This window comes from Pseudomonas sp. JH-2, assembly GCF_036231725.1.
Classification (GTDB): Bacteria; Pseudomonadota; Gammaproteobacteria; order Pseudomonadales; family Pseudomonadaceae; genus Pseudomonas; species Pseudomonas delhiensis.
This window is the reverse complement of the sequence record NZ_JAZAQP010000025.1, coordinates 1-57,364: the sequence shown is the minus strand read 5'-3', so window position 1 is coordinate 57,364 and position 57,364 is coordinate 1. Positions and strand designations below refer to the sequence as shown.

Sequence of the window (57,364 nt, the reverse complement as noted above, 5' to 3'; positions counted from 1 at the left end):
CGAATGGCGCGCGCGGCGGATCTGTTCCCAGACCAGCCGGGCGGTCAGCGGGCAGCCGCCGGCCAGGGTCCTGGCCGCCTTGGCCAGCAGCGGGTCGGCGTCGTTCTGCACGGCGGCCAGGGCCTGCCAGGCGTCGCTGGCGTCGGCCACGTCGAGCAACTGGTCCAGGCGTTCGCGGCGCGGCAGCAGCTGGGCCTCGGGCAGTTCGCCGCGGGCCTCGTGCTCCAGGGCGCGGAGCAGGCTGTGCAGCTGCACCTCCGGCTGTTCGCGCCAGTTCAGCTGGACCAGGCCGGTGAGCAGGACCTCCTGCTGGCCGTCGAGCAGGAAGCGGTCGGCCAGGTCCAGGTCCAGCGCGTCGCGGGCGTTCATCTGGGTGGCGCCCAGGCCGAGGAACAGCCCCAGGCGCCCCGGCAGGCGGGCGAGGAACCAGCTGGCGCCGACGTCCGGGTACAGGCCGATGCTCACCTCCGGCATGGCCAGGCGGCTGGACGGGGTGACGATGCGCACCCCGGCGCCCTGCATCAGGCCCATGCCGCCGCCCATGACGTAGCCGTGGGCCCAGCAGATCAGCGGCTTGCCGTAGGTGTGGATGAGGTGGTCGAGGCGGTATTCGTCGGCGAAGAAGCGCCGCGCCAGCTCCGGCACCTCGCCGGGGTGCTCGCGGCAGGCGTCGACCAGCTTGCGCACGTCGCCGCCGGCGCAGAAGGCCTTGGCGCCCGCGCCGCGCAGCAGCACGCAGGCGATGTGCGGGTCGTCGCGCCAGATCTTCAGGCGCTGCAGCAGCGCCTCGATCATCGGCAGGCTGAGGGCGTTGAGGCTCTTCTCCGCGTCCAGCGTCGCGATGCCGATGCGAAAGCCGTGCAGGCCGTGGCGTTCCTCGAAAAGTACGTTCATGGGGCGGTCCTTACTTGTTGCGCCAGTTCGGTTCGCGTTTCTCCAGGAAGGCGTTGACGCCCTCGCGGGTGTCGTCGGCGTCGAACAGGTCGACGAAGCGCTCGCGCTCCTCCGGCAGCCAGGTGTTCGGGCCGCGCTCGCGGGCGCCCTGGATCAGCGGTTTGATGGTGCGCACTGCCACCGGGCTCTGCCGCGCCACCTTGGCCGCCAGCAGCAGGGCGGTGCCGCGCGCCTCGCCGCTGTCCACCACCTGTTCCACCAGGCCGATGCGCAGGGCGGTGTCGGCGTCCACCCGCTCGCCGCAGAGGATCATGCGCTTGGCCCAGCCTTCGCCCACCAGCCAGGCCAGCGCCTGGGTGCCGCCGGCGCAGGGCAGCAGGCCCACCGCGGCCTCGGGCAGGGCCATCTGGGCATGGCGCTCGGCGATGCGGATGTCGCAGGCCAGGGCGCATTCCAGGCCGCCGCCCATGGCGTAGCCGTTGACCGCGGCGATGGACACGCCGCGGAAGTCGCGCAGGGCCTCGAAGGCTTCGCCGAAGCGCCGGGCCATCTCGCGGGCGCGGGCCTTGTCGCCGTCGGCGAACATGTTCAGGTCGGCGCCGGCGGAGAAGAACTTCGGCCCCTGGCCGGTGATCACCAGGGCGTAGATGTCGTCGTCGCGGTTGAGGTGCTCGATGAGCTGGCGCAGACCGATCAGCGAGTCGCGGTCCCAGGTGTTGGCCGGCGGGTGGTTGATGGTGATGAGCGCGGTGTGGCCGTGCTTCTCCACGGTGAGCTTGTGGGTCAGGTCGAAGTGGCCGGGCTTGTAGGGTTCGACGGCGGTGCTCATGGGGTTCTCCTTGGCAGGGCGCGGGCCGTGGCCGGCGCCGGGGTATGCGGGGACTCTAGGGGGCCCGGGCCCGGGCGTCCATGTCCGTTGCGTTCGGATTGGACCGCGTGGCCGGGCGTTTTTTCCATTTATCTGCGCGGTGCTTTTCGTGGCATGGGTATCGCTTCGCTCGACCCATCCTACGGGGCTGCACGTCTTGTCGTAGGAGCGGACTCCGTCCGCGATGGCCACGGCGCGGTGCCGATCGCGGATGAATCCGCTCCTACGAAGATCAAAGGCGCTACAGCAAACGGTCGAGCATGCCGCCCTGGTCCAGCAGGCGGCGCGCGACTATCACCCGCATGATCTCGTTGGTGCCTTCGAGGATCTGGTGCACGCGGCTGTCGCGCACCCAGCGCTCCAGCGGGTAGTCGTTGAGGTAGCCGTAGCCGCCGTGCAACTGCAGGGCCTCGTTGCACAGGGCGAAGCAGCGGTCGGTGGCGAAGCGCTTGGCCATGGCGCAGTACAGCGTCGCCTCGGCGTCCTTGTGGTCCAGCTTGTGCGCGGCCAGGCGCACCATCTGGCGGCTGGCGGTGAGGTCGGTGAGCATGTCGGCCAGCTTGAACTGCAGGGCCTGGAACTCGGCCAGGGCCTTGCCGAACTGCTTGCGTTCCTCGACGTAGCGCAGCGACTGTTCCAGCGCCGCCTGGGCCGCGCCCAGGGAGCAGCTGGCGATGTTCAGGCGGCCGCCGTCCAGGCCCTTCATGGCGTAGACGAAGCCCTGGCCCTCGGGGCCGATGCGGTTGCCCGCCGGGATGCGCACGCCCTCGAAGGTGATGGTGCGGGTGGGCTGGGCCTTCCAGCCCATCTTGTCTTCGTTGCGGCCGTAGCGGATGCCTTCGGCGTTGGCCGGCACCAGGAAGCAGGAGATGCCCTTGGCGCCGTCCGCGCCGGTGCGCGCCATGACGATCAGCACGTCGGTGGAGCCGGCGCCGGAGATGAAGGTCTTGGCGCCGTCCAGCACGTACTCCTCGCCGTCGCGGCGGGCGCGGGTGCGCAGGTGCGCGGCGTCGGAGCCGGCGTCCGGCTCGGTGAGGCAGTAGGAGGCCAGCGACTCGCCGCCGATCAGCCCGGGCAGCCACTGCTCCTTGAGCGCGGCGTCGCCGAAGCTGGCGAGCATCCAGGTGGCCATGTTGTGGATGGTGATGTAGGCGGTGGTGGCCACGCAGCCGGCGGCCAGTTGCTCGAAGATCAGCGATGCGGACAGCCGCGACAGGCCCAGGCCGCCGTCGTCCTCGCCGATGTACAGGCCCAGGTAGCCCTGCTCGGCGGCGCGGCGGATGACGTCCACCGGGAAGTGGTGCTCGCGGTCCCAGTCCGCGGCGTTCGGCGCCAACTCGTGGCGGGCGAAGGCCCTGGCGCTTTCCACCAGCAGGCGCTGTTCTTCGCTGAGATCGAATTCCATGGAGCTTCCTCGGTTTGTTCTTGTGAAGTGGGACAGCCTGCCACGGTTATAGCGCGAGCCGGGCCCCGCTGTGGATTGACGATCTTGCCCCGGGGATGGACGATCTTGGCATTGGATCGACTTCATCGAGGTACTCGTCCGCATGTCCGGCAGCCCGCTTCTCTCGGCCTGGCCCCTGCCGCAGCAGGGCGTCCGCTTCATCACCCCGCCGCGCCTGCGCCGCGCCCTGGCGCGGCACCCGCTGGGCCAGGCCTGCTACCCGCTGGCGCTGGGCTATTACCCGGCCGCCGCCGGGCACCGCATGGAGCGCCAGGCGCCGGACGACCACCTGCTGATCTACTGCAGCGCCGGGGAGGGCTGGCTGGAGACGGCGGATGGACGATTCGAGGTGCTCGCCGGCGACCTGCTGGTGCTGCCCCGGGGCCGCGTGCATGCCTATGGCGCGGCGGTCGAGCGGCCCTGGTCGATCTACTGGGTGCACCTGGACGGCGCCCTGGCCGAGGAGTTCCTGCGTCCGCTGGGTTCCTCGCCACGCCTGCGGGTGGGCGTGCAGCCGCGCCTGCGCGGGGAGTTCGACGCGCTGCTGGCGCTGCGCCGCCAGGGCCTGAGCCTGCCGCACTTCATCCATGCCGCGCACCTGCTGCAGGCCCTGCTGACCTCCCTGGCGCTGCGCCCGGTGCGGGCGCGGCTGAAGTCCGGCGCGGTGCTGGACATCGAGGCGGTGCAGGCGCTGATGCGCGAGCACCTGGACAGCAGCCTCAACCTTGACGAGCTGGCCGCGCAGTTCCGCCTGTCGCGCTTCCATTTCGCCAAGACCTACCGCGCGCTGACCGGCCAGGCGCCGATCCAGGACTTCATCCGGCTGAAGATGGCCCACGCCTGCCGCCTGCTCGACCAGGGCCACCTGGAAGTGCGCCAGGTGGCCGAGCAGCTCGGCTACGCCGACGCCTATTACTTCTCGCGGCTGTTCAAGCGGGTGGTGGGGATGGCGCCCAGTCACTACCGGGCGCTGCACCAGGGGTAGGGCGGCTCAGCGGCCGGCCAGCAGGCGCTGCCAGAGCTTCACTTCTTCTGCCAATTGCTTGCGCAGCTGGGGGATCGGCTGCTGCAGCGCCGGGCAGGCCTGCGCCAGGCGGCGGAACGCCGGCAGCTCGGCCAGGGCGTCGCCGGCCAGGGCCGGGTCGCGCAGCTGCTCGGCCACCTGCACCAGGTCGGCGAGGTCGGCCGGGCCGTTGTGCTCGCGGGTCCAGCGGGTGCGCTGGCGGGCGCACTCGATGGTCAGGGTGGGCAGCTTCCAGACGGTCATGATGACCACGCCGATGTCGCCGGACAGCTGCTCGCACAGGCGCTGCAGCGACTCGGCGTCACGCGGGTAGTCCGGCCAGCGCTCCAGCTCGGCCAGCAGCGGCAGGCTGCCGACGTCCTGCAGCAGGCCGGCGAGGATGGCGTCGTCGGCCTCGGCCACCCGGCCGTGCTGGGCCAGCAGGGCGCTGTAGGCGGCGCGCTCGCGGGCGGCGTTCCAGCGCGCGCGGAACATCTGCTGGAGGATGCGCTCCTTGCCGATGTAGAGGTTGCGCAGGGAGAAGCCCAGCACCAGGTTGCCCAGGCGCCGGGTGCCCAGGCGCGCCAAAACGTCGCGCAGCGAGGCGCAGGGGCGCGCGCCGCGCAGCAGCGGGCTCTCGGCGAACTGCATGAGGTAGGCGGCCAGCGGCGGGTCGGCGTTGATCACCCGCGCCAGCTGCTCCAGCGAAGTGCGTGCATCGCCCAGCAGGCGGCGCACGCGCAGGTGCGCCTCGGGCATCTGCGGCACCTTGGCCTCGCCCTTGAGGAAACGGTTGTACAGCGCGAAGCGCACGGCGTCGGCAGGGGGGATGGCAGGGGAGCTTTCCGAGGGATCCATGGACTATGCCGCATTGACAAGGGGCGGGAGCTTTTCTTAGGGTGCGGCGGCCATGTTCCATCAGGTGTCCCATGACCGAGAGCGACGATCGTATCAAACTGGAAGAGAGCTGGAAGAGTGCTCTGCGCGAGGAGTTCGACAAGCCGTACATGCGCGAGCTGGGCGAATTCCTGCGCAGGGAGAAGGCCGCCGGCAAGGTGATCTACCCGCCGGGCCCGCTGATCTTCAACGCGCTCAACTCCACCCCCCTGGACAAGGTCAAGGTGGTGATCATCGGCCAGGACCCCTATCACGGTCCCGGCCAGGCCCACGGCCTGTGCTTCTCGGTGCAGCCGGGGGTGCCGGCTCCGCCGTCGCTGCAGAACATCTACAAGGAGTTGCAGCGCGACCTGAACATCCCCATTCCCAACCACGGCTACCTGCAGCACTGGGCGGAGCAGGGCGTGCTGCTGCTCAACACCTCGCTGACGGTGGAGCACTCCCGCGCCGGCTCCCATGCCCAGGCCGGCTGGCAGCATTTCACCGACCGGGTGATCGAGGTGGTCAACGAGCGCTGCGACGGCGTGGTCTTCCTGCTCTGGGGCTCCCACGCGCAGAGCAAGCAGAAGCTGATCGACCCGCGCAAGCACCTGATCCTCAAGTCCGCCCACCCGTCGCCGCTGTCGGCCTACCGCGGCTTCCTCGGCAACGGGCACTTCAGCCGGACCAACAAGTTCCTCGAGCAGAACGGCAAGACGCCGATCGACTGGGCGTTGCCGGAGGTTTGAGGGGGCTGCCGGGGAACACCGGTGTCCGATGGCGGATAACGCCGTAGGCGTTATGCGCCCTACGAGCGTGCCACCGGGTGGTTCCGTGTGGAGGGGGCAATCGACCGTAGGGCGAATAACCGTTCGCGGTTATCCGCCGTTGGCCGTGCCATCGGGGTGTCCGGCGTGGCCGGAGAATCCAATCGCGGACGGAGTCCGCTCCTACAATTCCAGGGAAGCACGGTCGTAGGAGCGGACTCTGTCCGCGATCGGCTTGAAACCCGCGCTGCGCTCAGCCCTCCGGCAGCGTGTAGCGCTCGGCGAAGTACTGGCGGAAGAACTCCACCGCCACCCGCACCTTGGCCGAGCTGGCCAGGGGCGAGGCGTGCACCGCCCAGATGTCCGCCGCCTGCTGGTATTCGGGCAGCACCTGCACCAGGCGCCCGTCGGCCAGGCTGTCGTGCACGTCCCACCAGGAGCGCAGCAGCACGCCGCGGCCGTCCAGGCACCACTGGTGCACCACCTCGCCGTGGTTGGACGACAGCGGCCCGGTGACCTTCACGCTTTCCTCGCCGTTCGGGCCTTCCAGGTGCCAGATGCCGAAGGGGTGGTCGCGCTCCTTGATCACCAGGCAGTCGTGGCTGGTCAGCTCGGCCAGGCTGCGCGGCGTGCCGCGCCTTTCCAGGTATTCCGGGGCCGCGCAGAGCACCCGGCGGTTGCGCGCCAGGGGCTTGGCGATGAGGTTGGCGGCGATCTCGTTGCCCACGCGGATGTCCAGGTCCACGCCCTCGGCCAGCAGGTCCACCAGGCGGTCGTGGACGTCCAGGCGGATGTCCAGCTGCGGGTAGCGCGCCGCCAGTTCCGACAGCGCCGGGGCGACGAAGCGCCGGCCCAGGCCCAGGCTGCTGGCGATGCGCAGCTGGCCGCTGGGTTCGCGGTGCAGCGCCGAGACCTCGTCGCCCATGCGCTGCACCGAGTCGAGGATGCGCAGCGCCCAGTGGTAGACGCGTTCGCCGTCCTCGCTCACCGACACCCGCCGGGTGGTACGGTGCAGCAGGCGTACGCCGAGGTTCTGCTCCAGCAGGCGGATACGCTTGCTGATGAAGGCGGTGGACATGCCCAGCTCGCCGGCGGCGGCGGCGAAGCTCGCGCGCCTGGCGACCTGGACGAAGACGGCGAGGTCTTCCAGGTTCGGCAGATTGTTCACGATTCGTGTCTTAAGAATCCATGGATGGCGGGATTATGTTTTCTATTGGCGCTTATAGCATGGGCAGCACGCTTTCCCTACACCCAACAAGCCCTGATACCAACCAGCCCTGATACCAACAAGAGTGTGCCCAGCATGAGCAAGACCTATCGCATCGCCGCCATCGCCGGCGACGGCATCGGCAACGAAGTCCTTCCCGAAGGCCTGCGCGTCGTCCAGGCGGCCGCGGCCAGGCACGGCCTGGCGCTGGAGTTCGAGCACTTCGAGTGGGCCAGCTGCGACTACTACCTGCAGCACGGCAAGATGATGCCCGACGACTGGTTCGAGCAGCTCAAGGGCTTCGACGCCCTGTACTTCGGCGCCGTCGGCTGGCCGGACAAGGTGCCGGACCACATCTCCCTGTGGGGCTCGCTGCTGAAGTTCCGCCGCGAGTTCGACCAGTACGTGAACATCCGCCCAGTGCGCCTGTTCCCCGGCGTGCCGTGCCCGCTGGCCAACAAGCAGCCCGGCGACATCGACTTCGTGGTGATCCGCGAGAACACCGAGGGCGAGTATTCCTCCCTGGGCGGGCGCATGTTCGAGGGCACCGAGAACGAGTTCGTGCTGCAGGAGTCGGTGTTCACCCGCCGCGGCGTCGACCGCATCCTCAAGTACGCCTTCGACCTGGCCCAGACCCGCGAGCGCAAGCGCCTGACCTCGGCCACCAAGTCCAACGGCATGGCCGTGAGCATGCCCTACTGGGACGAGCGCACCGCGGCCATGGCTGCCGGGTACCCGGACATCACCTGGGACAAGCAGCACATCGACATCCTCTGCGCGCGCTTCGTGCTGCAGCCGGAGCGCTTCGACGTGGTGGTGGCCTCCAACCTGTTCGGCGACATCCTCTCCGACCTCGGCCCGGCCTGCGCCGGCACCATCGGCATCGCGCCCTCGGCCAACCTCAACCCCGAGCGCCGCTTCCCCTCGCTGTTCGAGCCGGTGCACGGCTCGGCGCCGGACATCTACGGCCAGAACATCGCCAACCCCATCGCCATGATCTGGTCCGGCGCGCTGATGCTGGACTTCCTCGGCCAGGGCGACGCGCGCTACCGCGCCGCCCACGACGACATCCTCGCGGCCATCGAGCAGGTCATCGCCGCGGGCGAGGTGACCCGCGACATGGGCGGCCAGCGCTCCACCCAGCAAGTGGGCGAGGCCATCGCCGCGCGCGTCGCCGGCTGAGTGCGCCCTGGCGGCCCGCCGCGCGACGGACGCGGGCCGCCGATCATCCGGAAAGCCGCGTGAGACCTGCGCCTCAGGCTTGCAGGCAAGAGGAGTTACAGGCAAACTGTTAACCATTGGATTTTAGTTAACTTAAGGTTAACAGAAAGGAGAACAAGCCCAGCCGAACGAAATAACCCTTCCCTCCCACAGACGGGATTTGCCTACCCGCGGGCGGGGAGACTTCCATTGCTCCAGGAGTCGATTGATGTCGCACAAGAACAAAAAGATTGATGTGTTCCTGATAACCGTAAGCCTTGTCGCCGTGCTGCTCACCGTGGTCGGCCTGGCCGCCTTCCCGGAACAGTCCGGGCAGCTGGCCAACACCCTGTTCGAACTCTCCACCCGTACCTTCGGCACCAGCGTGCAGCTGCTGGTGTTCGGCAGTTCCCTGGTGGTGCTGTACCTGGCCTTCAGCAAGTACGGCAACATCCGCCTGGGGAGCGGCAAGCCGGAATACTCCACCGCCACCTGGGTGTTCATGTTCATCTGCGCCGGCATGGGTTCCTCGACCCTGTACTGGGGCGTGATGGAGTGGGCCTACTACTACCAGACCCCCGGCCTGAACATGGTCCCCGAGTCGGCCCAGGCGCTGGAATACAGCGTCAGCTACTCGTTCTTCCACTGGGGCATCAGCGCCTGGTCGATCTACGCGCTGGCCTCGCTGGCCATGGCCTACCACTTCCACGTGCGCAAGAAGAGCGGCCTGAACCTGGCCTCCATCGTCGAGGCCGTCACCGGCTTCAAGGCCACGGGGCCCGTGGGGCGCGCGGTGGACCTGATCTTCCTGCTGACCATGATGGGCGCGCTCACCGTGTCCCTGGCGCTGACCGCCTCGACGCTTACCCGCGGCCTCTCCGGCCTGGTCGGCACGCCCGACACCTTCATGGTGCAGCTGATGGTGATCGGCGTGATCGCCGTACTCTTCTCGCTCAGCTCCTACATCGGCATCGACGGCGGCCTGCAGCACCTGAGCAAGATGGTCTGCTACGGCGCCCTGGTGTTCGCCGCGGTGGTGCTGCTGGTCGGCCCGACGCAGTTCACCATCAACAACACGGCCAATTCCATCGGCCTGATGATCCAGAACTACGTGCACATGAGCCTGTTCACCGACCCGGCGGGGGATGGCGCCTTCACCCGCAACTGGACGGTGTTCTACTGGCTCTGGTGGGTGTCCTACGCGCCCGGCGTGGCCATGTTCGTGACCCGCGTGTCGCGCGGCCGGCAGATCAAGGAAGTGGTGTTCGCCCTGCTGATGGGCGGCAGCTTCGGTTGCTGGTTCTTCTTCGGCGCGCTGGAAAGCTACAGCATGCACCAGTTCATCAGCGGCGCCATCGACGTGCCGAAGATCCTCAGCGAGCACGGCGGCGAGAGCGCGGTGGAAGCGCTGCTGGCGGCCCTGCCGATGGGCAAGGCGTTCCTCGCCGTGTACCTGTTCATCATGGCGGTGTTCTGCGCCTCGCACATGGACGCCGCGGCCTACGCGGTGGCCGCCACCAGCACCCGCAACCTGCAGGAAGGCGACGACCCGACGCCGACCCACCGGCTGTTCTGGTGCGTGACCCTGACCCTGGTGCCGCTGGCCATGCTCTTCGCCAAGGCCTCGCTGTCGACCATGAAGACGGCCGTGGTGCTCACCGCGATCCCGTTCATGGCGATCCTGCTGGTGAAGATCTACGGCTTCCTCAAGTGGATGGTGCAGGACTACGGCCAGATGCCGGCGCACCTGATCGAGGAAGAGGCCACCCGCCTGGCCGGCGAGGAACCCCACGCCGAGCCGCAACCGGTGGCCGCCGCGGCGCCCGCGCAGTAAGCGATACGGCCCGCCTCCCGAGCGGAGGCGGGCACCTTGCGGCAAATTTTTTTGCCCGGCTTGTTAACCAGTAGATATCCGTTAACCAATAAGTAAAAAGCACGGCTACGCCCGTGCCCGACACCGGAGACCAACCGATGAACGACTTCCAACGCCTGCCAGCCGACTTCTGCACCAACCACGAAGAAGCCTTTACCATCCCCGCGCACTTCTACACCAGCAAGGCGGTGTACGAGCACGAGAAGGAAGCCATCTTCGCCCGCAGCTGGATCTGCGTGGGGCACCGCAGCGAAGTGGCGGAGAACAACGCGTACATCACCCGCGAGGTGATCGGCGAAAGCATCATCGTCGTGCGTGGCCGCGACGGCGTGCTGCGCGCCTTCTACAACGTCTGTCCGCACCGCGGCCACCAGCTGCTGGAAGGCAGCGGCAAGGCCAAGAACGTCATCGCCTGCCCGTACCACGCCTGGACCTTCAAGCTCGACGGCGAGCTGACCCACGTGCGCAACTGCGACGCCGTGCAGGGTTTCGACAAGGGCGACTACGGCCTGGTGCCGCTGCGTGTCGAGGAATACGCCGGCTTCATCTTCATCAACATGGACAACGATGCCGGCAGCGTCGAGGACCAACTGCCGGGCCTCCAGGCGCGCATGCGCCAGGCCTGCGCGGTGATCGACGACCTGCAGCTGGCGGCGCGCTTCGTCACCACCACCCCGGCCAACTGGAAGTCCATCGTCGACAACTACATGGAGTGCTACCACTGCGGCCCGGCGCACCCCAGCTTCGCCGACTCGGTGGACGTCGGCCAGTACGGCCATACCCTGCACGGCAACTGGTCGCTGCAGTACGGCATCGCCAAGTCCTCGGAGCAGTCGTTCAAGGTCGACGAGTCGGTCACCGACCCGTCCTTCGCCGGCTTCTGGGCCTGGCCCTGCACCATGTTCAACGTGCCGCCGGGCGCCAACTTCATGACCGTGATCTACGAGTTCCCGGTGGACGCCGAGACCACCCTGCAGCACTACGACATCTACTTCCTCAACAAGGAACTGACCGAGGAACAGAAGGTGCTGGTGGAGTGGTACCGCGACGTGTTCCGCCCCGAGGACCTGCGCCTGGTGGAAAGCGTGCAGAAGGGCCTGAAGTCCCGCGGCTACCGCGGCCAGGGCCGGATCATGGTGGACAAGCAGCGCAGCGGCATCAGCGAGCACGGCATCGCCCACTTCCACAACCTGATCGCCGTCGCCCACCTGGACGCCTGAGGCCGACCGCCGCCGGCCCGTGCGGCCGGCGGCGGCGCCTGGAGAGACTTGCGTGAAACTCAACGATTCGAAACTGTTCCGCCAGCAGGCCTACATCGCCGGCGCCTGGTGCGACGCCGACGACGGCCGCACCGTCGCGGTGACCGACCCGGCCACCGGCGAACTGCTGGGCCAGGTGCCGCTGATGGGCGGCGCCGAGACCGTCCGCGCCATCGAGGCCGCCGACGCCGCCCTGGAAGGCTGGCGCGCGAAGACCGCCAAGGAGCGCGCCCAGGTGCTGCGCCGCTGGTTCGAGCTGCTGCTGGAAAACGAGGACGACCTGGCCCGGCTGATGACCTTCGAGCAGGGCAAGCCGCTGCACGAGGCCCTGGGCGAAATCCGCTACGCCGCCTCCTTCGTCGAGTGGTTCGCCGAGGAAGGCAAGCGCATCTACGGCGACGTCATCCCCAGCCCGAGCAACGACAAGCGCCTGCTGGTGATCAAGCAGGGCATCGGCGTGTGCGCGGCCATCACCCCGTGGAACTTCCCGGCGGCCATGATCACCCGCAAGGTCGCCCCGGCCCTGGCTGCCGGCTGCAGCGTGGTGCTCAAGCCGGCCAACGAGACGCCGTTCAGCGCCTTGGCGCTGGTCGAGCTGGCCGAGCGCGCCGGGCTGCCGGCGGGGCTGCTGAGTATCGTCACCGGCGACGCCGTGGCCATAGGCGCGCAGCTCACCGGCCACCCGCTGGTGCGCAAACTGACCTTCACCGGCTCGACCCCGGTGGGCCGCCTGCTGATGGGGCAGTGCGCCGAGACCATCAAGAAGGTCTCCCTGGAACTGGGCGGCAATGCCCCCTTCATCGTCTTCGACGACGCCGACATCGAGGCGGCGGTGGAAGGCGCGCTGGTCGCCAAGTACCGCAACGCCGGGCAGACCTGCGTGTGCGTCAACCGCTTCTACGTGCACGACGCGGTGTACGAGCGCTTCGCCGCCCGCTTCGTCGAGCGCGTGCGCGAGCTGAAGGTCGGCCACGGCGGCGCCGAGGGCACCCAGGTCGGCCCGCTGATCAGCGACAAGGCGGTGGCCAAGGTGCGCAGCCTGATCGACGACGCCGTCGGCAAGGGCGCCGAGCTGGTTCTGGGCGGCCGCAGCCACGAACTGGGCGGCGGCTTCTTCGAGCCCACGGTGCTGGCCGGCATCCGCCCGGGCATGGCGCTGCTGGAAGAGGAAATCTTCGGCCCGGTGGCGGCGCTGGTGCGCTTCTCCACCGACGCCGAGGTGATCGAGCTGGCCAACGCCACCCAGTACGGCCTGGCCGCCTACTTCTACAGCCGCGACCTCGGCCGCGTGTTCAAGGTCGCCGAGCGCCTGGAGTACGGCATGGTGGGCATCAACACCGGGCTGATCTCCAACGAGGTGGCGCCGTTTGGCGGGGTGAAGCAGTCCGGCCTGGGCCGCGAAGGCTCGAAGTACGGCATCGAGGACTATCTGGAAATCAAGTACCTGTGCCTCGCCGTCTGAGCGGGCAACGGGTTCCGGCGCGCGGCAGGGCCTGCCGCGCGCCGATGCAGTCGAGGTGAATGATGGCCAACAAATACGAGATGTTCAGCGTCCGCGTCAGCGCGGTGGAACAGGCGACGCCGCTGATCAAGCGCTTTACCCTGGTGCGCGAGGACGGCCAGCCGATGCCGGCCTTCAGCGGCGGCAGCCACGTGATCGTGCAGGACGCCGAAGGTGGCACCTTCAGCAACGCCTACTCGCTGATGAGCGACCCGCGCGACCTCAGCCACTACCAGATCGGCGTGCGCCTGGAAGAGCAGTCCAGGGGCGGCTCGGCCTTCATGCACCAGCAGGTGGAGGTCGGCACCCGGCTGACCATCTCCACCCCGAACAACCTGTTCGCCCTGGACCCCGGCGCCGGCCGCCACGTGCTGATCGCCGGCGGCATCGGCATCACCCCGTTCCTGGCCCAGCTGCACGACCTGGAAGGCGGCGCCACGCCTTATGAACTGCACTACGCGTTCCGCAGCCCGGAGCATGGCGCGTTCCAGGCCGAGCTGGAGCAGGGCCCGCACGCCGAACACGTGCGCTTCTACATCGACAGCCTGGCGCGCAAGCTCGACCTGGCGGCGCTGTTCGCCGGCCTGGCCGAGGATGCACATGTATACGTGTGCGGGCCCAAGCCGCTGATCGACGCGGTGATCGCAGGCGCGAAAGCGGCCGGCATCGGCGATGAGCGCGTGCACTGGGAACAGTTCGCCGCCGCCCCGGCCGAAGGCGCCGCCTTCACCGTGGTGCTGGCCCGCTCCGGCCGCGAACTGCGGGTGGAGGAGGGCATGACCATCCTCCAGGCCATCGAGAACGTGAAGGCGGCCAAGGTCGAGTGCCTGTGCCGCGAGGGCGTCTGCGGCACCTGCGAGACGGCCATCCTCGAAGGCGAGGCGGAGCATTTCGACCAGTACCTGAGCGACGACGAAAAGGCCTCGCAGCAGAGCCTGATGTTGTGCGTCTCCCGCTCGCGCACGCCGCGGCTGGTGATCGATCTCTGACACCGAGAAACGCGCGCCTTGCGCGCGAATCGCGGGCAGGGCCCGCTCCTACGGATTGGTCTTGCATCGTGACCCTGTAGGAGCGGACCTTGTCCGCGAATAATGTTTACCGGCGGCACCGTGCCGCGGATTGACGCCGTCCCCTCTCCCCAACCCTCTCCCGCAAGCGGGAGAGGGGGTTGTCCGGCATGAGTGCGTAGTTCAGCTTCAACCTGTAGGAGCGCGCCTTGCGCGCGAATCGCGGGCAGGGCCCGCTCCTACAGGTGGGTATGGCGTAGGAGCGGACTCCGTCCGCGAAGGGCGTTCACCGGCGGCACCGTGCCGCGGATTGACGCCGTCCCCTCTCCCCAACCCTCTCCCGCAAGCGGGAGAGGGGGCTGTCCGGCATGAATGCGTAGTTCAGCTTCAACCTGTAGGAGCGCGCCCTGCGCGCGAATCGCGGGCAAGGCCCGCTCCTACAGGTGGGGCATAGCGTAGGACTCCGTCCGCGATAGCCGGCCTCAATGCCGGATCATGATGTGCCGCGCCACCGTGTAGTCCTCCAGCCCGTACATCGACAGGTCCTTGCCGTAGCCGGACTGCTTGAAGCCGCCGTGGGGCATCTCGCTGCACAGCATGAAGTGGGTGTTGACCCAGGTGCAGCCGTACTGCAGCCGCGCCGCCACCCGCGAGGCGCGGCCGACGTCGCGGGTCCACACCGAGCTGGCCAGGCCGTACTCGGAGTCGTTGGCCCAGCGGATGGCCTGTTCGACGTCGCTGAACGGGGTCACCGAGACCACCGGGCCGAACACCTCGTTGCGCACGATTTCGTCGTCCTGCTGGGCGTTGGCTACCACCGTCGGCTGGTAGAAGAAGCCCTGGCCGGCCACCGCGCTGCCGCCGGTGGCGATGCGGATGTGCGGGCTGGCCTTGGCCCGTTCGACGAAGCCGGACACGCGCTCGCGCTGCTGGGCGGTGATCAGCGGGCCCAGTTCGGTGGCCGGGTCGTCCTGCAGGCCGGTCTTGAGGTTGGACACGGCGCTGGCCAGGTCGGCGACGAAGTTGTCGTAGATCTTCCTGCCGGCGTAGATGCGGCAGGCCGCTGTGCAGTCCTGCCCGGCGTTGTAGAAGCCGAAGGTACGGATGCCCTCGACCACGTCGGCCAGGTCGGCGTCGTCGAAGACGATCACCGGGGCCTTGCCGCCCAGCTCCATGTGCAGGCGCTTCACGCTGTCGGCGGCGCTGCGGATGATGCTCTTGCCGGTGCCCACCGAGCCGGTCAGCGAGACCATGCGCACCAGCGCGTGGCTGACCAGCGGGCTGCCCACCGTGGGGCCGCGGCCGAACACCAGGTTGACCACCCCGGCGGGGAACAGCTCGGCGATGAACTCGGCCAGGCGCAGGGCGGTCAGCGGCGTCTGCTCCGAGGGCTTGAGCACCACGCAGTTGCCGGCGGCCAGGGCCGGGCCGAGCTTCCAGGCGGCCATCATCAGCGGGTAGTTCCAGGGCGCGATGGAGGCGATCACCCCCACCGGGTCGCGGCGGATCATCGAGGTGAAGCCGGGCAGGTACTCGCCGGCCGCCGAGCCGGGCAGGCAGCGGCAGGCGCCGGCGAAGAAGCGGAACACGTCGGCGATCGCCGGGATCTCGTCGTTCAGCGCGGCGGCGTAGGGCTTGCCGCAGTTCTGCGATTCCAGGCGCGCCAGTTCCTCGGCGTGCTCCTCGATCCGGTCGGCCAGGCGCAGCAACAGCAGCGCGCGGTCCTTCGGGGTGCTCTGCGACCAGCCGTCGAAGGCCGCGTCGGCGGCGCGCACGGCGGCGTCCACCTGGGCCTCGCTGGCCTCGGCTATCCGGCCCAGCACCTCGCCGGTGGAGGGGTTGAGGATGTCCAGCTTCTCGCCTTCGCCGGCGACGAACTGGCCATTGATCAGCAGTTTGCTTTGCATGGCGGGCTCCTCTGGTTCGGTGGCTGCTTCCCCGCCGGGCGGGGGCCTGTTCACTTGCCGCCGCCGGCCACGTCGCTGGTGCCGCGGGTCAGGTAGTAGGCACTGAGGATCGGCAGCATGGTCGCCAGCATCACCAGCATGGCCACCACGTTGGTGATGGGCACGTCGCGCGGGCGGGTGAGCTGGTTCAGCAGCCACAGCGGCAGGGTGCGCTCGTGGCCGGCGGTGAAGGTGGTGACGATGATCTCGTCGAAGGACAGCGCGAAGGCCAGCATGCCGCCGGCCAGCAGGGCGGTGGCGATGTTCGGCAGCACCACGTAGCGGAAGGTCTGCCAGCCGTCGGCGCCCAGGTCCATGGACGCCTCGATCAGGCTGAACGAGGTGCGGCGGAAACGCGCTATCACGTTGTTGTAGACGATCACCACGCAGAAGGTGGCGTGGCCGATGACGATGGTCAGGAAGCCCGGCTCGATGCCGAGGGTCTTGAACGCCGACAGCAGGGCGATGCCGGTGATGATGCCGGGCAGGGCGATGGGCAGGATCAGCATCAGCGAGATGCCTTCCTTGCCGAAGAAGTCCCTGCGGTACAGCGCCCCGGCGGCGAGCGTGCCGAGCACCATGGCCACCAGGGTGGCGACGCAGGCGATCTTCACCGACAGCCAGATCGCCTCCAGCACGTCGCCGCGCTGGGCCACCTCGGCGAACCAGCGCAGGGTGAAGCCCTGCAGCGGGAAGCTGTAGGCCGACTCCTCGGTGTTGAAGGCGTACAGCAGGATCACCAGGATCGGGAAGTGCAGGAACACCAGCCCGCCCCAGGCGGCCAGGCGCAGGGGCCAGGAAGCTCGCTCAGAGTGCATCGAAGGCCCCCAGCCGCTTGGCGATGGACAGGTAGATGGCGATCAGCACTATGGGCACCAGGGTGAAGGCCGCGGCCAGCGGCATGTTGCCGATGGAGCCCTGCTGCACGTAGACCATGGTGCCGATGAACAGCCCGCTGGGGCCGACCAGCTGCGGGATGATGAAGTCGCCCAGGGTCAGGCTGAAGGTGAAGATCGAGCCGGCCACCACGCCGGGGAAGGCCAGCGGCAGTATCACCTGCGCGAAGGTCTGCCGCGGCCGCGCGCCCAGGTCGGCGCTGGCCTGCAGCAGCGACGGCGGCAGGCGCTCCAGGGCGGCCTGGATCGGCAGGATCATGAACGGCAGCCAGATGTAGGTGAACACCCAGAAGCGCCCCAGGTGCGAGGTGGACAGGGTGTTGCCGCCCACGCCCGGCACGTCCAGCAGCAGGTTCAGCGGCCCCAGCAGGTGCAGCTTCTCGATGATCCAGTAGAGGATGCCGCCCTTGGCCAGGATCACCGTCCAGGCGTAGGCCTTGACGATGTAGCTGGCCCACATCGGCAGCATCACCGCGATATAGAAGAAGGCCTTCTCCTTGGGCCCGGCGAAACGCGCCATGTAGTAGGCGATGGGGAAGGCCAGCACGGCGCTGGCCAGGGACACCGCCACGGCCATGCCCAGGGTGCGCAGCACGATGTCGTAGTTGGCCGGGTTGAACAGCGCCTTGTAGTTGGCCAGGGTCAGCTCCGGCGTCACCGCCATGGTGAAGTCGTCGAAGGTGTAGAAGCTCTGCCACAGCAGGGCGAACAGCGAGCCGACGTAGATCACCCCGAACCACAGCAGCGGCGGGATCAGCAGCATCAGCAGGTAGAGGTTGCCGCGCCGGTAGAGGAAGCTGGAGACCGCGCGCATCATGGCAGCGGCTCCTCGCGCAGCGGCACCAGCGCACTGCGCGCCCAGCAGGCGCTGACCGCCTCGCCGGGCTGCGGGCGCAGCTCCTCGCGCTCGCCGTTGGGCAGCGCGGCCACCAGCCGGCCGCCGTCGTCCAGGGCGATCTCATAGCGGCTGGCGGCGCCCAGGTACTGCACGTCCACCAGGGTGCCGGCGACCTGCAGCTCGCCCTCGCGCGCCTGGCCGAAGCGCACGTGCTCCGGCCGCAGCGACCAGGCCCCGGCCTCGCCGAGCAGGCGCCGGGCGAGGTCGCCGCGCAGCACGTTGGCGGTGCCGACGAACTCGGCGACGAAGGGCGTGGCCGGCTTCATGTACAGGTTGCGCGGGGTGTCCACCTGCTCGATGCGGCCCTTGTTGAACACCGCCACGCGGTCGGACATGGACAGCGCTTCGCCCTGGTCGTGGGTGACGAAAATGAAGGTGATGCCCAGCTGGCGCTGCAGCTTCTTCAGCTCGCTCTGCATCTGCTCGCGCAGCTTCAGGTCCAGCGCGCCCAGGGGCTCGTCCAGCAGCAGCACGCGCGGGCGGTTCACCAGGGCCCGGGCCAGGGCCACGCGCTGGCGCTGGCCGCCGGACAGCTGCGCCGGCTTGCGGCTGCCGTAGTTGGCCAGGGCGACCATGTTCAAGGCCTCTTCGGCACGCTTCAGGCGCTCTGCCTTGGCCACGCCCTTGACCTTCAGCCCATAGGCGACGTTGTCCAGCACGTTCATGTGCGGGAACAGCGCGTAGTCCTGGAACACCGTGTTCACGTCGCGCTCGTAGGGCGGCAGCCCGGCGGCTTCCTGGCCATGGATGCGGATGGAGCCGGAGGAGGGCTGCTCGAACCCGGCGATCAGCCGCAGGCAGGTGGTCTTGCCCGAGCCCGAGGGACCGAGCATGGAGAAGAACTCGCCATCGCGGATCTCGATGGACACCCGGTCGACGGCTTTCACCTCGCCGTAGTGGCGGCTCACCTCGGTGAACTGGACGGCTGTGGTCATGGCGCTACCCGCGTGGCTGGTGTGCTCTAACAGGGTAGTGCATGGGGGAGCGCCGGGCTGGATCCAGATGTAGGGCGTACAACCGTTCGCGGTTGTACGCCGTTACACCCAGGGTCGAACCCGAGTGGGCCGGTAACCAAGGCTACGGTTGCCGGGGGCTTCTGTGCGAGGCGAGATCCCCTCTCCCTGAAGGGAGAGGGGACCGTTCGGAGTGCGCGGATGTTCTTGAGTTAGCCGGACACGCCGGTGGTTTCAGGTTGAAGCCATTCCTCCTCTCGGCACGGACAAGCCCCCTCTCCCTTCAGGGCGGGGCGCGCAGCCGAGGGCTGGGGAGAGGGTGCTCTTGATCCTGGCGCCGAAGCCACCGGCAAACCCCGTTCGCGAGCAAGCTCGCTCCTACGAAAAGCCGGAGCGCTACCTGCCGCCCATGATCGCGATGTAATCCTGCGTCCAGCGGCTATAGGGCACGTACTTCCCGCCCTCGGCCTGCGGCGTCTTCCAGAAGGCGATGCGCTCGAACTGGTCGTAGCCGTTGGTGGCGCAGCCCTGGGCGCCGAGCAGCTGGCTTTCCTTGCAGCCGGCCGGCACCGCCGGCACCGAGCCGAACCAGGCGGCGACGTCGCCCTGCACCTTGGGCTCCAGCGACCAGTTCAGCCACTTGTAGGCGCAGTTCGGGTGCTTGGCGTCGACGTGCAGCATGGTGGTGTCGGCCCAGCCGGTGACGCCCTCGGCGGGGATGGTCGAGGCGATCGGCTGCTTCTCGCCCTGCAGGGCGTTGACCTGGTAGGGCCAGGAGCCGGAGGCGGCCACGCCCTCGTTCTTGAAGTCGCTCATCTGCACGGTCGCGTCGTGCCAGTAGCGGTGGATCAGCGCGTGCTGGGCGCGCAGCAGCTTGAGCACCGCGGCGTACTGGTCCTCGGTGAGCTGGTACGGGTCCTGGATGCCCAGGGAGGGTTCGGTGGCCTTGAGGTAGAGCGCGGCGTCGGCGATGTAGATGGGCCCGTCATAGGCCTGCACGCGGCCCTTGTTGCTCTTGCCGTCGGGCAGTTGCTGTTCCTTGAACACCACGCTCCAGCTTTTCGGCGCCTTGGGGAAGACCTTGGTGCTGTACATCAGCACGTTGGGCCCCCACTGGTAGGGCGTGCCGTAGTGCTTGCCGGCGACGGTGTGCCAGGGCGCGTCCTGCAGGCGTGGGTCGACGTTCTTCCAGTTGGGGATCCGGCTGACGTCGATCGGCTGCACGCGCTTGCCGTAGACCAGGCGCAGCGAGGCGTCGCCGGAGGCGGTGACCAGGTCGTAGCCGCCCTTGGCCATCAGGCTGACCATCTCGTCGGAGGTGGCCGCGGTCTTCACGTTGACCTTGCAGCCGGTCTCCTTCTCGAAGGGCGTCACCCAGTCGTAGTTCTTGTCGCTCTCACCGCGCTCGATGTAGCCGGGCCAGGCGATGATGTCGAGGGCGCCCTCGGGCGCGCCGCTCTGGGCGGCCTGCGAGGCGGCGCTGGCCAGGGCGCAGACGCCGGCGAAGGCCAGGGGGGCGAATTTCGGGGAAGGCATGGTCGGACTCCTGTAAGGGGGTAGGAGCCTCTGCGGCCGTACCGCACCGCGGGCGGGGCACCTGGGCGACAGCATCATGTCATGGCAGATCGACATCTCTGGCAGCCTAGTCGCGCCCTGCGGGGGCTACAAGCCCACGGCCGCCGTTCCGGCTAAGCATAGGCCCAAGTCCGGCGGGCCGGTTGCCGCCGCTGGCCTAGACTGACCCGGTTGGCGCCAAACGGGGCGGTGCCGGCCCGTTGCCCGCGCCGGCTGCACCAAGTTGGCGCACCAGGGCTGGGCGTGTTTTGCAAGTCATTGAAGCAAAAGGCTTTGTTTCGATGGCACGGGGCTTGCGATGGCAAGAGTACTGGTGGCGACAAGGAGTTCGGCATGTCCCGCACTTTCTACGATGAGATGTATGACGCGAATGGCCAGTGCCGGGCGCACTACCGCGAATTCGCCCGCTGGCTGGCGGCGGCACCGCCGGAGACACTGGAGCAGCGCCGGCGCGAGGCCGACCTGCTGTTCCACCGCGCCGGCATCACCTTCACCCTCTATGGCGACGAGCAGGGCACCGAGCGCCTGATCCCGTTCGACACCATCCCGCGCAGCATTCCCATGAGCGAATGGCGCGTGGTGGAGCGCGGCTGCATCCAGCGGGTGCGGGCGCTGAATATGTTCCTCGCCGATCTCTACCACGAGCAGCGCATCATCAAGGCCGGGGTGGTCCCGGCGGAGCAGGTGCTGACCAACGAGGGCTACCAGATCGCCATGCAGGGCCTGGACCTGCACCGCGACCTCTACGCCCATATCGCCGGCGTCGACCTGGTGCGCGACGCCGACGGCAGCTACTACGTGCTGGAGGACAACCTGCGCACCCCCAGCGGCGTGAGCTACATGCTCGAGGACCGCAAGATGATGATGCGGCTGTTCCCCGAGCTGTTCGCCGCGCAGCGCATCGCCCCCATCGACCACTACCCGAACCTGCTGCTGGAGACTCTGCGCAGCTCCAGCCCGCTGGACAACCCCAGCGTGGTGGTGCTGACCCCGGGGCGCTTCAACAGCGCCTACTTCGAGCACGCCTTCCTGGCCCGCGAGATGGGCGTGGAGCTGGTGGAGGGCGCCGACCTGTTCGTCCGCGACGAGCGCGTGTACATGCGCACCACCGCCGGCCCGCGCCCGGTGGACGTGATCTACCGGCGCCTGGACGACGCCTTCCTCGACCCCCTGGCCTTCAACCCCGAGTCGATGCTCGGCGTGCCCGGCCTGCTGGCGGCCTACCGCGCCGGCAACGTGGTGCTGGCCAACGCCATCGGCACCGGGGTGGCCGACGACAAGTCGATCTACCCCTACGTCGGCGACATGGTGCGCTTCTACCTGTCCGAGGAACCCATCCTGAAGAACGTACCCACCTGGCAGTGCCGCAAGCCCCAGGACCTGTCCCACGTGCTGGCGCACCTGCCGGAACTGGTGGTCAAGGAAACCCAGGGCTCCGGCGGCTACGGCATGCTGGTGGGCCCCGCGGCCAGCAACCAGGAGATCGAGGCCTTCCGCGAACGCATCAAGGCCCGCCCGCACGCCTACATCGCCCAGCCGACGCTGTGCCTGTCGACCTGCCCGACCTACGTCGACAGCGGCATCGCCCCGCGGCACATCGACCTGCGGCCCTTCGTGCTGTCCGGCCGCGAGACGCGCCTGGTGCCCGGCGGGCTGACCCGCGTGGCGCTGCGCGAGGGCTCGCTGGTCGTCAATTCGTCACAGGGTGGCGGTACCAAGGACACCTGGGTGGTGGAGGACTGAGATGCTGAGCCGTACCGCAGCCGACCTGTACTGGATGTCCCGCTACCTGGAGCGCGCGGAGAACCTCGCGCGCATGCTCGACGTGAGCTACTCGCTGTCGCTGATGCCGCCGGACGACCGCGGCGGCGGCGCCGACGAGCTGGCCATGCCGCTGCTGATCACCGGCACCATGGACGACTACCTGGAGCGCCACGGGAAGATGCAGCCCGAGCGCATGCTGCACTTCTTCGCCCTCGACGCCGACAACCCGGCGAGCATCTACCGCTGCCTGCAGGCCGCCCGCGGCAACGCCCACGCGGTGCGCGGGCGGATCACCGCGGACATCTGGGAGAACATCAACGCCACCTGGCTGGAGATGCGCAGCATCGCCCAGCAGGGCCTGGGCCGCTACGGCATCAGCCGCTTCTGCGAATGGGTGAAGGAGCGCTCGTACCTGTTCCGCGGCGCCACCTACGGCACCATCATGCGCGGCGAGGCCTCCAGCTTCATCCGCCTGGGCACCTTCATCGAACGCGCCGACAACACCCTGCGCCTGCTCGACGCCCGCTACGAGCTGCTCGGCGAGGAGGCCGAGGAGGTCAGCGACACCTCGGCGCGCGGCTACTACCAGTGGAGCGCGCTGCTGCGCGCCCTGTCGTCCTTCGAAGCCTACAACGAGATCTACCGTGGCTCGCCCGATGCCCGCCACGTGTCCGAACTGCTGCTCCTGCGTGCCGAGGTGCCCCGTTCCCTGCAAGCCTGCGTGGAGGAACTGGACGGCATCCTATCCACCCTGCCCGGCGACAACGGCCGGCCGGCGCAGCGCCTGGCCGCCGAGCTGGCCGCGCGCCTGCGCTACACGGCGATCGACGAGATCCTCGGCGACGGCCTGCACGCCTGGCTCACCGACTTCATCCTGCTGGTCCGCCAACTGGCCCGGGCAATCCACAGTTCCTATCTGGAGGCCGTATGAAACTCGCCATCAGCCACGACACCACCTACCGCTACGACGACCCGGTGCGCGCCAGCATCCAGTACCTGCGCCTGACGCCCCAGGAAAGCGAGCGCCAGCACGTGCTCAGCTGGGAGCTCACGCTGCCGCGCCCGGCCCGCGCCCAGCGCGACCCCTACGGCAACGTGCTGCACGTGCTGAGCATCGACGAACCCCACGAGGCCGTGGTGATCCGCGCCCGCGGCCTGGTGGAGATCGACGAGAGCCGCGAGGCCGAGCACGATGCCCAGTCGCCGCTGCCGTTCCTGCGCCACACCCGCCTGACCACCCCCGACGACGCCCTGCGCGCCTTCGCCCTGGCGCAGTGCGGCGAGGCCCGCGACCGCGCGGCGCTGATCAGGCTGATGCACGCCCTGCACGCGCAGATGCCGTTCCAGCCGGGCTCCACCGGGGTGGAAAGCACCGCCGCCGAGGCCTTCGCCGGTGGCGCCGGGGTCTGCCAGGACCACACCCATGCCTTCCTCGCCTGCGCGCGCAGCCTGGGCATCCCGGCGCGCTTCGTCTCCGGCTACCTGTACCGCGGCAGCGACCAGGACCTGGCCAACCACGCCTGGGCCGAGGCCTGGCTGGACGATGCCTGGTACAGCTTCGACGTGACCAACGAACTGGCGCGCCCGGAGCGCCACCTGAAGCTGGCGGTGGGCCTGGACTACCTGGACGCCTGCCCGGTGCGCGGCATGCGCCGCGGCAGCGGCCTGGGCGAGCAGATGCACGCGCGGGTGGTGGCGCCGCTGCTGCGCAGCCAGCAGTGAGCCCGACGGGGCAGGGCGAAGGCGCCCGGTGGTCTAGTATTCCCCGGGCACCCCAGAAGAAGGCCATCCCATGACCTATTGCGTAGCCATGTGCCTGGACGAGGGCCTGGTGTTCGCCTCGGACTCGCGGACCAACGCCGGCATCGACCACATCGCCACCTTCCGCAAGCTGTTCACCTTCGGCGTGCCCGGCGAGCGCCTGATCGTGCTGCAGAGCGCCGGCAACCTGGCCACCTCGCAGTCGGTGGTGAACCTGCTGAAGCAACGCCTGGACGACGCCGCCCAGGCCAACCTGCACAGCGTGCCCACCCTCTACGAGGCCACCGCCCTGGTGGCCGCCACCGTGCGCGAGGTGGTGGCCCGCGACGCCGCGCCCCTGGCCGGCAACACCGACCTGAGCTGCTCCTTCCTGGTCGGCGGGCAGATCGCCGGCGGCCCGCCGGAGCTGTACAGCATCTACCCCCAGGGCAACTTCATCCAGGCCACGGAAGACACGCCCTTCCTGCAGCTGGGCGAGAGCAAGTACGGCAAGCCGATCCTCGACCGCAACCTGGAATTCACCACCAGCCTGGCCGAAGGCCTGCGCTGCGCGCTGGTGTCCTTCGATTCGACGATTCGAAGCAACCTCTCGGTGGGCATGCCACTGGACCTGCTGGTGTACCACCGCGACAGCCTGATCATCCCGGCGGGCTACCGGGTGACGGAGGAGGACGCCTACTACGCGAGCATCCGCAAGCAGTGGTCGGCGGGGCTGCACGAGCTGCTGGCGCAACTGCCGGCGCCGCCACCGGAGTACAACATCTAGCCGGGGGAGGGCTGTGCCACCGGAGGGTTTTGTGTGGCGGGGGGCAATCGCGGACGGAGTCCGCTCCTACGACCGTGCTTCCTGGAACCGTAGGAGCGGACTCTGCCCGCGATTCGGCGGATAACGCCGTAGGCGTTATGCGCCCTACATGGGAATCCGGGAGCTTCGTGGTTTCGCGCCACACCGAACGGTCCCCTCTCCCGCTTGCGGGGGAGGGTTAGGGAGGGGGAGCGGAGTCAGGGTTGGCAGAAGTGCCAGAGCGAAGTCCGTCCCCTCTCCCCAACCCTCGCCTACGCGGCCCGCCCTGAAGGGAGAGGGGGCTGTCCCGAGCAAGCGAATAACACAGCGTCAGCCGGCAAGGCCGTAGGGCGAATAACCGTTCGCGGTTATCCGCCGTTGGCCGTGCCACCGGGGCGTCCGGCGTGGCCGGTGAATCCAATCGCGGACGGAGTCCGCTCCTACGCCCGTGCTTCCTGGAACCGTAGGAGCAACTGTCTTGCAGCCTGCGCCGAGATGCTCTTCGTAGGAGCGAGCATGCTCGCGAACAAACGCGGTGCCATGCGGTTCGCGAGCAAGCTCGCTCCTACGAAGAGCAAAAGCACCCCCTCACCGCTCCCGCAGCGCCTCCCAGCGCGCCTTGAGCACCGGCTTGAGCAGGTAGTCCAGCACGCTCTTCTCGCCGGTGATGATGTCCACCGTCGCCACCATCCCGGGGATGATCAGCAGCGGCTTGTTGTCCGGGCCCAGGTGGTTCTTGTCGGTGCGCACCTGGATCAGGTAGAAGGCGTTGCCCTTGTCGTCGGTGATGGTGTCGGCGCTGATCATCTCCAGCTTGGCCTTCAGGCCGCCGTAGATGGTGTAGTCGTAGGCGCTGAACTTCACCGTGGCCGGCTGGCCGGGGTGGAGGAAGGCGACGTCCTGCGGGCGGATCTTCGCTTCCACCAGCAGGTTGTCCTCCAGCGGGACGATTTCCACCATGTCGCTGCCCGGCTGCACCACGCCGCCGATGGTGTTGATCTTCAGCTGCTTGACGATGCCGCGCACCGGCGACACCACGGTGGTGCGGCTGACCTTGTCGTCGATGGCGCGGCTGGTGGCGGTGAGCTTGTTCAGCTCGGTGCGGGCCTCGTTGAGGTCCTTCAGGGCGTCGGTGCGGAAGCCCTGGCGCGACTCGTCGATCTTCCGCGAGATTTCCTGCATGGCCGCCTCGGCGCGGGGGATGGCCAGGGTGGTGGCGTTCAGCTCGCCGTTGATCTCCACCACGCTGCGGCGCAGGCGCAGCAGTTCCACCGGGGAGATGGCGCCGCTCTTGACCAGCGGCGTGGACATGTTCAGCTCCTGCTGCACCAGGCCGAGGCTGGAGCGGTACTGCTGGGCCTTGGCGCGGAACTCCTGCAGTTCCTGGGTCTTCTGCCGCAGCTGTTCCTGGAGGATGCTCACCTCGCTGGCCTGGCGCGCCTGGCGGCTGTGGTAGAGCTGCAGCTGGTCGTCGACCACCTGCGGCGCGGTCTGCTTCAGGGGGGCGGAGAAGGCCGGCTCGCGGCCCTCGGCCTCGGCGCTCAGGCGTTCCACCCGGGCCTCCAGGGCGTTGCGGTCGGCCTCGGTCTCGCCCTTGTTGGAGGCGAAGCGGGTGTCGTCCAGGCGCAGCAGGGTCTGGCCCTTGTCCACCACCTGGCCTTCGTGGACGAAGATTTCCGAGACGATGCCGCCCTCCAGATTCTGGATGGTCTGCACCTTGCTGGAGGGGATCGCCTTGCCTTCGCCCTTGGTGACTTCCTCCAGGTGCGCGTAGTGCGCCCAGGCCAGCGCGCAGACCAGCAGCGCGAGCACCGCCCAGAGGGTGATGCGCGCGGCCAGCGGCGAGTCCTCCAGCACCGTGCCCTGGACCTCGGGCATGAACTCGGTGTCGCTGCGTGCGCCCAGGTAGCCCGGCGCCGGTTGCATGCTGCTCATGGCTTCACCCCGCTGCCGGGCCGACGTGGCCCTTGCGCAATGCCTCGATCACCGCGTCCTTCGGCCCGTCGGCGACGATGCGCCCGGCGTCGAGGACGATCAGCCGGTCCACCAGCGCGAGCATCGAGGTGCGGTGGGTGACCAGCAGCAGCGTCTTGTCCGCGCAGCACGCCTGCAGGCGCCGGCGCAGGGCTTCCTCGCTGCTGTTGTCCATGGCGCTGGTGGGTTCGTCCAGCACCAGGATCGGCGGGTCCAGCAGCAGCGCGCGGGCCATCAGCACGGCCTGGCGCTGGCCGCCGGACAGCAGCTGGCCGCGCTCGCCCACCGGGCGGTCGAAGCCGGCCGGGTGCTGCCGGGCCAGTTCGCTGACGCCGGTCAGCTCGGCCACCTCCAGCATGCGCGCGTCACTGACGTAGCGGGCGCCGAGGGTCAGGTTGTCGCGCAGGCTGCCGGCCAGCAGCGGCAGGTCGTGGGCCACGTAGCCCACCTGCTGGCGCAGGTCGGCCACGTCGATCTGCCGCAGGTCCAGGCCGTCGAGCAGGATCTGTCCCTGGTCCGGCTGGTAGAAGCCCAGCAGCAGACGCGCCAGGGTGCTCTTGCCCGAGCCGCTGCGGCCGATCAGCCCGACCTTTTCGCCGGCGGCCAGGCGCAGGCCGATCTGGCTCAGCGCCGGGGCGTTCTGCTCGGGGTAGCGGAATTCCACCTGGCGCATCTCCAGCGCGCCGTGCAGCTGGGTGCGCTCCAGCGGGCGCTGGCTCGCCTGGCGTTCCTGGGGCAGGGCCATGAGCGCGTCGGTGCTCTTCATGGTCAGGCGCGCCTGCTGGTGGCGGGTGATCAGCCCGGCGATCTGCCCCAGCGGCGCCAGTACCCGGCTGTTGAGCATGTAGCAGGCGACCAGGGCGCCGACGCTGAGCTGGCCGTCGAGGATGGCGTAGACGCCGCAGACGATCATGGCCATGCCGGCGAACTGCTGGACGAACAGCGTGCCGTTGGTGGCCAGGGTGGCGAGGAAGCGGGCGTGGTTGTCCAGGCGGGTGAGGGCGCCGTGGGTGGCTTCCCAGCGGTACTGCCGCTCGCTCTCGGCGCCGCACGCCTTGAGCGTCTCCAGGCCGCCGAGGGTCTCGATCAGCAGGGCCTGGCGCTCGGCGCCGAGGGTCAGGCTCTTCTGCACGGTGTCGCGCAGGCGCACCTGGATCAGGTAGGCGAAGCCGATGGTCAGCGGGAAGGCCAGCAGCGGCACCGCCACCAGGCTGCCGCCGAGCAGGCCGATGACCAGGATCATCAGCAGCGAGAAGGGCAGGTCGATCAGGCTGGTGAGGGTCAGCGCGGTGAGGAATTCGCGCAGGCCCTGGAAGTCGTGGATGCTCTGGGCGAAGCCGCCGACCGTGGCCGGGCGGTACTTCATGGCCATGCCGGTGATGCGCTCGAAGAGGGTGGCCGAGAGCACCACGTCGGTCTTCTTCCCGGCCATGTCCAGCAGGTGCGAGCGCAGCACCCGCAGCAGCAGTTCGAAGAGGGTGCCCAGCAGCAGCCCGCTGGCCAGCACCCAGAGGGTGGAGACGGCCTGGTTGGGCACCACGCGGTCGTAGGTCTGCATGACGAACAGCGGCACCAGCATGCTCAGCAGGTTGATCAGCAGGCTGGCCACCAGGGCGTCGGTGTACAGCCAGCGCGACAGCCTGAGGGTGTCGCGGAACCAGGCCTCCACCCGCGGCACCAGCGGCTGGCGCGCCGCCTCCAGTTCATGGCGCGGGCGGGCGAACAGGGCCAGGCCGCTGTATTGCGCGGCCAGTTCCTCGGTGCTGACCCACTGCTCGCCGCCCTCGGTCTCGCAGGGCAGGATCAGCGCCTGGCCGTCCGCGCCCCACTGGCGCAGCACCGCGCTGCGCCCGCCGTCGAGCAGCAGCAGGACCGGCAGGTTCAGCGCCGGTATGGCCTTCAGCTCGCGGCGCAGCAGGCGCCCCTGCAGGCCTGCGCGGGCCGCGGCGCGGGGCAGCAGCTCGGCGTTCAGGCGCTGCTGCGGCAGCGGCAGGCCGGCGCTCAGGCTGGTGCGGCTGACCGGGCAGCCGTGCAGGCGGCAGAGGATCAGCAGGCCGTCGAGCAGGGGGTCGTCGTGGCTCAGCCGGGGATCGTCCGCGGCGGGGCTGCCGCGCTCCTGGATGATCATGGTCACGCTACTTCTCCCGGGCTTCTTCGAGCCCCGTGCGGGCCGCCGCGCCCCGCAAACGCCGCCGGCCGGCGGGGCCGGCGTCGGGCGGGGGCGGGCAGGGCCTCATTTCATGTCGGGCAGGCGTGTTTCGGTCTTCACGTCGGACAGCGCCACGCCCTCGTGGGGCGGCACCACGTTCTGCGAGCGCAGCAGGGCGCCCATGGCGGCCAGCACCCGGTAGCGCGAGTACTCTTCGGTGTAGCGCACCTGGGTGTAGCGGCGGTTGGCGGTGAAGAGTTCGTTCTCGCTGTCCAGCAGGTCGAGCAGCGTGCGCTGGCCCAGGGTGAACTGCTGCTGGTAGGCCTCGCGGACCTTGCGGGTGTAGTCGGCGTACTCGCGTGCCGGGCCGGTCTGCTTGGTGGCGTTCTCCATCGCGTCCCAGGCCAGCGAGAGGTTCTCGTTGAGCAGGCGCAGGGCGTTGTCGCGGATGTCCTTGGCCTCGTCGATCTGGTGCGAGGTGGCGCCGAGGCGGTTCTTGTCGCGCATGCCGTTGAACAGGTTGTAGCGCATCACCACCTGGGCTTCCCAGTCGTTGTAGTGGCCCACTTCGCCGTCGACGTTGTTGTTCGCCGCCTTCGACAGTTCCAGGTCGAAGCGCGGGTAGAAGGGCGCCTTGGCCGCCTCGTACTGCTTCTCGGCGGCATTGACGTCGGACTGGGCCGACTTGAGCAGCGGGTTGTTGCTCAGCACTTCCTGGCGCGCCTGGTTGATGCTGGCGGGCACCAGGGCCTTGACGGTGGAGGGCGTCTCCAGCTCGTCCGGCTGCTTGCCCACGGCGCTGTAGAAGTTGGCCTCGGCGTCGCGCAGGTCGACTTCCTCGGTGTAGAGGTTGTTCTGCGCCAGGGCCAGGCGCGCGGTGGCCTGGTCGTTGTCGGCGGTGCTGCCGACGCCCTGCTGGCTGCGTAGGTGGATCTGGTCGCCGATGCGCTGGTGGGCCTGCAGGTTGTTGCGCGCCAGGGTCACCATCTCGCGGTGCTGCAGCACGCTGAGGTAGACCTCGACGGTGCGCAGCGCGGCGTTTTCCGAGGTGCCCAGGACGCGGAACGCCTTGGAATTGACGTTGGCCTCGTTGCGCGCCACCTCGTTGGGCGTGCCGAAGCCGTCGAACAGCATCTGCTGCAGGCGGATCTCGGCGTCGCCGCGGTTGAGCGTCTCCTTGTTGTGGTTGCCTTCCTGACGGGTAGAGGGGCTATCGACGCCTTCGCGGCCGTAACCCAGCAGCAGATCGACGGTGGGCAGGTAGCCGCCGCGGGCGATCTTCAGTTCCTGGTCTGCGGTCAGCCGGCTGTTCATGCTCTGGCTGATCTCCGGGTGATATTGCAGGGTGCTCTGTATGGCTTGGGTCAGGCTCATCGCGTGGGCTTGAGCGCAGGTGGCCGCCAGAAATACACCGCTCCATAGCGTCGCGTTACGACTGCGCATGGCGTTCTCCTGGTGTTCTCGACTTCGATGCTCTTTCAATTCGCCAAAAACTTGGCTTATTTTTGATATCAAGCGTTTCACGCCTGTAACATCAGAGCTAAGAACAACTTTTCGAGAAGCTCAGAAGAATTTTTCACATCCCATATTCAGAAAAAATCTTATGCCACCTATGAAAACCGGCACATTGTAAAACCCGCAAACCCTGATTTTTCTTGGCTATGGGGACGAATAGGGCTTGCAGATACAGCCATGTACGTTTCAGGCGGCTAGGGCGGGGCGTTCCGCGAAGTGTCGAAGCAAGCGTGGTCAAAAAAATGGCGGATTCATCCGCTGGCTTTTTGATGCCAAAGCGCCTCCAGGCTTCAGCTTCCCTCTACGCATCACTGCGCGCCATCGACGGCATGGCCAACTCGGAGGTCTTGGGTGCCGCCGGAGGCGGCGCCGGGCGGTGAGCGGAGGATGCAGTCATGGCCAGCTTGGTAGGTATCGTCAGCAAGGCGGTGGGCGAGGTCTTCGCCGTGGCCGCGGATGGTTCGCGTCGCATCCTGCACCAGGGCGACAAGCTGTTCGTCGGCGAACAACTGGTGACCGGGCACGAAGGTGCCGTGGCCGTGGCGATCGCCGGTGGCGGCGAGCTCACCCTGGGGCGCGACAGTTCGATGCCGATGAGCAGCCAACTGGTCGCCGCCGCCCACCACCAGTACGCGGACAGCGCGCCGGCGCAGGCCCCGGCCACGCCCAGCCAGCAGGACCTCACCGACGTCAAGGCGCTGCAGGCGGCCATCGCCGCCGGGCAGGACCCGAGCCAGGTCGCCGAGGCCACCGCGGCCGGTCCGTCGTTCTCCGCCGGCGGCAACGCCAAGGCCGGCGGCGGGCACTCCTTCGTGCTGCTGACCGAGACCGGCGGCCGCGTCGATCCGGACATCGGCTTCCCCACCGGGCCCCTGGCCAGTGGCCCGCTGTTCCCGCGGCTGTTCGACGGCGTGCCCAGCCCCGAGCAGGCCCAGGCGGCGCCCCCGCCGGAACCGCCGGCACCGCCCGAGCCGCCGGCGCCTCCCGTCGATGGCCTGCCGAGCGCGGGCAATGCCGCCACCGTGGTGGATGAGGACGGCCTGCCCGGCGGCATCCAGGGCAACGACGACCTGCCCGGCGTGGGCGCCAGCGCTTCCGGCAGCCTGGGCTACAGCTTCGGCCCCGATGGCCCCGGAAGCTTCGCCTGGGGCACCACCGGCCTGCCGGCGCTGACCTCCGGCGGCGTGGCCCTGAGCTACAGCGTGAGCCCCGACGGCCACGTGCTGACCGCCTCGGCCAATGGCCAGACGGTCTTCACCCTGACCCTCACCAGCCTCGCCAACGGCACCTACGAACTGGTCCTGCAGCAGCCGCTGGACCACCCGCAGCACGGTGTCGAGGACGACATCGCCCTCAGCGTCCCCTACACCCTGACCGACGGCAACGGCACGCCCGCCAGCGGCAGCCTGGCCATCCTCGTCAACGACGACAGCCCCACCGCCGGCCTGGCCCTGGGCGGCGAGGCGCCGAGCCTGCTCAGCCATGACGAGGGCACCCGCGGCGGCGCCTCCGAGAGCGTCTCGGCGGACTTCGCCAGCGCCTTCAAGGCCACCCTGGCCTATGGCGCCGACGGCGCCGGCAGCGTGGCCTGGCACTACAGCCTGAACGTCACCAGCCAGGGCGAGGCCTCGGGGCTCAGCAGCGGCGGCCAGGGCATCCACCTCTACCTGATCGGCGGCGTGGTGGTGGGCTCCACGGCCGCCAGCGCCGGTGCGGTGAGCAGCGCCAACACCGTCTTCACCCTGGCGGTGGACGCCGCCAGCGGCAAGGTCACCCTGACCCAGTACGCCGCCATCGACCACGCCCTGCCGGGCGACACCAGCGGCTTCGACAGCCAGCACGTCTCCCTCGGCAACGACCTGGTGCAGCTGCAGGGCAGCGTCACCATCACCGACCGCGACGGCGACCCGGCCAGCGCCAGCCAGAACCTGGACCTGGGCGGCCGGATCGGCTTCGCCGACGACGGGCCGAGCATCGGCATCGGCGCCAGCACCGCGCAGCTCGGCAGCCTGGTGACCCAGGACGCCGACACCCTCGGCAGCAACTTCGACACCGCCACCACCAGCTTCGCCGCGGCCTTCGCCATCACCTCGCAGAACGCCGGCGCCGACGGCCCGGCCACGGTGAGCTGGAGCTATGCGCTGAAACTGGACGTGGCCGAGGGCACTCAGTCAGGCCTGAACAGCGCCGGGCAGAAAATCTACCTGTACGAGCAGAACGGCCAGATCATCGGCAGCACCGCCAGCAGCGAAGACGGAGTGGATTCCAGCAATACCATCTTCAGCCTGAAGGTCGACGGCAGCGGCAACGTCACCCTGACCCAGTACGCCGAGATCGACCATGCGCTGCCGGGTTCGACCAGCGACTACGCGGCGCAACAGGCGCCCCTGGGGACCGGCCTGGTGAGCCTGCAGGCCACCGCCACCATCACCGATTACGACGGCGACAAGGCCTCGTCCAGCGCCAGCATCGACCTGGGCGGCAAGGTGGCCTTCGATGACGACGGCCCGAGCATCAGCGTAGGCCTCAGTGGCAATGCCCCGGTGCTGCTGCATACCCAGGATGCGGACACTATCGGCAGTAACTTCGACACTGCGACCACCAGCTTCGCCGCAGCTTTCGCCATCACCTCGCAAAGCGCCGGCGCCGATACCCCGGCCTCTGTGAGCTGGAGTTACGCGCTGAAACTGGACGTGGCCGAGGGCACCCAGTCAGGCCTGAACAGCACCGGACAGAAGATTTATCTGTACGAGCAGAACGGCCAGATCATCGGCAGCACCGCCAGCAGTGAAGGCGGGGTGAACGCCAGCAATACCATTTTCAGTCTCAAAGTGGATGGCAGCGGCAACGTCACCCTCACGCAGTTCGCCGAGATCGATCACGCACTGCCCGGCGCCACCAGCAACTATGCTGCGCAGCAGGCTTTCCTCGGCACCGGTCTGGTGAGCCTGGACGCTACCGCCACCATCACCGACTACGATGGTGACAAGGCCAGCTCCACGGCGTCCCTGGACCTGGGCAACAAGGTCGCCTTCGACGACGACGGCCCCTCCATCTGTATTGACCTGAGCGGCAAAGCCCCGGTGTTGCTGCATACACAGGACGCGGACACTATCGGCAGCAACTTCGACACTGCGACCACCAGCTTCGCCGCCGCCTTCGCCATTACCTCGCAGAGCGCCGGTGCTGATACGCCGGCTTCGGTGAGCTGGAGCTATGCGCTGAAACTGGACGTGGCCGAGGGCACCCAGTCAGGCCTGAACAGCACCGGGCAGAAGATCTACCTGTACGAGCAGAACGGCCAGATCGTTGGCAGCACCGCCAGCAGTGAAGGTGGTGTGAACGCCAGCAACACCATTTTCAGTCTCAAAGTGGACGGCAGCGGCAACGTCACCCTCACGCAGTTCGCCGAGATCGACCACGCGCTGCCGGGCGCCACCGGCAACTATGCCGCGCAGCAGGCTTTCCTCGGCACCGGCCTGGTGAGCCTGGACGCTACCGCCACCATTACTGACTACGACGGCGACAAGGCCTCGTCCAGCGCCAGCATCGACCTGGGCGGCAAGGTGGCCTTCGACGACGACGGCCCCTCCATCTGCATCGACCTGAGCGGCAAAGCTCCGGTGCTGCTGCATACACAGGACGCGGACACTATCGGCAGCAACTTCGACACTGCGACCACCAGCTTCGCCGCCGCCTTCGCCATCACCTCGCAAAGCGCCGGCGCCGATACCCCGGCCTCGGTGAGCTGGAGCTATGCGCTGAAACTGGACGTGGCCGAAGGCACTCAGTCAGGCCTGAACAGCACCGGACAGAAGATCTACCTGTACGAGCAGAACGGCCAGATCATCGGCAGTACCGCCAGCAGTGAAGGCGGGGTAAACGCCAGCAACACCATCTTCAGCCTGAAGGTGGATGGCAGCGGCAACGTCACCCTGACGCAATACGCCGAGATCGATCACGCACTGCCCGGCGCCACCGGCAACTATGCTGCGCAGCAGGCTTTCCTCGGCACCGGCCTGGTGAGCCTGGACGCTACCGCGACCATCGCCGACTACGATGGCGACAAGGCCAGCTCCACGGCCTCCCTCGACCTGGGCAACAAGGTGGCCTTCGCCGACGACGGCCCGTCCATCAGCGTTGGCCTGGGTGGCCAGGCGGTGGTGGTGCAGACCCAGGATGCCGACACCATTGGCGCGAACTTCGACACCGCCAGCGGCGACTTCACCGGCGCCTTCGTCATCACCTCGCAGAGTGCCGGCGCCGACGCCCCGGCCTCCGCGGTGAGCTGGAGCTACAGCCTCAAGCTGCTGGCCGGGCAGGGCGCCGACAGCGGGCTGAGCAGCGGCAACGCGACCATCCACCTGTACGACGTCGGCGGCAAGATCGTCGGCAGCACCGCCACCAGCCTGCAGGGCGTGACCGCGGCCAACACCGTGTTCGACCTGCGCATGGACGGCAACGGCGGCAAGGTGATCCTCACCCAGTACTCGGCCATCCAGCACGACGGGCCGGGGGCTTCCGGCAACTACGACAGCCAGGTGGCCTGGCTGAAGACCGGGCTGGTCGGCCTGGAAGGCACCGCCAGCATCACCGACTACGATGGCGACAAGGCCAGCAGCAGCCAGACTCTCGACCTGGGCAACAAGATCGGCTTCGCCGACGACGGCCCCACCGCGGTGGACGACCACCCGCCGTGCCTGCTGGTGCAGCCGCCGCCGGCGGTCAACCTGACGCTGGTGCTCGACGTCTCCGGCAGCATGCAGGGCAGCAAGCTGGCGCAGGCCAAGGCCGCGCTGATCAACATGCTGCACGAGTACGCATCCATGGGCCTGCTGGTCCAGGTCTCGCTGATCAGCTTCGCCTCCTCGGCCAGCGCTGCCACCCACTACAGCTTCGACGACGCCGGCGACAGCGGCTACACCAGCCTGGTGAACGCCATCAACAGCCTGCAGGCCGGCGGCAACACCAACTACCAGGCCGCCCTGGAGCGCGCCCAGACCAGCATCAGCGCCGACCTGAACGCGCCGGGGGCCGACCCCTCGGCCATCAACCGGGTGTACTTCATCTCCGACGGCGAGCCCACCACGGGTAGCACCAACACCGCGCTGGACAACTGGCAGAGCTTCCTCGCCGCGCACAACGGCACCAGCAACAACGTCGAGGCCTTCGCCGTCGGCGTCGGCACCTCCATCACCGACCAGGACCTGGTGCGGGTGGACAGCCATGGCACGCCGGTCATCGTCACCGACCCCGGCGACCTCAGCGCCACCCTGGTCAACCTCAGCCACCTCGACGCGGTCAGCGGCAACCTGCTGGCCAACGACCTGCCGGCCAGCGCCGACGGCACCGTGCGCATCACCCAGGTGAGCATCGGCGGCGAGACCTTCGCGGTGGATGCCAACGGTAACCTCACCAACCTCGACCCCAATGCCAGCCACGCCACCGGCAGCTACAACGCCAGCAGCGGCCTGCTGACCATCAGCACCGACAGCGGCACCCTGACGCTGTACCTGAAGGACGGCGGCGGCCACCACATGGGCGACTACACCTATGCGGTCAAGGCCGGGGTGAGCTTCCCGGAAAGCGGGCAGATCAGCGAGTCGTTCCAGTACACCATCGTCGATGGCGACGGCGACACCGCCACGGCCAACCTCGACATCTGCCTGAAATACGGCGCGCCCATCCTGGTGGTGGGCAGCAACGCCAGCGACGTCGACGGCTCCAGCGCCACCCACACCGTGCCCAGCCCGCTCGGGCCGGACCATGGCACCATCGCCGGCAGCTTCGGCAACGACGTGCTGATCGGCGACGTGGGCGGGGTGAGCACCACCACGGTGCCGGGCAAGAACTACAACATCGCGCTGATCATCGATACCTCCGGCAGCATGGCCGATGCCTCGGGGACCGCTGGGCTCAGCCGCATGGCCCTGGCCAAGGCAGCGCTGATCAACCTGCTGAACCAGATCAAGGGGCACGACGGCACCATCAACCTGGCCCTGGTGTCCTTCGCCGACGGCTCGACCCTGACCCAGGTGCACGGCCTTAACAGCACCAACGTCGCCACCCTGATCGGCGCCATCAACAGCCTCGGCGCCGTGGGCGGGACCAACTACGAGGCGGCGCTGAAGTCCACCGTCGACTGGTTCAACGCCACCGTGGCCGGGGGCGCCAACGCGGCCCACGACTACATCAACCTGGCGTTCTTCCTCACCGACGGCAACCCGACCACCTACATCGGCGACAGCAGCAACAGCGGCACCGTCACCAACTACCACGACATCAAGGACGCGCTGGACGTCGCCAACAGCATGCTCAACGGCGGCGGCGTGCTCAGCGGCAGCGACCATGTGTCGGTGAACGCCATCGGCATCGGCGACGGCATCAACAGCGGCATCCTGCAGTTCTTCGACAACACCAGCACCACGGGCACCGCCACCCTGCATTTCACCGGCAACACCCCGGACCTCACCGCCAACGTCGGCCAGCCGCAGATCATCAACACCGCCGAACAGCTGCAGACCGCGTTGCAGGAAGGCTTCACCAACAGCTCGCCGCAGGCGGTGGGCCACGACCACCTGGTGGGCGGCGACGGCAACGACATCCTCTTCGGCGACGTGATCAACACCGACGCCCTGAGCTGGACCGGGCATGCCGCCGGCACCCACAACGGCGCCGGCTACCAGGGCCTGGTGGACTACCTGACCGCCGCCAACGGCGGCGCAGCGCCGTCCCAGAGCCAGCTGACCAACTACATCGTCGCCCACGCCTACGAGCTCAACGTTGCCGGCGATACCCGCGGCGGCAACGACACCCTCGAAGGCGGCAAGGGCGACGACCTGCTGTTCGGCCAGGGCGGCAACGACACCCTGCTCGGCGGCGACGGCAACGACATCCTGTTCGGCGGCATGGGCGACGACACCCTCACCGGCGGCGCCGGCGCCGACCAGTTCGTCTGGCAGAAGGGCGAGACCGGGCATGACGTGATCAAGGACTTCAACATCGGCGAGGGCGACTCGCTGAACCTGGCCGACCTGCTGCAGGGCGAGCACGCCACCGCCGATTCGCTGGCGCAGTACCTGACCTTCTCGGTCAACGCCACCACCGCGACCACCACCATCTCGGTGAACCCCACGGGCGCGACGGGGGGCGCGACCACCCAGACCATCGACCTGGTCAACGTCGACCTGGTGGCGAAGTACGCCGGCCACAGCGGCGGCGCCATCGTCTCCAGCGGCGACACCCACACGGTGCTCAATGGCCTGCTGACCGACCACGCGGTGAAGGTGGACACCGTCTGACCGCGCCGCAAGGGCGCCCGCGACCGCCGCCCCAGGGCGGCGGTCGCGTATCCGCTGGGGGATGGCAGCGCATATCCGGGATGAATGATCGTCGCGTCCCGGCATTCGCTCGCCCTATGCTTGGCCGACTGCACCTCCCCAATCGAACAACAAGCAACGAGGTTTCCCATGCGTGAAGTGGTGATCGTCGACAGCGTCCGTACCGGCCTGGCCAAGTCCTTCCGCGGCAAGTTCAACATGACCCGGCCCGACGACATGGTGGCCCACTGCATCGACGCGCTGCTGGCGCGCAACGGGCTGGACCCGCTGCTGGTGGACGACTGCGTGGTCGGCGCCGGCTCCAACGAGGGCGCCCAGGGCCACAACATCGGCCGTAACGCCGCGGTGCTGTCGAAGCTGGGCATCCACGTCGCCGGCATGACCCTCAACCGTTACTGCTCCTCGGGCCTGCAGGCCATCGCCATCGCCGCCAACCAGGTGGCCTCCGGCTGCAGCGACATCATCGTGGCCGGCGGCGTCGAGTCCATCACCCTGACGGCCAAGTCGCGCAACACCGACCACTTCGTCAACCCGCGCCTGGAAGCGGAATTCCCGGGGATCTACTACCCCATGGGGCAGACCGCCGAGATCGTCGCCCGCCGCTACAACGTCACCCGCGAGGAACAGGACCTCTACGCCCTGCAGAGCCAGCAGCGCACCGCCCGCGCCCAGGCCGAGGGCCTGTTCGACGACGAAATCGTGCCGATGAACGTGCGCTACGCCGTGGAAGACAAGGCCACCGGCGAGAAGAAGGTGGTCGAAGGCGTGGTCGACCGCGACGACTGCAACCGCCCGGACACCACCCTCGAAGGCCTGAACTCCCTGAAGCCGGTGTTCGCCGAGGACGGCTCGGTGACCGCCGGCAACGCCTCGCAGCTTTCCGACGGCGCCTCCATGACCCTGGTGATGAGCCTGGATAAGGCGCTGGAGCTGGGCCTCAAGCCCAGGGCCTTCTTCCGCGGCTTCACCGTGGCCGGCTGCGAGCCGGACGAGATGGGCATCGGCCCGGTGTTCTCGGTGCCGAAACTGCTCAAGGCCCGCGGCCTGCAGATCGACGACATCGACCTCTGGGAACTCAACGAAGCCTTCGCCTCGCAGTGCCTGTACGCACGCAACCGCCTGGGCATCGACAACGAGAAGTACAACGTCAACGGCGGCTCCATCTCCATCGGCCACCCCTTCGGCATGACCGGCTCGCGCCAGGTCGGCCACCTGGTGCGCGAACTGCAGCGGCGCAACCTGCGCTACGGCATCGTGACCATGTGCGTGGGCGGCGGCATGGGCGCCACCGGCCTGTTCGAAGCGGTCCGCTGAGCCTGGCGGCCGTCCCCACGCAAGAGGGCCGATAGCGAAGCCCCGGCAGTGATGCCGGGGCTTTTTTCGTTGGAGGGGCTTTCGTAGGAGCGAGTTTGCTCGGGAACAGAGTTTCCCGGCGGCTACGGTGCAAGCGTTGACGCCGTCCCCTCTCCCTAACCCTCTCCCTGAAGGGAGAGGGGACCGTTCGGTGTGCTCGGGTATTTCGGCGTTAGCCGGCTACCGCGAAGTTTCCGACTGACGCCAAATCTTCTCTCGGCACGGACAAGCCCCCTCTCCCTTCAGGGAGAGGGCTGGGGAGAGGGAGCGGAGTCAATCCCGAGCGATGATGCCGCCGGGAAACTCTGTTCCCGAGCAAACTCGCTCCTACGAAAAGAACCTGCCCCTGGAAGACCCCCAAAGAAAACCCCGGCACCTGGCCGGGGTTCATGACTCGCCTAAAAAACCGAACAACACCTACTGCGCCACCCGCGCATACAACCCGGCGGCCTGCTGCATCCGGCTGATGTACTGCATCACCTCGCGTTCCGCATCGAAGCGGGTGAAGAACGGCCCTTCCAGCGTGCCCTCGCGGGTCGAGAAGAAATACTGGCCATTGACCGCGCTGATCCGGTCGCTCCGATAGTGGGTGCCCGGCTCGCCGTCAGTCACTCTTTTACCGAACATGAAGACACCTCCCACACCTGCGGGTTAATGATTTCAGTGTAGCCAGGCCCTGCGGCGGCGTGGCGCAGGCGACGAATGGACGGCGGCGGGGGCCCTGGCGGCTATGCTCAATGGCCAGCGGCACGAGGCTGGTCGACTATATATCTGTTTGGTTATAAGAAAATCAAAATATATTCTTTTTAATGAATTCCGGCCTTGTGCATAGTGAACCCACACGAACCAGGAGCCCAACCCATGAGTCTGCGTCTCGGCGACATCGCCCCCGACTTCGAACAGGAATCCAGCGAAGGCCGCATCCGTTTCCACGAGTGGCTTGGCGACAGCTGGGGCATCCTCTTCTCCCACCCGGCGGACTTCACCCCGGTGTGCACCACCGAGCTGGGCCTGACCGCCAAGCTCAAGGACGACTTCGCCAAGCGCGGCGTCAAGGTCATCGCGCTGTCGGTGGACCCGGTGGAGTCCCACGTGAAGTGGATCGACGACATCAACGAGACGCAGAACACCGTGGTCAACTTCCCCATCATCGCCGATGCCGACCGCAAGGTCTCCGAGCTGTACGACCTGATCCACCCGAACGCCAACGACACCCTGACCGTGCGTTCGCTGTTCGTCATCGACCCGAACAAGAAGGTGCGCCTGACCATCACCTACCCGGCCAGCACCGGGCGCAACTTCAACGAAATCCTGCGGGTGGTGGACTCGCTGCAACTGACCGACAACCACAAGGTCGCGACGCCGGGCAACTGGCAGGACGGCGACGAGGTGGTCATCGTGCCCTCGCTGAAGGACGAGGACGAAATCCGCCAGCGCTTCCCCAAAGGCTACCGCGCGGTCAAGCCGTACCTGCGCCTGACGCCGCAGCCCAACCGCTGATTTTCCCGCGGCTGCCCCGCGCGGCCGCACCTGTTCCAAACCACGAGTAGGGTATTCGGCCGGTTCGCCGGCCGCCTTTTTTTCTGTTCCCGCCCGGCCCCGCGCCGCGCTTTCTTTCCGCTCTGACTTGCCCGCCACACGGGGAGAAGACGTCAGCCACGCCGCCAAGGAGATCGACCATGGGTCCGTCCACCTGGCGCCGCAGCCTGACCGCCGCTCTCCTGGCGTGTCTGCCGCTCGGTGCCTTCACTTCCGCCGCTCACGCCGAAACCCCGAAGGAAGTCCGCCTGGACTACGCCTACTACGCGCCCACCAGCCTGGTGCTCAAGCACTTCGGCTGGCTGGAGCAGGCGCTCAAGCCCCAGGGCACCGAGGTGCCCTGGGTGTTCAGCCAGGGCAGCAACCGCTCGCTGGAATACCTCAACGCCGGCAGCACCGACTTCGCCTCCACCGCGGGGCTGGCCGCGGTACTCAGCCGCGCCAACGGCAGCCCGCTGAAGACCGTGTACATCGCCTCGCGCCCGGAATGGACCGCGCTGGTGGTGCCCAAGGACTCGCCGCTCAAGTCCCTGGCCGACCTCAAGGGCCGCAAGGTGGCCGCCACCAAGGGCACCGATCCCTACCTGTTCCTGCTGCGCAGCCTGCAGAGCGCCGGCCTGGGCAAGGGCGACGTGGAGATCGTCCACCTGCAGCACCCCGACGGCCGTACCGCGCTGGAGCGCGGCCAGGTGGACGCCTGGGCCGGGCTTGACCCGCACATGGCGGCCAGCGAGCTGCAGGCCGGCTCGCGCCTGCTGTACCGCAACGTCGACTTCAACAGCTATGGCGTGCTCAGTGTCACCGAGCGCTTCGCCCGCGAGCAGCCGCAACTGATCAAGCAGGTCATCGGCGCCTACGAGCGGGCCCGCCACTGGGCCATCGAGCATCCGGAGGAGACCGCCAGGCTGCTGGCCGAAGAGGCCAGGCTGCCGCTGGAGGTCGCCAGGCTGCAGCTCTCGCGCACCGACTTCAGCCAGCCGCTGCCCGGCGCCGAGCAGGTCGCCGCGCTCAAGGCCGCCGCGCCCATCCTGGTGGATGAGCAACTGGTACGCCCCGGCACCGACGTGGCCAAGGTGGTGGACCAACTGATCGACCCGCAACTGGCCGGCGAGGTCATCGGCAAGCAACCGCTGGCCAGGGCGCAGTGAATCATGGACGTGCCCAGCCAGCCCCTCGACCTTGGCCGTAGCCGCCGCCTGGTGCTGTCGTTGCGGCCGCGCCCGCTGCGCTGGCGGGCCTGGGTGCTGCCGCTGCTGCTGTGCGCCGCGCTGGAGATCGCGGTGCGCGCCGGCTGGCTGGCGGAAAACCAGATGCCGGCGCCCAGCAGCGTCGCCCTGACCCTCTGGCAACTGGCCCACGGCGAGCTGTGGCAGCACATCGGTGCCAGCCTCGCGCGGGTGGCCGGCGGCTTCGCCATCGGTTCCTTCGCGGCCCTGGTGATCGGCACCTGGGTCGGCCTCAGCCGCCGCGCCGAGGCCTACCTGGAGCCGAGCTTCCAGGCCCTGCGGGCCATCCCCAGCCTGGCCTGGGTGCCCTTGCTGCTGCTCTGGCTGGGCATCGACGAGACGCCCAAGGTGGTGCTGATCGCCCTCGGCGCCTTCTTCCCGGTGTACCTGGCGCTGGTCGCCGGGGTGCGCGGGGTGGACCGCAAGTGGGTGGAGCTGGGCCGGCTGTACCACCTGTCCAGCTTCGCCCTGGCACGGCGCATCCTCTTGCCGGCGGCGCTGCCGAGCCTGTTCACCGGGCTGCGCGGCGCCCTCAGCCTGAGCTGGATGTTCCTCGTCGCCGCCGAGCTGATCGCCGCCACCCGCGGCCTGGGCTACCTGCTCAGCGACGGCCGCGAGACCTCGCGGCCGGACATCGTCATCGCCGCCATCCTGGTGCTGGCCGTGCTCGGCAAGCTCAGCGACGGCCTGCTCAAGGCCGTGGAGCGGCGCGCCCTGGCCTGGCGCGACAGCTTCGAAGGCCTGGAGGAGAGGGCATGAGCGCGCTGCTGGAACTGAACAACATCCGCAAGAGCTTCAACGGCCTGCGCGTGCTCGACGACGTCAGCCTGGCGCTGGCGCCGGGGGAAGTGGTCAGCCTGCTGGGCCCCAGTGGCTGCGGCAAGAGCACCCTGCTGCGCATCGCCGCCGGCCTGGACGCCGATTTCGCCGGGCAGCTGCAGCGCAACCCGCTGCTGGGCTTCGGCCCGGACGGCGAGAGCGGCCGCGGCGGCGGCATCGGCGTGGTGTTCCAGGAGCCGCGCCTGCTGCCCTGGCTGACAGTGGCGCAGAACGTCGGTTTCGCCGACGGCTGGCTGGCCGACGATGCGCGTATCGCCCGGCTGCTGCACGACGTCGGCCTGGAAGGCAAGGGCGGCCTGCTGCCCAAGCAGCTCTCCGGCGGCATGGCCCAGCGCGCGGCCATCGCCCGCGGGCTCTACGGCCGGCCCCAGGTACTGCTGCTGGACGAGCCCTTCAGCGCGGTGGACGCCTTCACCCGCCTGCGCCTGCAGGACCTGATCCAGGACCTGGCGCTGGAATACGACATCAGCATCCTGCTGGTCACCCACGACCTCGACGAAGCCTTCTACCTGGGCGACCGCGTGCTGCTCCTGGGCGGCACCCCGAGTCGCCTGCGCCGCGAGTTCCCGGTCCCCCTGCAACGCCCCCGCGACCGCCGCGCGGTGGAGCTGGCGTATCTGCGGGGGGAGGCGCTGACGGAGTTGCAGCATTCCCACGTCATCTAGGGCTGCAGGCGGCAGGCTGCAGGCTGCAGGCCAAAGCAGGAGCGAGCACCGCCTGCAGCCTGCCGCTTGTATCCTGCAGCTATAAGCAAATGAATAAATAACATTTATTGGAATATCAAAACCCCTGTTAAGGTCTATGCATGTTGGTTAGCGAGCCGGCTTCAAGCCGGCTCTTTCAGTTATAAGGAAGCGTGCAATGTATGTGGTCACCCTCGCCGGCAGTCCCAGCCAGCGTTCCCGTTCCGCGGTCCTGCTGGACGTTGCCCGGCAGTGGCTGCACGAGCGTGGGGTGGAGGTGCGTTCCTACCAGGTGCGCGACTTCGCCGCCGAGGACCTGCTGCATGCCCGCTTCGACAGCCCCCAGGTGCTGGAGCTGCTGGAGCAGGTGGCGCGGGCCGACGGCCTGGTGATCGCCACCCCGGTGTACAAGGCTTCCATCGCCGGCGCCCTCAAGGTGCTGCTGGACCTGCTGCCCGAGCGCGCCCTGAGCCACAAGGTGGTGCTGCCCCTGGCCACCGGCGGCAGCAGCGCCCACATGCTCGCCGTGGACTACGCGCTCAAGCCGGTGCTGGCGGCGCTGAAGGCCCAGGAGATGCTGCACGGCGTGTTCGCCGAGGATTCGCAGATCGCCTACGCCACGGCCGATAGCCCGGCGCAGCTGGCGCCGGTGCTGGAACAGCGCCTGCTGGAATCCCTTGAACAGTTCCACGGCGCCCTGGCGCGGCGGCCCCGGCCGATCGATCCGAACCTGCTCAACGAGCGGCTGCTGAAGGCGCGCTGGAGTATTTGAGAGAGGCGGCTGCAGGCTGCAAGCGGCAAGCTGCAAGAAGAAGCGTGGAGCGCTACCGAGCCTCGAATAGGCAGGTGCATGTCCGCCAGACAACAAGAAACCAGGTCCTCAGCATCCCGCCAACGGGAGCGCAGGTCCGGCGAGCACACGACGACGAAGGAGCAAGCAATGCGCAACCTCACTTTGCGTGGTGGACTGGCGGCCCTGCTGATCGCGGCCCTGGCCCACGGCGCCCAAGCCGAAGAACGACCCGGTACCCTGCGTATCGGCTACCAGAAGTACGGCACCCTGGTGCTGCTCAAGGCCCGCGGCACGCTGGAGAAGCGCCTGGCCGAGCAGGGCATCAAGGTGCAGTGGACCGAGTTCCCCGGCGGCCCGCAGCTGCTGGAAGGGCTGAACGTCGGCAGCATCGACTTCGGCGTGACCGGCGAGACGCCGCCGGTGTTCGCCCAGGCCGCCGGCGCCGACCTGGTGTACGTGGCCAACGAGCCGCCGGCGCCTACCAGCGAGGCGATCCTGCTGCCCAAGGATTCCCCCATCAAGTCCGTGGCCGAGCTCAAGGGCAAGAAGGTCGCCCTGAACAAGGGTTCCAACGTGCACTACCTGCTGGTGCGCGCCCTGGAGGAGAACGGCCTGAAATACAGCGACATCCAGCCGGTGTACCTGCCCCCGGCCGACGCCCGTGCCGCTTTCGAGCGTGGCGCCGTCGACGCCTGGGTGATCTGGGACCCGTACCAGGCCGCCGCCGAGAAGCAGCTGCACGCCCGCACCCTGGTCGATGCCCGCGGCCTGGCCGACAACCACCAGTTCTACCTGGCCACCCGCACCTACGCCAAGGAACACCCGCAGGTGCTGACCACCCTGGTGGAAGAAGTGCGCTCGGTGGGCGAGTGGTCGCAGCACAACCCCGAGCAGGTCACCGAACAGGTCGCCCCGCTGCTCGGCCTGCCCGCCGACATCACCCTCACCGCGGTCAAGCGCCAGGGCTACGGCGCGCAGTTCATCACCCCGGAAGTGACGGCCAAGCAGCAGAAGATCGCCGACATCTTCACCCAGCTGAAGCTGATTCCCAAGGCCCTGAGCATCAAGGACGTGGTCTGGACGCCGCCGGCCAAGGTAGCCACCAGCAACTGAACCTGTAGGAGCGAGGGGGACGCCTAGTTCTTGCTCGCGAACGGATTTCCCTGCCGCTCTGAAGCTGGGCGGGTTCGCGAGCAAGCTCGCTCCTACAAAAAACTGCGAACGTTAAACAAATCATCGCGCGGCTACGCCACGCCGGCGCGCTCACTCTGGAGTTATAGCGATGAGCCTCAACATCTTCTGGTTCCTTCCCACCCACGGCGACGGCCATTACCTTGGCACCGCCGAGGGCGCCCGCGCGGTCGACCACGGCTACCTGCAGCAGGTGGCCCAGGCCGCCGACCGCCTCGGTTTCGGCGGGGTGCTGATCCCCACCGGGCGTTCCTGCGAGGATTCCTGGCTGGTCGCCGCCTCGCTGATCCCGGTGACCCAGCGCCTGAAGTTCCTGGTCGCGCTGCGCCCGGGGATCATCTCGCCGACCGTGGCCGCGCGCCAGGCCGCGACCCTCGACCGCCTGTCCGGCGGCCGGGCGCTGTTCAACCTGGTCACCGGCGGCGACCCGGACGAGCTGGCCGGCGACGGCCTGCACCTGAACCACGAGGAGCGCTACGAGGCCTCCGTCGAATTCACCCGCATCTGGCGCCGCGTGCTGGAAGGCGAGACCGTGGACTACCCCGGCAAGCACATCCAGGTACAGGGCGCCAAGCTGCTCTACCCGCCGATCCAGCAGCCGCGCCCGCCGCTGTACTTCGGCGGCTCCTCGGAAGCCGCCCAGGACCTCGCCGCCGAACAGGTCGAGCTGTACCTGACCTGGGGCGAGCCGCCGGCCGCGGTGGCCGAGAAGATCGCCCAGGTCCGCGAGAAGGCCGCGAAGCACGGCCGCAGCGTGCGCTTCGGCATCCGCCTGCACGTGATCGTGCGTGAAACCAACGAGGAAGCCTGGAAGGCCGCCGACCGCCTGATCAGCCACCTCGACCAGGACACCATCGACCGCGCCCAGGCCTCGCTGGCCCGCTTCGACTCGGTGGGCCAGCAGCGCATGGCCGCCCTGCACGGCGGCAGCAAGGACAACCTGGAAGTCTCGCCGAACCTCTGGGCCGGCGTCGGCCTGGTGCGCGGCGGCGCCGGCACCGCGCTGGTCGGCGACGGCCCGACCGTGGCCGCGCGGGTGCAGGAATACGCCGACCTCGGCATCGACACCTTCATCTTCTCCGGCTACCCGCACCTGGAAGAGTCCTACCGCGTCGCCGAACTGCTGTTCCCGCACCTGCAGCTGGCCCGCCCGCAGCAGCCCGAAGCCCGCGGCTACGTCAGCCCCTTCGGCGAGATGGTGGCCAACGACATCCTGCCCAAGCAGGCCGCGCAGAGCTGAAGTCGACTTTGTAGGAGCGAGCTTGCTCGCGAACCCCGCGAGCAACCCGGAGAAGCACAAGACATGAAGACAAATACTCTCAACCAAGTGGCCCAGCGCCTGGCGCCCTGGGCCCTGCCGGTGGCCCTGGTGCTGGTCTGGCAGGTGGCGGTGGAGGGGGGCTTCCTCTCCAGCCGCATCCTGCCGGCGCCCAGCGCGGTGGTGGAAGCCGGCTACCAACTGGTGAAGAGCGGCGAGCTCTGGCAGCACCTGGCGATCAGCACCTGGCGCGCCGCCATCGGCTTCGTCATCGGTGGCTCCATCGGCCTGGCCCTGGGCCTGGTCACCGGCCTGTCGAAGTGGGGCGAACGCTTCCTCGACAGCTCGGTGCAGATGATCCGCAACGTGCCGCACCTGGCGCTGATCCCGCTGGTGATCCTGTGGTTCGGCATCGACGAGTCGGCGAAGATCTTCCTGGTCGCCCTCGGCACCCTGTTCCCCATCTACCTGAACACCTACCACGGCATCCGCAACATCGACCCGGGGCTGCTGGAAATGGCGCGCAGCTACGGCCTGTCCGGCTTCGCCCTGTTCCGCCAGGTGATCCTGCCCGGCGCGCTGCCGTCGATCCTGGTCGGCGTGCGCTTCGCCCTGGGCTTCATGTGGCTGACGCTGATCGTCGCCGAGACCATCTCCGCCAGCTCCGGCATCGGCTACCTGGCGATGAACGCCCGTGAGTTCCTGCAGACCGACGTGGTGGTCCTGGCGATCCTGCTGTACGCCGTGCTGGGCAAGCTCGCCGACCTCGCCGCCCGTGGCCTGGAACGCGTCTGGCTGCGCTGGCACCCGGCCTACCAGGCCAAGGGAGGTGCGGCATGAATGCGCTCAGCACACCGCAGAACCTCAAGCAGGGCATCCCGCTGGCGCTGGACGGCGTGGTCAAGCGCTTCGGCGAGCGCGAGGTGCTCAAGGGCATCGACCTGCGCATCCCCGCCGGCCAGTTCGTCGCCATCGTCGGCCGCAGCGGCTGCGGCAAGAGCACCCTGTTGCGCCTGCTGGCCGGCCTCGACGCCCCCAGCGACGGCCAGCTGCTGGCCGGCTCCGCGCCCCTGGAGGAGGCCCGCGACGGCACCCGCCTGATGTTCCAGGACGCCCGCCTGCTGCCGTGGAAGCGGGTGATCGACAACGTCGGCCTGGGCCTCAAGGGCGACTGGCGCAAGCAGGCCCTGGAAGCCCTGGAAGCGGTGGGCCTGGCCGACCGCGCCCGGGAATGGCCGGCCAGCCTGTCCGGCGGCCAGAAGCAGCGCGTGGCCCTGGCCCGTGCGCTGATCCACCGGCCGCGCCTGCTGCTGCTGGACGAGCCGCTGGGCGCGCTGGACGCGCTCACCCGCATCGAGATGCAGCGGCTGATCGAGAACCTCTGGCAGCGCCATGGCTTCACCGTGCTGCTGGTCACCCATGACGTCAGCGAGGCGGTGGCCGTCGCCGACCGGGTGATCCTCATCGAGGAGGGCGAGATCGGCCTGGACCTTACGGTCGACCTGCCGCGCCCGCGCTCCCGCGGCTCGGCGCGCCTGGCCGCGCTGGAAGCCGAGGTGCTCGACCGCGTGCTGGCGCTGCCGCCGCTGCCGCCCGAACCGGAACCCGTGTCCCCACTGCCCACGCAACTGCGCTGGGCGCTCTGATCCACCGTTCATCCGTGCACTACCGACATTCCCCATAGGAGAAACGCCATGACCATCAAAGCCATCAACGTCCGCAACCAGTTCAAGGGCACCGTGAAGGAAATCATCGAAGGCCCGGTGCTCTCGGAAATCGACGTGCAGACCGCCGCCGGCATCGTCACCTCGGTGATCACCACCCGCTCGGTGAAGGAGCTGGAACTGGCCGTGGGCAGCGAAGTGATCGCCTTCGTGAAGTCCACCGAGGTGTCCATCGCCAAGCTGTGAGGCGGTAGGGGCGGCGTTTCCGCTGCCTTGGGTGCGAAAAAAAGAAGGCGGACGCCCCCTGGGGACGTCCGCCTTTTTTCGTCCGGGGCCTTACATCAGCGCCTGGCGCAGCGCCGCCATGTGCGCGAGGTAGTCGATCAGCTGGTCCAGCTCGGTGTCGCTGAGGGTTTCCGGGGCGAAGCCGGGCATCTTCGCCTGGGGCCAGCGGCGCAGGCTCTGCGGGTCGCGGATGTAGGCGTGGAGGAAGTCCTTGGCGAAGTACTCGGTGGGGCTGTGGGGCTGGTTCAGGTCCGGGCCGAACTGGGCGTCGCCGGCGCCGTTCAGGCGGTGGCAGGCCAGGCAGTGCTTCTGGAACAGGGCGAAGCCGGCCTGCACGTCGGCGCTGGCGTCCTTGGCCGGGAGCAGGGCCGGGAAGCGGATTTCCACCGAGTCCAGCACGCGCAGGGTGCTGACCTGGAAGGGCCACTGCTCCGGGCCGATGGCCGAGGCCTGCGGGTCGCTCCAGACCAGGTAGAAGGGCCCGGCCGAGGGCTTGCCCTGGCCCAGCGGCGGCCAGGGTTTCTTCTCTTCCTCGATGGCCAGCCAGGCCCGCGCGCCTTCCTTCTGCAGCAGCGGCGCGGCCGGCAGTTCGGCGGCGAAGCCGTCCAGCGCCACGGCCTGCACGTGGGCGCGGCCGTCCACGCCCTCCAGCAGCGCCGCCAGCGGCACCGCGCGGTAGTGCATGGTGCGCTTGTAGGCCACGTCGTCCTTGATCTCGATGCTGCGCGCCTGGGCGTTGGACAGCAGTTGCGCGCTGCTCAGCGTGCGCGTGCCGGTGGGCAGCTCCAGGGTGAGTTCGGCGGCGAATACGGTGGGGCAGAGCAGGATCAGCAGCGGCAGGATGAAGCGCATGGGCGGGCTCCAGCGATGGGCTGCGCAAACATAGCAGAGGATGCCGACGAACGGCACTGCCACCTGTGCTGCGAGGGCCGCGGCCCCTCGGGCGACGCCGGCTTCGCAGCAGCAGGCGGACGGTTGGCTAGCCGACCAGGCGACTGAGGTTGGGGATGATGAGCACCACTGCGGTAACGAAGACGATCAGGCTGGCCTGCCGCCATTTCTTCGGTTGTTGATCCATCATGATGTTCTTCCGCCTTTCTTGTTGTTGGCCTGCCCCCGCGCGCTCGTTACGGCCCGGCGCGGGTGGCTGCGACCTTGGCTTTGCATACCGGCCACCCCGGCAAGACCCGGCAGCGACGTCCCATAGGTACTGTGAAATTTCAGTCTAAGCCCCGGCTGGCGCGGGCTTAGACGATCTGGCAGCAAATCCTATGGTTCCAGGCATATTCCATCTATATGACAAGGCGGTGACGGCTCTGGCCTGCGGCCCGACCGCCCATCCGACCGCCCGTCGGAGCGCCGCCCAGAGCGGTGCGCCAGGCGACCGCCGGTCGCCTGGGCTGAGCGCGGGAGTCAATCCGCCTGAGCGATCCGGTCATTGCCGGCCGTCGCCACGCGGTTAAGGTAGGCCGACACGCTGCCTGCGTGACCTCTACGCCAAAAGAGCACTCCAAGAGAGAACGCCATGACCGAAGCATTGATTTACGACGCGGTGCGCACGCCCCGCGGCAAGGGCAAGAAGGACGGCGCGCTGCACAGCGTCAAGCCGGTCAACCTGATGGCCGGCCTGCTGCGCGCGGTGCAGCGGCGCAACCAGCTGGACACCGCCCAGGTCGACGACATCGTCCTGGGCTGCGTGACGCCGGTGGGCGACCAGGGCGCCGACATCGCCAAGACCGTCGCGCTGGTGGCCGACTGGGACGAGCAGGTGGCGGGCGTGCAGATCAACCGCTTCTGCGCCTCGGGCCTGGAGGCCGTGAACCTGGGCGCGATGAAGGTGCGCTCGGGCTTCGAGGACCTGGTGCTGGTGGGCGGCGTGGAGTCCATGTCGCGCGTGCCCATGGGCTCGGACGGCGGCGCCTGGGCGCTGGACCCGGAAACCAACCTGCACGCCAGCTTCGTGCCCCAGGGCATCGGCGCCGACCTGATCGCCACCCTGGAAGGCTTCAGCCGCGCCGACGTCGACGCCTTCGCCCTGCGCTCCCAGCAGAAGGCCGCCAAGGCCCGCGCCGAGGGGCTGTTCGCGAAATCCCTGGTGCCGGTCACCGACCAGAACGGCATCGTCCTGCTCGACCACGACGAATTCATCCGCGCCGACTCCACCCTGGAAGGCCTCGGCGCGCTCAAGCCGAGCTTCGAGATGATGGGCCAGATGGGCTTCGACGCCACCGCCCTGCGCAAGTACAGCTACGTCGAGCGCATCGAGCACGTGCACACCCCGGGCAACAGCTCGGGCATCGTCGACGGCGCCGCCGCCATGCTCATCGGCTCCGAGGCCAAGGGCCGCGAGCTGGGCCTGAACGCCCGCGCGCGGATCGTCGCCACCGCGGTCACCAGCACCGACCCGACCATCATGCTCACCGGCCCCGCGCCGGCCACCCGCAAGGCCCTGGCCAAGGCCGGCCTGCGCGTCGACGACATCGACCTGTTCGAGGTCAACGAGGCCTTCGCCTCGGTGGTGATGAAGTTCATGAAGGACATGGGCGTGCCCGAGGGCAAGGTCAACGTCAACGGCGGCTCCATCGCCATGGGCCACCCCCTGGGCGCCACCGGCTGCATGATCCTCGGCACCCTGCTCGACGAACTGGAGCGGCGCAACCTGCGCTACGGCCTGGCCACCCTCTGCGTGGGCGGCGGCATGGGTATCGCGACGATTATCGAAAGGGTTTGAGGCCGGAGAACAAGAAATGACCGACGCCATCCGCTACGCTTTTCAGTACGAGAAGGGCCAGGACAACATCGTCGTCCTGACCATGGACATGCCCGGCCAGAGCGCCAACACCATGAACGCGGTCTACCGCGAGGCCATGGCCGCCACCGTCGCCCGCCTGGAGGCCGAGAAGGACGCCATCGCCGGCGTGATCCTCACTTCGGCGAAGAAGACCTTCTTCGCCGGCGGCGACCTCAACGAACTGATCAAGGTCACCAAGGCCGACGCCCAGGCCTTCTACGAAGGCATCCTGGTGCTCAAGGGCCAACTGCGTCGCCTGGAGACCCTCGGCAAGCCGGTGGTGGCCGCCATCAACGGCGCGGCGCTGGGCGGCGGCTGGGAAATCTGCCTGGCCTGCCACCACCGCATCGCCCTGGACGAAAGCCACGTGCAGTTGGGCCTGCCGGAAGTCACCCTGGGCCTGCTGCCCGGCGGCGGCGGGGTGGTGCGCATGGTGCGCCTGCTGGGCCTGGAGAAGGCCCTGCCGTACCTCGCCGAAGGCAAGAAGGTGCGCCCGGAGCAGGCGCTCAAGGCCGGGCTGATCCACCAGCTGGCCGGCAGCCGCGAGGAGATGCTGGCCAAGGCCCGCGAGTGGATCGCCGCCAATCCCAACGCCAAGCAGCCCTGGGACAGCGCCGGCTACAAGATTCCCGGCGGCACCCCGTCCAGCCCCAACGTGGCGCAGATGCTGGCCATCGCCCCCTCGGTGCTGCGCGACAAGACCAAGGGCTGCTTCCCGGCGCCGGAGAAGATCATGTGCGCCGCGGTCGAGGGCGCCCAGGTCGACTTCGACACCGCGCAGCTGATCGAGGCGCGTTACTTCACCGAGCTGACCACCGGCCAGGTGGCGAAGAACATGATCGGCACCTTCTGGTTCCAGCTCAACGAGATCAACGCCGGCAAATCGCGCCCCCAGGGCTACCCGCAGTACCAGACGAAGAAGGTCGGGGTACTCGGCGCCGGCATGATGGGCGCGGGCATCGCCTACGTCTCGGCCGCGGCCGGCATCGAGGTGGTGCTCAAGGACGTCTCCATCGAGGCGGCGGAGAAGGGCAAGGCCTACTCGGCCGCGCTGCTGGACAAGAAGGTCGGCAAGGGCCAGATGACCGCCGAGAAGCGCGACGCCTTCCTCGCCCGCATCAAGCCCAGCGCCAGTGACGCCGACTTCGAGGGCTGCGACTTGGTCATCGAGGCGGTGTTCGAGGACCGCGTGCTCAAGGGCAAGGTCACCGCCGCCGCCGAGGCAGCCGCGCTGCCCGACGCGGTGATCGCCTCCAACACCTCGACCCTGCCGATCACCGGCCTGGCCCAGGCCGTGGCGCAGCCGCAGAAGTTCATCGGCCTGCACTTCTTCAGCCCGGTGGACAAGATGCCGCTGGTGGAGATCATCCGCGGCGAGAGGACCGACGACGCCACCCTGGCCCGCGCCTTCGACTACGTGCTGCAGATCAGGAAGACCCCGATCGTGGTCCACGACAGCCGCGGCTTCTTCACCTCGCGGGTGTTCGGCACCTTCACCAACGAGGGCCTGGCCATGCTCGGCGAAGGCGTGCCGGCGGCGATGATAGAGAACCAGGCGCGCCAGGCCGGCATGCCGGTGGGCCCGCTGGCGATCAGCGACGAAGTCTCGCTGAGCCTGATGAGCCACATCCGCGAGCAGACCCGCAAGGACCTGGAAGCCGAGGGCAAGGCCCTGCCGCGGCACCCGGCCTTCGCCGTGGTCGACCTGATGCTCAACGAGTACAAGCGCCCGGGCAAGGCGGCCGGCGGCGGCTTCTACGAGTACCCGGCCAACGGCAGGAAGCACCTGTGGCCGGAACTGAAGCAGCACTTCGAAAAGGCCGACGGGATGATCCCGGCCGAGGACGTGCGCGACCGCATCCTCTTCGTCCAGGCCATCGAGACGGTGCGCTGCGTGGAGGAGGGCGTGCTGCGCTCCACCGCCGACGCCAACATCGGCTCGATCTTCGGCATCGGCTTCGCCGCCTGGAGCGGCGGCGCGCTGCAGTTCATCAACCAGTACGGCCTGCAGGACTTCATCGCCCGCGCCCAGTACCTGGCCGAGCAGTACGGCGAGCGCTTCGAGCCGCCGGCGCTGTTGCTGGACAAGGCGGCACGCGGCGAGGCCTTCTGAGGGACTTTCGTAGGAGCGAGCTTGCTCGCGAACGGCATTTCCCGGCAGCTATGGTGCATTGGATTGACTCTGCCCCTCTCCCCAGCCCTCTCCCTGAAGGGAGAGGGGGCTAGACCGTGCCGAGAGAAGGAATGGTTTCCTCCGGAAACCACCAAGGCTGCCGGCTGACTCGGGAAAACCAGACCGCACCGAACGGTCCCCTCTCCCTTCAGGGAGAGGGTTAGGGAGAGGGAACAGAGGTGGGCTTGGCAGCGGAGCCACCGGGTAGCACGTTCGCGAGCAAGCTCGCTCCTACGAAAAACGCCAATGCAGCAAAACCGCCCCCCCACGGCCGGTTTTTTCTTGCCGGCAAGCACCGTAGGATGGCGTAGAGCGCAGCGAAACCCATCGCCTCCGGACCCGCCATGCCCGACGACCCAACACCGCGGCGCACAGCGCCGGGCAGGTCCACGCCATGGCCCTGGGCAACCTGCAGGGCGAGTACGCCTGGGTGCTGGAGACGGCGCAGGCACAGGCGATGGCGCGGGGCGGCTGAGCAGTCGGTCGCCATCGTTCCCGCCGGCATTGATGCGCGGCGTTTTTTCGGGTATTTCCCCTGAAATTCCGACGCATGGAATGGCTTTGCCATCTTGTATCGTGAAAAAACAGTGTGTAGTTTTCACGGAGCGTGCAGTTTGTTAAGAAAACGCGCGTTCGTGCCCGCTTAACATCAGGAACCCACCACTACATGTCGCTGCAAATCTGCATTCTGGAAACCGATATCCTGCGTCCCGAGCTGATCGACCAGTACACCGGCTACGGCTGGATGTTCCAGCAGCTGTTCGCCAAGCAACCGGTGCCCGCCGAGTTCAAGGTGTACAACGTGGTGGAGGGCCATTACCCGCCCGACAGCGAGCACTACGACGCCTACCTGGTGACCGGCAGCAAGTACGACTCCTTCGGCGACGAACCCTGGATCCGCAAGCTCAAGGATTACCTGCTGACCCGCTACGAGCGCGGCGACAAGCTGCTGGGCGTGTGCTTCGGCCACCAATTGCTGGCCCTGCTGCTCGGCGGCAAGACCGAGCGCGCCGACCAGGGCTGGGGCGTGGGCATCCACGACTACCGCATCGAGGAACAGCCGCAGTGGATGCAGCCGGCACTGGACGACCTGACCCTGCTGGTCAGCCATCAGGACCAGGTCACCCGGCTGCCCGAGGGCGCCCGGCGCATCGCCAGCAGCGACTTCTGCCCGAACGCCGCCTATGCCATCGGCGACCAGGTGCTGTGCTTCCAGGGCCACCCGGAGTTCGTCGCCGACTACTCCCAGGCGATCCTCGACCTGCGCCGGGAGATCTTCAGCGAACCGGTGTACCAGAAGGGCGTCGACAGCCTCGACCGCGAGCATCAGGGCGCCACGGTGGCGGAGTGGATGATGCGCTTCGTCCAGCTGGGCCGTAAGAAGGACGAGCAGAACGCCGCCTGAGTCCGCCGCGCCCCACCAACGCCGCTCCCCGGAGCGGCGTTTTCATTCACGTCGGAACTCGAGCGTAGGAGCGGACTCCGTCCGCGATCCAGCTACCCGGCGGTGCCAGGCCCATCGCGGATAAATCCGCTCCTACAGGTATGCAAGCGCTTCGGCGCGGCCGGCAGGTCAGAGCCAATCCGCCTGCTTGAAGCTGACGTACAGCCCGATGCAGCCGATCACCAGCAGGCCCATCACCAGGAAGTAGCCGTAGTGCCAGTGCAGCTCCGGGATGTACTCGAAGTTCATCCCGTAGATGCCGGCCACCGCGGTGGGCAAGCCGAGGATCGCCGCCCAGGCGGCGAACTTGCGCTGCACCACGCTCTGCCGCGAGGACTCCAGCAGCAGGCCGACCTCGATGGTCTGGCTGGCGATGTCGCGCAGCGAGTTGAGGTCTTCCAGCAGGCGGTTGACGTGGATGGCCACGTCGCGGAAGTACGGGCGCATCTGCTTGTCGATGAAGGGGAAGTCCAGGCGCTGCAGCTCCTGGCAGATTTCCACCATGGGCGCCGCGTAGTGGCGCAGCTTGAGCACCTCGCGGCGCAGGCCGTAGATGCGCTCGATCTCCTCCTGGCTCAGCGAGGTGCGCAGGGCGCGCTGCTCCAGCACCTCGATCTCGCCGCGGATTTCCTCCACCACCGGTTCGTAGTTGCCGACCACGAAGTCGAGCAGGGCGTAGAGCACGAAGTCGGTGCCGTGGGCCAGCAGCAGCGGGCGCGCCTCGCAGCGCTGGCGCACCTGCGAGTACGACTGCGAGAAGCCGTGGCGGGCGCTGATGATGTAGCCGATGCCGGCGAACAGGTGGGTTTCCACGAACATCAGCCGGCTGTCCGCGCGCACCGGCGAGTAGATCACCATGAACAGCGCGTCGCCGAAGGTCTCCAGCTTCGGCCGGCTGTGCTTCTCCAGGGCGTCGGAGATGGCCAGCTCGTGCAGGTTGAACTGCTTCTGCAGGTTCATCAGCTCTTCCGGCGTGGGTTCCTGCAGGCCGGTCCAGACGAAGTGGTCGGGCTGGCAGGCCCAGCGATAGCCCGCCTCCAGCGGGATATCGGCGACCTTCTTGCCCTTGCAGTAGACGGCGGATGCGACGACTCGACCCATGGCGCGTTCTCCCGGCAGGCGGAGGCGGGCGGTGCCGGCGGGCACCGGCGGCGATCTGCAAAGTATGGGCAAGCTGGCGCAGGCCGCCAGCGCGGGGCTCAGGAGTGCGGGCGCAGGCTCTGCTGCAGGACCGCCAGGGCGTTGGGCAGCACCTGGTTGAAGCGCTGGAACAGCGCGTTCTTGTCCACGCCTTCCGGCTGGACGTTGCGGCTGCCCTGGAAGCCGCCACTCAGGGCCAGCGCCACGAGCACCAGGATGCTGTACAGGCCGATGCTGGCGAGGGCGCCGTTGCGCAGGGTACGGGCGGTGGAGCGGTGCATGGCGATGGCTGCCGGAAGTGGGATTGCGGCCAGTTTCCCAGCAGTCTCGTCGATGGAATAACGATGTTCGTTGCTTTCAACTATCGGTGGAATTGATGTTTCGCCCCGCGCCGCGAGGGGGATGCGGCCTTGATGCGGGTCAAGGTCCGCGGTGCGGCCAGGCGTAACGTGAAGATAGACGGGAGCGCAAGACAAGGCTTCCGAGGTACCCCACCGAGCAAGGAAAGATTCATGATCCGAGAAGTTGAAGGCGACATTCTGCTGAGCAAGGCCCAGGTCATCGCCCATGGCATCGCGCCCCAGGACCCGTTCGACAGCGGCCTGGCCCTGGCCCTGCGCGAGCGCTGGCCGTCGCTGGTCCGCGACTACCGTCATGCGGCCCACGCCTCGGCGCCCGCGCCGGGTTCCATCTGGGCCTGGTCGGGGGTGGACGCCGATGGTTCGACCCGCGGCATCGTCAACCTGCTGACCCAGGACATGCAGGGCAGCGGGCGCAGCGCCAAGCCGGCCAAGGCCAGCCTGGAGAACGTCGGGCACTGCCTGCGGGAGCTGGCGAAGTTCGTCGAGGGGGAGGGAGTCCGCAGCCTGGCGCTGCCCTGCCTGGCCACTGGCGTCGGCGGGCTGGACTGGAAGGATGTGCGACCGTTGCTGGACAGGTATCTCGGCCATCTGGACATCCCGGTGCTGGTCTATGCGGTCTATCGCAAGGGCGTGGCTGCCGACGAGAAACTCGGCTGAGGCGCGGCCGGCGGCCTGGCGCGTCCCGGAAGCGGGGCGTGCGGGGCCGTCGGAGTGCCGGCGGGCGGCCGGTCAGCCCTGGTGGGCCGGGGCGTCGTGCTGCTGGTGGGCGGTCTGCTCGGCCTTGTGCTGCAGGGCGGCCTGGTTCAGGTTGACCATACGGTTCTGCATCAGCGGCGATTCTTCGGCGAAGCCGGCCTGGGCGCCGAGCAGGGTGGCGCTGGCGAGGAGGGCAGTGGCGATCAGTTGCAGTTTCATGATGAACACCTCGTTGGTTGCTTTTCCTGTGGGTTCATCAATAGGTTAACGCGCAATAATTTTTGAAAAAGACCGAACGGGCTTAATCAGTTTTGCCTTTTTCGTAACTATTCGAGGGGTATGGGAAGGCACGACCCGTAGGAGCGGGCCCTGCCCGCGAAATCGCGCGCAGGGCGCGCTCCTATGTATGGACTCACCCCCACCGTCAACCCGCTTTTGAACAGAGGAACCCGATTGCATCTATGTATTAGGC

Annotated in this window: 45 protein-coding genes (1 of these 45 cut by a window edge); 27 read left to right on the top strand and 18 right to left on the bottom strand. The window is 68.2% G+C overall.

Annotated elements, in window-relative coordinates:
• The 3 genes from VV867_RS17930 to VV867_RS17920 all read right to left on the bottom strand — a co-directional run.
• Nucleotides 1-894 carry the 5' portion of an enoyl-CoA hydratase/isomerase family protein gene (locus VV867_RS17930; protein ID WP_275626968.1) on the bottom strand. The gene continues 210 nt to the left of window position 1, outside the view, so the window shows 894 of its 1,104 coding nt (coding positions 1-894); it begins with the start codon at nt 892-894; its stop codon lies off the left edge, out of view.
• 10 nt (nt 895-904) lie between these two features.
• Nucleotides 905-1,723 (bottom strand): enoyl-CoA hydratase, encoded by an 819-nt coding sequence (locus VV867_RS17925; RefSeq protein WP_109935257.1) that lies wholly within the window; start codon nt 1,721-1,723, stop codon nt 905-907.
• A gap of 280 nt (nt 1,724-2,003) precedes the next feature.
• Nucleotides 2,004-3,167: an isobutyryl-CoA dehydrogenase gene (locus tag VV867_RS17920; RefSeq protein ID WP_328567153.1), complete on the bottom strand. Its 1,164-nt coding sequence runs from the start codon at nt 3,165-3,167 to the stop codon at nt 2,004-2,006.
• Nucleotides 3,168-3,309: 142 nt separating this feature from the next.
• On the opposite strand from VV867_RS17920, the gene VV867_RS17915 reads away from it, so the two are divergent.
• Nucleotides 3,310-4,191 carry an AraC family transcriptional regulator gene (locus VV867_RS17915; RefSeq protein WP_328567152.1) on the top strand — a complete coding sequence of 294 codons (882 nt, stop codon included), beginning with the start codon at nt 3,310-3,312 and terminating at the stop codon, nt 4,189-4,191.
• Nucleotides 4,192-4,197: 6 nt separating this feature from the next.
• On the opposite strand, the gene VV867_RS17910 is transcribed toward VV867_RS17915, so the two are convergent.
• Complete coding sequence (locus VV867_RS17910; protein WP_177412083.1) at nt 4,198-5,067, bottom strand: HDOD domain-containing protein; 870 nt, start codon at nt 5,065-5,067, stop codon at nt 4,198-4,200.
• A 71-nt stretch (nt 5,068-5,138) separates the two neighbouring features.
• On the opposite strand from VV867_RS17910, the gene ung reads away from it, so the two are divergent.
• Nucleotides 5,139-5,834 carry a uracil-DNA glycosylase gene (gene ung, locus VV867_RS17905; RefSeq protein WP_109935254.1) on the top strand — a complete coding sequence of 232 codons (696 nt, stop codon included), beginning with the start codon at nt 5,139-5,141 and terminating at the stop codon, nt 5,832-5,834.
• 271 nt (nt 5,835-6,105) lie between these two features.
• Here ung and VV867_RS17900 read toward each other — a convergent pair whose 3' ends face one another.
• The gene (locus VV867_RS17900; protein ID WP_109935253.1) at nt 6,106-7,020 is read right to left on the bottom strand and encodes a LysR substrate-binding domain-containing protein; all 915 of its coding nucleotides are present in this window, start codon (nt 7,018-7,020) and stop codon (nt 6,106-6,108) included.
• 135 nt (nt 7,021-7,155) lie between these two features.
• Here VV867_RS17900 and VV867_RS17895 point away from each other — a divergent pair, with 135 nt between their 5' ends.
• The 5 genes from VV867_RS17895 to VV867_RS17875 all read left to right on the top strand — a co-directional run bounded on the left by VV867_RS17895 (nt 7,156) and on the right by VV867_RS17875 (nt 13,881).
• Nucleotides 7,156-8,241, top strand: a complete 1,086-nt coding sequence (locus VV867_RS17895; RefSeq protein ID WP_275626964.1) for a tartrate dehydrogenase — start codon at nt 7,156-7,158, stop codon at nt 8,239-8,241.
• Between the two features lie 247 nt (nt 8,242-8,488).
• Nucleotides 8,489-10,093, top strand: coding sequence for a BCCT family transporter (locus VV867_RS17890; protein ID WP_109935252.1), 1,605 nt, complete (start codon nt 8,489-8,491; stop codon nt 10,091-10,093).
• Nucleotides 10,094-10,230: 137 nt separating this feature from the next.
• On the top strand, nt 10,231-11,352 hold the full coding sequence (locus VV867_RS17885; RefSeq protein ID WP_275626963.1) for an aromatic ring-hydroxylating oxygenase subunit alpha: 1,122 nt from the start codon (nt 10,231-10,233) through the stop codon (nt 11,350-11,352).
• Between the two features lie 52 nt (nt 11,353-11,404).
• Nucleotides 11,405-12,853, top strand: a complete 1,449-nt coding sequence (locus VV867_RS17880) for an NAD-dependent succinate-semialdehyde dehydrogenase (RefSeq protein WP_328567151.1) — start codon at nt 11,405-11,407, stop codon at nt 12,851-12,853.
• Nucleotides 12,854-12,915: 62 nt separating this feature from the next.
• Entirely contained in the window at nt 12,916-13,881 is a 966-nt protein-coding gene (locus tag VV867_RS17875) for a PDR/VanB family oxidoreductase (protein WP_328567173.1), read from the top strand.
• Between the two features lie 500 nt (nt 13,882-14,381).
• On the opposite strand, the gene VV867_RS17870 is transcribed toward VV867_RS17875, so the two are convergent.
• The 5 genes from VV867_RS17870 to ydcS all read right to left on the bottom strand — a co-directional run bounded on the left by VV867_RS17870 (nt 14,382) and on the right by ydcS (nt 20,128).
• Nucleotides 14,382-15,806 carry a gamma-aminobutyraldehyde dehydrogenase gene (locus VV867_RS17870; protein WP_328567150.1) on the bottom strand — a complete coding sequence of 475 codons (1,425 nt, stop codon included), beginning with the start codon at nt 15,804-15,806 and terminating at the stop codon, nt 14,382-14,384.
• Nucleotides 15,807-15,856: 50 nt separating this feature from the next.
• The gene (locus tag VV867_RS17865; RefSeq protein ID WP_328567149.1) at nt 15,857-16,663 is read right to left on the bottom strand and encodes an ABC transporter permease; all 807 of its coding nucleotides are present in this window, start codon (nt 16,661-16,663) and stop codon (nt 15,857-15,859) included.
• A complete protein-coding gene (locus VV867_RS17860) occupies nt 16,653-17,558 on the bottom strand; it encodes an ABC transporter permease (protein ID WP_089391914.1) in 906 nt (301 codons plus the stop codon). The genes VV867_RS17865 and VV867_RS17860 overlap by 11 nt, the downstream gene beginning before the upstream one ends.
• Nucleotides 17,555-18,574, bottom strand: coding sequence for an ABC transporter ATP-binding protein (locus VV867_RS17855; protein WP_328567148.1), 1,020 nt, complete (start codon nt 18,572-18,574; stop codon nt 17,555-17,557). Before VV867_RS17855 ends, VV867_RS17860 begins: the two co-directional genes overlap by 4 nt.
• Before the next feature lie 414 nt (nt 18,575-18,988).
• A complete protein-coding gene (gene ydcS, locus VV867_RS17850) occupies nt 18,989-20,128 on the bottom strand; it encodes a putative ABC transporter substrate-binding protein YdcS (RefSeq protein WP_328567147.1) in 1,140 nt (379 codons plus the stop codon).
• A 372-nt stretch (nt 20,129-20,500) separates the two neighbouring features.
• On the opposite strand from ydcS, the gene VV867_RS17845 reads away from it, so the two are divergent.
• The 4 genes from VV867_RS17845 to VV867_RS17830 all read left to right on the top strand — a co-directional run bounded on the left by VV867_RS17845 (nt 20,501) and on the right by VV867_RS17830 (nt 24,458).
• Nucleotides 20,501-21,910, top strand: coding sequence for a circularly permuted type 2 ATP-grasp protein (locus VV867_RS17845; RefSeq protein WP_109935124.1), 1,410 nt, complete (start codon nt 20,501-20,503; stop codon nt 21,908-21,910).
• A gap of 1 nt (nt 21,911) precedes the next feature.
• Nucleotides 21,912-22,862 carry an alpha-E domain-containing protein gene (locus VV867_RS17840; RefSeq protein WP_089391910.1) on the top strand — a complete coding sequence of 317 codons (951 nt, stop codon included), beginning with the start codon at nt 21,912-21,914 and terminating at the stop codon, nt 22,860-22,862.
• On the top strand, nt 22,859-23,653 hold the full coding sequence (locus VV867_RS17835) for a transglutaminase family protein (RefSeq protein ID WP_328567146.1): 795 nt from the start codon (nt 22,859-22,861) through the stop codon (nt 23,651-23,653). The genes VV867_RS17840 and VV867_RS17835 overlap by 4 nt, the downstream gene beginning before the upstream one ends.
• Nucleotides 23,654-23,723: 70 nt before the next feature.
• Nucleotides 23,724-24,458, top strand: coding sequence for a proteasome-type protease (locus tag VV867_RS17830; RefSeq protein ID WP_328567145.1), 735 nt, complete (start codon nt 23,724-23,726; stop codon nt 24,456-24,458).
• Between the two features lie 606 nt (nt 24,459-25,064).
• Here VV867_RS17830 and VV867_RS17825 read toward each other — a convergent pair.
• The 3 genes from VV867_RS17825 to VV867_RS17815 all read right to left on the bottom strand — a co-directional run bounded on the left by VV867_RS17825 (nt 25,065) and on the right by VV867_RS17815 (nt 30,042).
• Nucleotides 25,065-26,411, bottom strand: a complete 1,347-nt coding sequence (locus VV867_RS17825) for an HlyD family type I secretion periplasmic adaptor subunit (RefSeq protein ID WP_328567144.1) — start codon at nt 26,409-26,411, stop codon at nt 25,065-25,067.
• A gap of 4 nt (nt 26,412-26,415) precedes the next feature.
• Complete coding sequence (locus tag VV867_RS17820) at nt 26,416-28,578, bottom strand: type I secretion system permease/ATPase (protein ID WP_275630501.1); 2,163 nt, start codon at nt 28,576-28,578, stop codon at nt 26,416-26,418.
• Nucleotides 28,579-28,683: 105 nt separating this feature from the next.
• Nucleotides 28,684-30,042: a TolC family outer membrane protein gene (locus tag VV867_RS17815; protein WP_275626959.1), complete on the bottom strand. Its 1,359-nt coding sequence runs from the start codon at nt 30,040-30,042 to the stop codon at nt 28,684-28,686.
• Nucleotides 30,043-30,509: 467 nt separating this feature from the next.
• On the opposite strand from VV867_RS17815, the gene VV867_RS17810 reads away from it, so the two are divergent.
• Both VV867_RS17810 and VV867_RS17805 read left to right on the top strand, forming a co-directional pair.
• Nucleotides 30,510-37,415, top strand: a complete 6,906-nt coding sequence (locus tag VV867_RS17810) for a retention module-containing protein (protein WP_328567143.1) — start codon at nt 30,510-30,512, stop codon at nt 37,413-37,415.
• 168 nt (nt 37,416-37,583) lie between these two features.
• Nucleotides 37,584-38,768 carry a thiolase family protein gene (locus tag VV867_RS17805; protein ID WP_275626957.1) on the top strand — a complete coding sequence of 395 codons (1,185 nt, stop codon included), beginning with the start codon at nt 37,584-37,586 and terminating at the stop codon, nt 38,766-38,768.
• 456 nt (nt 38,769-39,224) lie between these two features.
• Here the strand turns inward: VV867_RS17805 and VV867_RS17800 are convergent, their stop codons facing one another.
• Complete coding sequence (locus VV867_RS17800; protein ID WP_009618794.1) at nt 39,225-39,434, bottom strand: DUF6316 family protein; 210 nt, start codon at nt 39,432-39,434, stop codon at nt 39,225-39,227.
• Nucleotides 39,435-39,668: 234 nt separating this feature from the next.
• Here VV867_RS17800 and VV867_RS17795 point away from each other — a divergent pair, with 234 nt between their 5' ends.
• From VV867_RS17795 to VV867_RS17750, 10 genes are all read left to right on the top strand, one after another.
• The gene (locus tag VV867_RS17795) at nt 39,669-40,307 is read left to right on the top strand and encodes a peroxiredoxin (RefSeq protein WP_109937083.1); all 639 of its coding nucleotides are present in this window, start codon (nt 39,669-39,671) and stop codon (nt 40,305-40,307) included.
• Nucleotides 40,308-40,486: 179 nt separating this feature from the next.
• Nucleotides 40,487-41,494, top strand: coding sequence for an aliphatic sulfonate ABC transporter substrate-binding protein (locus VV867_RS17790; protein ID WP_328567142.1), 1,008 nt, complete (start codon nt 40,487-40,489; stop codon nt 41,492-41,494).
• 9 nt (nt 41,495-41,503) lie between these two features.
• Nucleotides 41,504-42,331, top strand: coding sequence for an ABC transporter permease (locus VV867_RS17785; RefSeq protein WP_328567172.1), 828 nt, complete (start codon nt 41,504-41,506; stop codon nt 42,329-42,331).
• The gene (locus tag VV867_RS17780; protein ID WP_109937084.1) at nt 42,328-43,077 is read left to right on the top strand and encodes an ABC transporter ATP-binding protein; all 750 of its coding nucleotides are present in this window, start codon (nt 42,328-42,330) and stop codon (nt 43,075-43,077) included. The genes VV867_RS17785 and VV867_RS17780 overlap by 4 nt, the downstream gene beginning before the upstream one ends.
• 196 nt (nt 43,078-43,273) lie before the next feature.
• Nucleotides 43,274-43,867, top strand: a complete 594-nt coding sequence (gene ssuE / locus VV867_RS17775) for an NADPH-dependent FMN reductase (RefSeq protein ID WP_109937085.1) — start codon at nt 43,274-43,276, stop codon at nt 43,865-43,867.
• 168 nt (nt 43,868-44,035) lie between these two features.
• Complete coding sequence (locus VV867_RS17770) at nt 44,036-45,001, top strand: sulfonate ABC transporter substrate-binding protein (RefSeq protein ID WP_328567141.1); 966 nt, start codon at nt 44,036-44,038, stop codon at nt 44,999-45,001.
• 169 nt (nt 45,002-45,170) lie between these two features.
• On the top strand, nt 45,171-46,319 hold the full coding sequence (gene ssuD, locus VV867_RS17765; protein ID WP_089394637.1) for an FMNH2-dependent alkanesulfonate monooxygenase: 1,149 nt from the start codon (nt 45,171-45,173) through the stop codon (nt 46,317-46,319).
• 63 nt (nt 46,320-46,382) lie between these two features.
• Nucleotides 46,383-47,177, top strand: coding sequence for an aliphatic sulfonate ABC transporter permease SsuC (gene ssuC, locus VV867_RS17760; protein ID WP_043272099.1), 795 nt, complete (start codon nt 46,383-46,385; stop codon nt 47,175-47,177).
• Nucleotides 47,174-47,983: an aliphatic sulfonates ABC transporter ATP-binding protein gene (ssuB, locus tag VV867_RS17755; protein ID WP_109937088.1), complete on the top strand. Its 810-nt coding sequence runs from the start codon at nt 47,174-47,176 to the stop codon at nt 47,981-47,983. Before ssuC ends, ssuB begins: the two co-directional genes overlap by 4 nt.
• 48 nt (nt 47,984-48,031) lie before the next feature.
• Nucleotides 48,032-48,247: a TOBE domain-containing protein gene (locus tag VV867_RS17750; protein ID WP_089394640.1), complete on the top strand. Its 216-nt coding sequence runs from the start codon at nt 48,032-48,034 to the stop codon at nt 48,245-48,247.
• Nucleotides 48,248-48,337: 90 nt separating this feature from the next.
• On the opposite strand, the gene VV867_RS17745 is transcribed toward VV867_RS17750, so the two are convergent.
• The gene (locus tag VV867_RS17745; RefSeq protein ID WP_109937089.1) at nt 48,338-49,138 is read right to left on the bottom strand and encodes a c-type cytochrome; all 801 of its coding nucleotides are present in this window, start codon (nt 49,136-49,138) and stop codon (nt 48,338-48,340) included.
• Nucleotides 49,139-49,811: 673 nt separating this feature from the next.
• Between VV867_RS17745 and VV867_RS17740 the strand changes: the two genes are divergently transcribed.
• From VV867_RS17740 to VV867_RS17730, 3 genes are all read left to right on the top strand, one after another.
• Nucleotides 49,812-51,017, top strand: coding sequence for an acetyl-CoA C-acetyltransferase (locus tag VV867_RS17740; protein ID WP_328567140.1), 1,206 nt, complete (start codon nt 49,812-49,814; stop codon nt 51,015-51,017).
• A gap of 16 nt (nt 51,018-51,033) precedes the next feature.
• The gene (locus VV867_RS17735) at nt 51,034-53,190 is read left to right on the top strand and encodes a 3-hydroxyacyl-CoA dehydrogenase NAD-binding domain-containing protein (protein ID WP_328567139.1); all 2,157 of its coding nucleotides are present in this window, start codon (nt 51,034-51,036) and stop codon (nt 53,188-53,190) included.
• Nucleotides 53,191-53,917: 727 nt separating this feature from the next.
• A complete protein-coding gene (locus VV867_RS17730) occupies nt 53,918-54,655 on the top strand; it encodes an amidotransferase (RefSeq protein WP_089394644.1) in 738 nt (245 codons plus the stop codon).
• A 168-nt stretch (nt 54,656-54,823) separates the two neighbouring features.
• Here VV867_RS17730 and VV867_RS17725 read toward each other — a convergent pair whose 3' ends face one another.
• Together VV867_RS17725 and VV867_RS17720 are read right to left on the bottom strand one after the other, a co-directional pair.
• On the bottom strand, nt 54,824-55,795 hold the full coding sequence (locus VV867_RS17725) for a magnesium and cobalt transport protein CorA (protein WP_109937092.1): 972 nt from the start codon (nt 55,793-55,795) through the stop codon (nt 54,824-54,826).
• Between the two features lie 98 nt (nt 55,796-55,893).
• Entirely contained in the window at nt 55,894-56,115 is a 222-nt protein-coding gene (locus VV867_RS17720) for a hypothetical protein (RefSeq protein ID WP_109937093.1), read from the bottom strand.
• A 231-nt stretch (nt 56,116-56,346) separates the two neighbouring features.
• On the opposite strand from VV867_RS17720, the gene VV867_RS17715 reads away from it, so the two are divergent.
• A complete protein-coding gene (locus VV867_RS17715; protein ID WP_109937094.1) occupies nt 56,347-56,853 on the top strand; it encodes a macro domain-containing protein in 507 nt (168 codons plus the stop codon).
• Nucleotides 56,854-56,925: 72 nt separating this feature from the next.
• Here the strand turns inward: VV867_RS17715 and VV867_RS17710 are convergent, their stop codons facing one another.
• Nucleotides 56,926-57,111, bottom strand: coding sequence for a hypothetical protein (locus VV867_RS17710; protein WP_109937378.1), 186 nt, complete (start codon nt 57,109-57,111; stop codon nt 56,926-56,928).
• Nucleotides 57,112-57,364 lie beyond the last annotated feature (253 nt).

What these genes read in the sequence shown, in the direction of transcription:
- VV867_RS17925 (WP_109935257.1), bottom strand. Translation starts at nt 1,723, where the DNA reads ATGAGCACCGCCGTCGAACCCTACAAGCCCGGCCACTTCGACCTGACC.
- VV867_RS17920 (WP_328567153.1), bottom strand. Translation starts at nt 3,167, where the DNA reads ATGGAATTCGATCTCAGCGAAGAACAGCGCCTGCTGGTGGAAAGCGCC.
- VV867_RS17915 (WP_328567152.1), top strand. Translation starts at nt 3,310, where the DNA reads ATGTCCGGCAGCCCGCTTCTCTCGGCCTGGCCCCTGCCGCAGCAGGGC.
- VV867_RS17910 (WP_177412083.1), bottom strand. Translation starts at nt 5,067, where the DNA reads ATGGATCCCTCGGAAAGCTCCCCTGCCATCCCCCCTGCCGACGCCGTG.
- ung (WP_109935254.1), top strand. Translation starts at nt 5,139, where the DNA reads ATGACCGAGAGCGACGATCGTATCAAACTGGAAGAGAGCTGGAAGAGT.
- VV867_RS17895 (WP_275626964.1), top strand. Translation starts at nt 7,156, where the DNA reads ATGAGCAAGACCTATCGCATCGCCGCCATCGCCGGCGACGGCATCGGC.
- VV867_RS17890 (WP_109935252.1), top strand. Translation starts at nt 8,489, where the DNA reads ATGTCGCACAAGAACAAAAAGATTGATGTGTTCCTGATAACCGTAAGC.
- VV867_RS17885 (WP_275626963.1), top strand. Translation starts at nt 10,231, where the DNA reads ATGAACGACTTCCAACGCCTGCCAGCCGACTTCTGCACCAACCACGAA.
- VV867_RS17875 (WP_328567173.1), top strand. Translation starts at nt 12,916, where the DNA reads ATGGCCAACAAATACGAGATGTTCAGCGTCCGCGTCAGCGCGGTGGAA.
- VV867_RS17870 (WP_328567150.1), bottom strand. Translation starts at nt 15,806, where the DNA reads ATGCAAAGCAAACTGCTGATCAATGGCCAGTTCGTCGCCGGCGAAGGC.
- VV867_RS17865 (WP_328567149.1), bottom strand. Translation starts at nt 16,663, where the DNA reads ATGCACTCTGAGCGAGCTTCCTGGCCCCTGCGCCTGGCCGCCTGGGGC.
- VV867_RS17860 (WP_089391914.1), bottom strand. Translation starts at nt 17,558, where the DNA reads ATGATGCGCGCGGTCTCCAGCTTCCTCTACCGGCGCGGCAACCTCTAC.
- VV867_RS17855 (WP_328567148.1), bottom strand. Translation starts at nt 18,574, where the DNA reads ATGACCACAGCCGTCCAGTTCACCGAGGTGAGCCGCCACTACGGCGAG.
- ydcS (WP_328567147.1), bottom strand. Translation starts at nt 20,128, where the DNA reads ATGCCTTCCCCGAAATTCGCCCCCCTGGCCTTCGCCGGCGTCTGCGCC.
- VV867_RS17845 (WP_109935124.1), top strand. Translation starts at nt 20,501, where the DNA reads ATGTCCCGCACTTTCTACGATGAGATGTATGACGCGAATGGCCAGTGC.
- VV867_RS17840 (WP_089391910.1), top strand. Translation starts at nt 21,912, where the DNA reads ATGCTGAGCCGTACCGCAGCCGACCTGTACTGGATGTCCCGCTACCTG.
- VV867_RS17835 (WP_328567146.1), top strand. Translation starts at nt 22,859, where the DNA reads ATGAAACTCGCCATCAGCCACGACACCACCTACCGCTACGACGACCCG.
- VV867_RS17830 (WP_328567145.1), top strand. Translation starts at nt 23,724, where the DNA reads ATGACCTATTGCGTAGCCATGTGCCTGGACGAGGGCCTGGTGTTCGCC.
- VV867_RS17825 (WP_328567144.1), bottom strand. Translation starts at nt 26,411, where the DNA reads ATGAGCAGCATGCAACCGGCGCCGGGCTACCTGGGCGCACGCAGCGAC.
- VV867_RS17820 (WP_275630501.1), bottom strand. Translation starts at nt 28,578, where the DNA reads ATGATCATCCAGGAGCGCGGCAGCCCCGCCGCGGACGATCCCCGGCTG.
- VV867_RS17815 (WP_275626959.1), bottom strand. Translation starts at nt 30,042, where the DNA reads ATGCGCAGTCGTAACGCGACGCTATGGAGCGGTGTATTTCTGGCGGCC.
- VV867_RS17810 (WP_328567143.1), top strand. Translation starts at nt 30,510, where the DNA reads ATGGCCAGCTTGGTAGGTATCGTCAGCAAGGCGGTGGGCGAGGTCTTC.
- VV867_RS17805 (WP_275626957.1), top strand. Translation starts at nt 37,584, where the DNA reads ATGCGTGAAGTGGTGATCGTCGACAGCGTCCGTACCGGCCTGGCCAAG.
- VV867_RS17800 (WP_009618794.1), bottom strand. Translation starts at nt 39,434, where the DNA reads ATGTTCGGTAAAAGAGTGACTGACGGCGAGCCGGGCACCCACTATCGG.
- VV867_RS17795 (WP_109937083.1), top strand. Translation starts at nt 39,669, where the DNA reads ATGAGTCTGCGTCTCGGCGACATCGCCCCCGACTTCGAACAGGAATCC.
- VV867_RS17790 (WP_328567142.1), top strand. Translation starts at nt 40,487, where the DNA reads ATGGGTCCGTCCACCTGGCGCCGCAGCCTGACCGCCGCTCTCCTGGCG.
- VV867_RS17780 (WP_109937084.1), top strand. Translation starts at nt 42,328, where the DNA reads ATGAGCGCGCTGCTGGAACTGAACAACATCCGCAAGAGCTTCAACGGC.
- ssuE (WP_109937085.1), top strand. Translation starts at nt 43,274, where the DNA reads ATGTATGTGGTCACCCTCGCCGGCAGTCCCAGCCAGCGTTCCCGTTCC.
- VV867_RS17770 (WP_328567141.1), top strand. Translation starts at nt 44,036, where the DNA reads ATGCGCAACCTCACTTTGCGTGGTGGACTGGCGGCCCTGCTGATCGCG.
- ssuD (WP_089394637.1), top strand. Translation starts at nt 45,171, where the DNA reads ATGAGCCTCAACATCTTCTGGTTCCTTCCCACCCACGGCGACGGCCAT.
- ssuC (WP_043272099.1), top strand. Translation starts at nt 46,383, where the DNA reads ATGAAGACAAATACTCTCAACCAAGTGGCCCAGCGCCTGGCGCCCTGG.
- ssuB (WP_109937088.1), top strand. Translation starts at nt 47,174, where the DNA reads ATGAATGCGCTCAGCACACCGCAGAACCTCAAGCAGGGCATCCCGCTG.
- VV867_RS17750 (WP_089394640.1), top strand. Translation starts at nt 48,032, where the DNA reads ATGACCATCAAAGCCATCAACGTCCGCAACCAGTTCAAGGGCACCGTG.
- VV867_RS17745 (WP_109937089.1), bottom strand. Translation starts at nt 49,138, where the DNA reads ATGCGCTTCATCCTGCCGCTGCTGATCCTGCTCTGCCCCACCGTATTC.
- VV867_RS17740 (WP_328567140.1), top strand. Translation starts at nt 49,812, where the DNA reads ATGACCGAAGCATTGATTTACGACGCGGTGCGCACGCCCCGCGGCAAG.
- VV867_RS17735 (WP_328567139.1), top strand. Translation starts at nt 51,034, where the DNA reads ATGACCGACGCCATCCGCTACGCTTTTCAGTACGAGAAGGGCCAGGAC.
- VV867_RS17730 (WP_089394644.1), top strand. Translation starts at nt 53,918, where the DNA reads ATGTCGCTGCAAATCTGCATTCTGGAAACCGATATCCTGCGTCCCGAG.
- VV867_RS17725 (WP_109937092.1), bottom strand. Translation starts at nt 55,795, where the DNA reads ATGGGTCGAGTCGTCGCATCCGCCGTCTACTGCAAGGGCAAGAAGGTC.
- VV867_RS17720 (WP_109937093.1), bottom strand. Translation starts at nt 56,115, where the DNA reads ATGCACCGCTCCACCGCCCGTACCCTGCGCAACGGCGCCCTCGCCAGC.
- VV867_RS17715 (WP_109937094.1), top strand. Translation starts at nt 56,347, where the DNA reads ATGATCCGAGAAGTTGAAGGCGACATTCTGCTGAGCAAGGCCCAGGTC.
- VV867_RS17710 (WP_109937378.1), bottom strand. Translation starts at nt 57,111, where the DNA reads ATGAAACTGCAACTGATCGCCACTGCCCTCCTCGCCAGCGCCACCCTG.